51 protein-coding genes, 5 pseudogenes and 1 other annotated feature (1 of these 57 running past the window's edge) are annotated in these 57,671 nt (G+C 37.1%); of the genes and pseudogenes, 38 read left to right on the plus strand and 18 right to left on the minus strand.

Annotated elements, in window-relative coordinates; translation table 11 throughout:
* The first annotated feature begins 178 nt into the window (after positions 1 to 178).
* Positions 179 to 418, plus strand: a binding site (T-box leader).
* A gap of 42 nt (positions 419 to 460) precedes the next feature.
* The 16 genes and pseudogenes from FC37_RS00095 (at position 461) to FC37_RS10440 (ending at position 18,069) form a co-directional block, all read left to right on the plus strand.
* On the plus strand, positions 461 to 1,312 hold the full coding sequence (locus FC37_RS00095; protein WP_025005789.1) for a MetQ/NlpA family ABC transporter substrate-binding protein: 852 nt from the start codon (positions 461 to 463) through the stop codon (positions 1,310 to 1,312).
* A gap of 11 nt (positions 1,313 to 1,323) precedes the next feature.
* Positions 1,324 to 2,385, plus strand: a complete 1,062-nt coding sequence (locus FC37_RS00100) for a methionine ABC transporter ATP-binding protein (RefSeq protein ID WP_025005790.1) — start codon at positions 1,324 to 1,326, stop codon at positions 2,383 to 2,385.
* Positions 2,378 to 3,079 (plus strand): methionine ABC transporter permease, encoded by a 702-nt coding sequence (locus FC37_RS00105; protein ID WP_013437718.1) that lies wholly within the window; start codon positions 2,378 to 2,380, stop codon positions 3,077 to 3,079. The genes FC37_RS00100 and FC37_RS00105 overlap by 8 nt, the downstream gene beginning before the upstream one ends.
* 130 nt (positions 3,080 to 3,209) lie before the next feature.
* Positions 3,210 to 4,613: a class II fumarate hydratase gene (locus FC37_RS00110; RefSeq protein WP_056945423.1), complete on the plus strand. Its 1,404-nt coding sequence runs from the start codon at positions 3,210 to 3,212 to the stop codon at positions 4,611 to 4,613.
* An 11-nt stretch (positions 4,614 to 4,624) separates the two neighbouring features.
* Positions 4,625 to 6,001 (plus strand): annotated as a pseudogene (locus tag FC37_RS00115) (flavocytochrome c).
* A gap of 167 nt (positions 6,002 to 6,168) precedes the next feature.
* Positions 6,169 to 7,095 carry an L-lactate dehydrogenase gene (locus FC37_RS00120; protein ID WP_025005791.1) on the plus strand — a complete coding sequence of 309 codons (927 nt, stop codon included), beginning with the start codon at positions 6,169 to 6,171 and terminating at the stop codon, positions 7,093 to 7,095.
* Between the two features lie 167 nt (positions 7,096 to 7,262).
* A pseudogene (locus tag FC37_RS00125) lies at positions 7,263 to 8,980 on the plus strand (IS1182 family transposase).
* 64 nt (positions 8,981 to 9,044) lie between these two features.
* On the plus strand, positions 9,045 to 10,361 hold the full coding sequence (locus FC37_RS00130; RefSeq protein ID WP_056945424.1) for a C1 family peptidase: 1,317 nt from the start codon (positions 9,045 to 9,047) through the stop codon (positions 10,359 to 10,361).
* Positions 10,362 to 10,937: 576 nt separating this feature from the next.
* A complete protein-coding gene (locus FC37_RS00135) occupies positions 10,938 to 12,404 on the plus strand; it encodes a DASS family sodium-coupled anion symporter (RefSeq protein ID WP_056945425.1) in 1,467 nt (488 codons plus the stop codon).
* A gap of 78 nt (positions 12,405 to 12,482) precedes the next feature.
* Entirely contained in the window at positions 12,483 to 13,274 is a 792-nt protein-coding gene (locus tag FC37_RS00140; RefSeq protein ID WP_025005793.1) for an alpha/beta fold hydrolase, read from the plus strand.
* Between the two features lie 90 nt (positions 13,275 to 13,364).
* The gene (citC, locus tag FC37_RS00145; RefSeq protein WP_025005794.1) at positions 13,365 to 14,417 is read left to right on the plus strand and encodes a [citrate (pro-3S)-lyase] ligase; all 1,053 of its coding nucleotides are present in this window, start codon (positions 13,365 to 13,367) and stop codon (positions 14,415 to 14,417) included.
* Complete coding sequence (gene citD, locus FC37_RS00150) at positions 14,407 to 14,700, plus strand: citrate lyase acyl carrier protein (RefSeq protein ID WP_025005795.1); 294 nt, start codon at positions 14,407 to 14,409, stop codon at positions 14,698 to 14,700. The genes citC and citD overlap by 11 nt, the downstream gene beginning before the upstream one ends.
* Positions 14,701 to 15,615, plus strand: coding sequence for a citrate (pro-3S)-lyase subunit beta (gene citE / locus FC37_RS00155; RefSeq protein WP_003626613.1), 915 nt, complete (start codon positions 14,701 to 14,703; stop codon positions 15,613 to 15,615).
* A complete protein-coding gene (citF, locus tag FC37_RS00160; protein ID WP_025005796.1) occupies positions 15,605 to 17,146 on the plus strand; it encodes a citrate lyase subunit alpha in 1,542 nt (513 codons plus the stop codon). The genes citE and citF overlap by 11 nt, the downstream gene beginning before the upstream one ends.
* Before the next feature lie 287 nt (positions 17,147 to 17,433).
* Positions 17,434 to 17,889, plus strand: coding sequence for a DUF441 domain-containing protein (locus FC37_RS00165; protein ID WP_025005797.1), 456 nt, complete (start codon positions 17,434 to 17,436; stop codon positions 17,887 to 17,889).
* A gap of 30 nt (positions 17,890 to 17,919) precedes the next feature.
* The gene (locus FC37_RS10440) at positions 17,920 to 18,069 is read left to right on the plus strand and encodes a hypothetical protein (protein WP_164477377.1); all 150 of its coding nucleotides are present in this window, start codon (positions 17,920 to 17,922) and stop codon (positions 18,067 to 18,069) included.
* 270 nt (positions 18,070 to 18,339) lie between these two features.
* Here the strand turns inward: FC37_RS10440 and FC37_RS00170 are convergent, their stop codons facing one another.
* The 4 genes from FC37_RS00170 to FC37_RS00185 form a co-directional block, all read right to left on the minus strand.
* Complete coding sequence (locus tag FC37_RS00170; RefSeq protein ID WP_233186977.1) at positions 18,340 to 18,711, minus strand: dihydrofolate reductase family protein; 372 nt, start codon at positions 18,709 to 18,711, stop codon at positions 18,340 to 18,342.
* Between the two features lie 238 nt (positions 18,712 to 18,949).
* Positions 18,950 to 19,783: an energy-coupling factor transporter transmembrane component T family protein gene (locus FC37_RS00175; protein WP_025005798.1), complete on the minus strand. Its 834-nt coding sequence runs from the start codon at positions 19,781 to 19,783 to the stop codon at positions 18,950 to 18,952.
* Positions 19,776 to 21,485, minus strand: a complete 1,710-nt coding sequence (locus FC37_RS00180; protein WP_025005799.1) for an ABC transporter ATP-binding protein — start codon at positions 21,483 to 21,485, stop codon at positions 19,776 to 19,778. Before FC37_RS00180 ends, FC37_RS00175 begins: the two co-directional genes overlap by 8 nt.
* 12 nt (positions 21,486 to 21,497) lie before the next feature.
* Positions 21,498 to 22,055, minus strand: coding sequence for an ECF-type riboflavin transporter substrate-binding protein (locus tag FC37_RS00185; protein ID WP_025005800.1), 558 nt, complete (start codon positions 22,053 to 22,055; stop codon positions 21,498 to 21,500).
* Between the two features lie 132 nt (positions 22,056 to 22,187).
* Between FC37_RS00185 and FC37_RS00190 the strand changes: the two genes are divergently transcribed.
* On the plus strand, positions 22,188 to 22,568 hold the full coding sequence (locus FC37_RS00190) for a DUF1828 domain-containing protein (RefSeq protein ID WP_025005801.1): 381 nt from the start codon (positions 22,188 to 22,190) through the stop codon (positions 22,566 to 22,568).
* A 66-nt stretch (positions 22,569 to 22,634) separates the two neighbouring features.
* On the opposite strand, the gene FC37_RS10920 is transcribed toward FC37_RS00190, so the two are convergent.
* Genes FC37_RS10920 through FC37_RS00200 form a run of 3 tightly spaced genes read right to left on the minus strand, consistent with a single transcriptional unit; the run spans position 22,635 to position 24,110 of the window.
* On the minus strand, positions 22,635 to 22,766 hold the full coding sequence (locus FC37_RS10920; RefSeq protein WP_269082135.1) for a hypothetical protein: 132 nt from the start codon (positions 22,764 to 22,766) through the stop codon (positions 22,635 to 22,637).
* Positions 22,767 to 22,799: 33 nt separating this feature from the next.
* The gene (locus FC37_RS00195) at positions 22,800 to 23,153 is read right to left on the minus strand and encodes a hypothetical protein (RefSeq protein WP_025005802.1); all 354 of its coding nucleotides are present in this window, start codon (positions 23,151 to 23,153) and stop codon (positions 22,800 to 22,802) included.
* An 18-nt stretch (positions 23,154 to 23,171) separates the two neighbouring features.
* On the minus strand, positions 23,172 to 24,110 hold the full coding sequence (locus tag FC37_RS00200) for a sugar-binding transcriptional regulator (RefSeq protein WP_025005803.1): 939 nt from the start codon (positions 24,108 to 24,110) through the stop codon (positions 23,172 to 23,174).
* 169 nt (positions 24,111 to 24,279) lie between these two features.
* Between FC37_RS00200 and FC37_RS00205 the strand changes: the two genes are divergently transcribed.
* Positions 24,280 to 25,626, plus strand: coding sequence for a threonine/serine exporter family protein (locus FC37_RS00205; RefSeq protein WP_025005804.1), 1,347 nt, complete (start codon positions 24,280 to 24,282; stop codon positions 25,624 to 25,626).
* Positions 25,627 to 25,730: 104 nt separating this feature from the next.
* Positions 25,731 to 26,237, plus strand: coding sequence for a YbhB/YbcL family Raf kinase inhibitor-like protein (locus FC37_RS00210; protein ID WP_025005805.1), 507 nt, complete (start codon positions 25,731 to 25,733; stop codon positions 26,235 to 26,237).
* 45 nt (positions 26,238 to 26,282) lie between these two features.
* On the opposite strand, the gene FC37_RS10545 is transcribed toward FC37_RS00210, so the two are convergent.
* The 7 genes and pseudogenes from FC37_RS10545 to FC37_RS00240 form a co-directional block, all read right to left on the minus strand.
* On the minus strand, positions 26,283 to 27,026 hold the full coding sequence (locus FC37_RS10545; RefSeq protein WP_025005806.1) for an LPXTG cell wall anchor domain-containing protein: 744 nt from the start codon (positions 27,024 to 27,026) through the stop codon (positions 26,283 to 26,285).
* The gene (locus FC37_RS00220; protein WP_025005807.1) at positions 27,023 to 27,484 is read right to left on the minus strand and encodes a hypothetical protein; all 462 of its coding nucleotides are present in this window, start codon (positions 27,482 to 27,484) and stop codon (positions 27,023 to 27,025) included. Before FC37_RS00220 ends, FC37_RS10545 begins: the two co-directional genes overlap by 4 nt.
* A gap of 318 nt (positions 27,485 to 27,802) precedes the next feature.
* Positions 27,803 to 28,117 (minus strand): annotated as a pseudogene (locus FC37_RS11030) (hypothetical protein); the annotation flags it as partial.
* A complete protein-coding gene (locus FC37_RS00225; RefSeq protein ID WP_025005808.1) occupies positions 28,024 to 29,091 on the minus strand; it encodes a mucin-binding protein in 1,068 nt (355 codons plus the stop codon). The gene FC37_RS00225 and the pseudogene FC37_RS11030, both read right to left, overlap by 94 nt.
* The gene (locus FC37_RS00230) at positions 29,057 to 29,521 is read right to left on the minus strand and encodes a hypothetical protein (RefSeq protein ID WP_056945426.1); all 465 of its coding nucleotides are present in this window, start codon (positions 29,519 to 29,521) and stop codon (positions 29,057 to 29,059) included. The genes FC37_RS00225 and FC37_RS00230 overlap by 35 nt, the downstream gene beginning before the upstream one ends.
* 34 nt (positions 29,522 to 29,555) lie before the next feature.
* A complete protein-coding gene (locus FC37_RS10620) occupies positions 29,556 to 30,050 on the minus strand; it encodes a YSIRK-type signal peptide-containing protein (RefSeq protein ID WP_025005810.1) in 495 nt (164 codons plus the stop codon).
* A 465-nt stretch (positions 30,051 to 30,515) separates the two neighbouring features.
* Complete coding sequence (locus FC37_RS00240; protein WP_025005811.1) at positions 30,516 to 31,025, minus strand: aminoacyl-tRNA deacylase; 510 nt, start codon at positions 31,023 to 31,025, stop codon at positions 30,516 to 30,518.
* 60 nt (positions 31,026 to 31,085) lie between these two features.
* On the opposite strand from FC37_RS00240, the gene prmA reads away from it, so the two are divergent.
* The 4 genes from prmA to dtd are packed head-to-tail and all read left to right on the plus strand — an operon-like array spanning position 31,086 to position 35,143.
* Positions 31,086 to 32,033 carry a 50S ribosomal protein L11 methyltransferase gene (gene prmA / locus FC37_RS00245; RefSeq protein WP_025005812.1) on the plus strand — a complete coding sequence of 316 codons (948 nt, stop codon included), beginning with the start codon at positions 31,086 to 31,088 and terminating at the stop codon, positions 32,031 to 32,033.
* 55 nt (positions 32,034 to 32,088) lie between these two features.
* A complete protein-coding gene (locus FC37_RS00250) occupies positions 32,089 to 32,451 on the plus strand; it encodes a hypothetical protein (RefSeq protein WP_025005813.1) in 363 nt (120 codons plus the stop codon).
* 14 nt (positions 32,452 to 32,465) lie between these two features.
* Positions 32,466 to 34,706, plus strand: a complete 2,241-nt coding sequence (locus FC37_RS00255) for a RelA/SpoT family protein (protein WP_056945427.1) — start codon at positions 32,466 to 32,468, stop codon at positions 34,704 to 34,706.
* On the plus strand, positions 34,706 to 35,143 hold the full coding sequence (dtd, locus tag FC37_RS00260) for a D-aminoacyl-tRNA deacylase (RefSeq protein ID WP_025005814.1): 438 nt from the start codon (positions 34,706 to 34,708) through the stop codon (positions 35,141 to 35,143). The genes FC37_RS00255 and dtd overlap by 1 nt, the downstream gene beginning before the upstream one ends.
* A 63-nt stretch (positions 35,144 to 35,206) precedes the next feature.
* Here dtd and FC37_RS00265 read toward each other — a convergent pair whose 3' ends face one another.
* Complete coding sequence (locus tag FC37_RS00265) at positions 35,207 to 35,515, minus strand: helix-turn-helix domain-containing protein (protein ID WP_162255096.1); 309 nt, start codon at positions 35,513 to 35,515, stop codon at positions 35,207 to 35,209.
* 783 nt (positions 35,516 to 36,298) lie between these two features.
* Between FC37_RS00265 and FC37_RS00270 the strand changes: the two are divergent.
* The 3 genes and pseudogenes from FC37_RS00270 to aspS all read left to right on the plus strand — a co-directional run bounded on the left by FC37_RS00270 (position 36,299) and on the right by aspS (position 40,893).
* Positions 36,299 to 37,422, plus strand: a pseudogene (locus FC37_RS00270) (NAD(P)-dependent alcohol dehydrogenase).
* A 325-nt stretch (positions 37,423 to 37,747) separates the two neighbouring features.
* Entirely contained in the window at positions 37,748 to 39,034 is a 1,287-nt protein-coding gene (gene hisS, locus FC37_RS00275; RefSeq protein WP_025005815.1) for a histidine--tRNA ligase, read from the plus strand.
* Positions 39,035 to 39,039: 5 nt separating this feature from the next.
* Positions 39,040 to 40,893, plus strand: coding sequence for an aspartate--tRNA ligase (gene aspS, locus FC37_RS00280; protein ID WP_025005816.1), 1,854 nt, complete (start codon positions 39,040 to 39,042; stop codon positions 40,891 to 40,893).
* Positions 40,894 to 40,948: 55 nt separating this feature from the next.
* On the opposite strand, the gene FC37_RS00285 is transcribed toward aspS, so the two are convergent.
* Positions 40,949 to 42,133 (minus strand): aminotransferase class I/II-fold pyridoxal phosphate-dependent enzyme, encoded by a 1,185-nt coding sequence (locus FC37_RS00285; RefSeq protein WP_025005817.1) that lies wholly within the window; start codon positions 42,131 to 42,133, stop codon positions 40,949 to 40,951.
* A 446-nt stretch (positions 42,134 to 42,579) separates the two neighbouring features.
* Between FC37_RS00285 and coaBC the strand changes: the two genes are divergently transcribed.
* The 4 genes and pseudogenes from coaBC to FC37_RS00310 all read left to right on the plus strand — a co-directional run bounded on the left by coaBC (position 42,580) and on the right by FC37_RS00310 (position 46,982).
* Positions 42,580 to 43,776: a bifunctional phosphopantothenoylcysteine decarboxylase/phosphopantothenate--cysteine ligase CoaBC gene (coaBC, locus tag FC37_RS00295; protein WP_056945428.1), complete on the plus strand. Its 1,197-nt coding sequence runs from the start codon at positions 42,580 to 42,582 to the stop codon at positions 43,774 to 43,776.
* A 476-nt stretch (positions 43,777 to 44,252) separates the two neighbouring features.
* Positions 44,253 to 45,091, plus strand: a pseudogene (locus FC37_RS00300) (aldo/keto reductase).
* Between the two features lie 44 nt (positions 45,092 to 45,135).
* Positions 45,136 to 45,948 (plus strand): sugar-phosphatase, encoded by an 813-nt coding sequence (yidA, locus tag FC37_RS00305; RefSeq protein ID WP_025005819.1) that lies wholly within the window; start codon positions 45,136 to 45,138, stop codon positions 45,946 to 45,948.
* A gap of 68 nt (positions 45,949 to 46,016) precedes the next feature.
* The gene (locus tag FC37_RS00310; protein WP_056945429.1) at positions 46,017 to 46,982 is read left to right on the plus strand and encodes an NAD(P)-dependent oxidoreductase; all 966 of its coding nucleotides are present in this window, start codon (positions 46,017 to 46,019) and stop codon (positions 46,980 to 46,982) included.
* A 62-nt stretch (positions 46,983 to 47,044) separates the two neighbouring features.
* On the opposite strand, the gene FC37_RS00315 is transcribed toward FC37_RS00310, so the two are convergent.
* Both FC37_RS00315 and FC37_RS00320 read right to left on the minus strand, forming a co-directional pair.
* Positions 47,045 to 48,430, minus strand: coding sequence for an APC family permease (locus tag FC37_RS00315; protein ID WP_056945430.1), 1,386 nt, complete (start codon positions 48,428 to 48,430; stop codon positions 47,045 to 47,047).
* A gap of 100 nt (positions 48,431 to 48,530) precedes the next feature.
* The gene (locus tag FC37_RS00320; protein WP_025005820.1) at positions 48,531 to 49,142 is read right to left on the minus strand and encodes a DedA family protein; all 612 of its coding nucleotides are present in this window, start codon (positions 49,140 to 49,142) and stop codon (positions 48,531 to 48,533) included.
* 145 nt (positions 49,143 to 49,287) lie between these two features.
* On the opposite strand from FC37_RS00320, the gene uvrC reads away from it, so the two are divergent.
* From uvrC to FC37_RS00360, 8 genes are all read left to right on the plus strand, one after another.
* Positions 49,288 to 51,090, plus strand: a complete 1,803-nt coding sequence (gene uvrC / locus FC37_RS00325; protein WP_025005821.1) for an excinuclease ABC subunit UvrC — start codon at positions 49,288 to 49,290, stop codon at positions 51,088 to 51,090.
* 78 nt (positions 51,091 to 51,168) lie between these two features.
* Positions 51,169 to 52,473, plus strand: a complete 1,305-nt coding sequence (obgE, locus tag FC37_RS00330) for a GTPase ObgE (RefSeq protein WP_025005822.1) — start codon at positions 51,169 to 51,171, stop codon at positions 52,471 to 52,473.
* Between the two features lie 14 nt (positions 52,474 to 52,487).
* A complete protein-coding gene (locus FC37_RS00335) occupies positions 52,488 to 54,416 on the plus strand; it encodes an acyltransferase family protein (protein ID WP_025005823.1) in 1,929 nt (642 codons plus the stop codon).
* Positions 54,417 to 54,434: 18 nt separating this feature from the next.
* On the plus strand, positions 54,435 to 55,373 hold the full coding sequence (gene rnz, locus FC37_RS00340; protein WP_025005824.1) for a ribonuclease Z: 939 nt from the start codon (positions 54,435 to 54,437) through the stop codon (positions 55,371 to 55,373).
* Positions 55,370 to 56,164 carry an SDR family NAD(P)-dependent oxidoreductase gene (locus tag FC37_RS00345; RefSeq protein WP_025005825.1) on the plus strand — a complete coding sequence of 265 codons (795 nt, stop codon included), beginning with the start codon at positions 55,370 to 55,372 and terminating at the stop codon, positions 56,162 to 56,164. Before rnz ends, FC37_RS00345 begins: the two co-directional genes overlap by 4 nt.
* 6 nt (positions 56,165 to 56,170) lie before the next feature.
* The gene (locus tag FC37_RS00350; protein WP_025005826.1) at positions 56,171 to 56,422 is read left to right on the plus strand and encodes a lipopolysaccharide assembly protein LapA domain-containing protein; all 252 of its coding nucleotides are present in this window, start codon (positions 56,171 to 56,173) and stop codon (positions 56,420 to 56,422) included.
* A 101-nt stretch (positions 56,423 to 56,523) separates the two neighbouring features.
* On the plus strand, positions 56,524 to 56,712 hold the full coding sequence (rpmF, locus tag FC37_RS00355) for a 50S ribosomal protein L32 (RefSeq protein WP_003547064.1): 189 nt from the start codon (positions 56,524 to 56,526) through the stop codon (positions 56,710 to 56,712).
* Positions 56,713 to 56,771: 59 nt separating this feature from the next.
* On the plus strand, positions 56,772 to 57,671 hold the 5' portion of the coding sequence (locus FC37_RS00360; protein WP_056945431.1) for a bifunctional metallophosphatase/5'-nucleotidase. 657 nt of this gene lie beyond the right edge of the window; the window shows 900 of its 1,557 coding nt (coding positions 1–900); its start codon is at positions 56,772 to 56,774; the stop codon falls past the right edge of the window.

Raw genomic sequence — 57,671 nt, forward strand, 5'->3', positions numbered from 1 at the left:
GGTCCAGATGGACTTTTTATTTTTCTAAAGTGTTCAATTTGATTTTACAATCGGCGCAATTATTAAATTATAAGATATAACCACATTATAAAATAAAACCGCTTACTCAGAAGAATAATTAAAAAATATGTTGACTAGATTAAAAAATGATGATAACTTATTTATAACAAATTATTAATCAAACATCTTGAAGAGCTGAGTAACTAGTTTCCTATTTATAAAGAGAGCTAACGTGGTGGTGAAAGTTAGCAAATAGGCCCTAGCGAATATGGGCTTGGAACGATGACTGATAGTGATATTTAGCTATCAGCGGATTTGCACCCGTTAACAGTGCAGGCTATTAATTTGATAGCTAATGAGATTTATCGCGTGAGTGATAAATGAATTAAAGGTGGTAACACGAGCATTCGTCCTTTTAGGATGAATGCTTTTTTATTTTCATTATTAGGAGTTGAGTTACATGCGTAAGCGTAGACGGAGAAATACAATTATTTGGACAATTATCGGCGTTTTAATCTTAATTGCTGGTTGGTTTAGTTTTGGACCAGGAATTCCAAGTAAAACCCAAGCCAAGACTGTAACAGTTGGTGTTGTCTCACAAAGTAAACAAGATGCAGCTATTTGGAAGAGCGTTGCTCAAACGGCTAAAGATAAATATGGTATTACGATTAAGATAAAGAATTTTACTGATTACAACCAGCCAAACAAGGCTTTGAAATCTGGCGATGTTGATTTGAATGCTTTCCAACACTACGCCTTCCTTAAAGCATGGAACAAGTCAAATGGTGGTGTAGTTCCAATCGGTAAAACTTATATTGCACCAATTCGTTTGTACTCTAAGAAATACAAGAAGTTGTCTCAATTGCCAGATGGTGCAACTATTGCCATTCCAAATGATGCAACTAATGAATCAAGAGCATTGTTTGTTCTTAAAAACGCTGGCTTAATCGGTTTAAGAAAGGGCAAGACACTTGTTACTGTAGCCGATATCACTAAGAACCCACGCAACCTTAAGTTAAAGGAAGTTGGTGCTGAACAAACTGGTCGAGTAATCAACTCAGTTGATGCTTCAGTAGTTAACAACGACTATGCTGGTCCAGCTGGTTTAGGCGATAAGCAAACTATTTACGTTGAACCAGTTAACAAAGATTCTAAGCAATGGATCAATATCATTTGTGCTAAGAAGGGTCAAGAAAACAACCGACTTTACAAAGATGTGGTTAAGGCCTACCAAACCGAAAAGACAAAGAAGATGACTAAGCACTACTACGGTAATTCACAAATTGCTGCTTGGGATATCAAGATTAAGTAGGAGGGGTTAGAATGAGCATTATTCAATTAGATCATATTGATGTAGATTTTCCTCAAAAAAAGGGTAAAGTTGTCAAAGCAGTTAGCGATGTAACTTTGCACGTTGAAAAAGGCGATATTTATGGAGTTGTCGGCTTCTCTGGTGCCGGTAAGTCAACCTTGGTTAGAACGATTAATCTCCTGCAACATCCTAGCAAGGGTAATATCAAGGTCAACGATGTCGATTTTGTTAAAGAGGGCAAACAAGTTATTTCTAATAAACAATTGCAACTGGAACGTCGAAAAATCGGCATGATTTTCCAAGGCTTCAACCTATTAAATGAAACAACGGTTTTAGAAAATGTTGCTTTTGCATTAAAGCATGCAAAACTTTCCGATGAAGAATTAGAAAAACGTTCATTAGAATTGCTTGATTTAGTTGATTTGAAAGATAAGGCTAACTTTTATCCAGTTGAATTATCAGGTGGTCAGCAACAAAGAGTAGCTATTGCTCGTGCTTTGGCTAACCACCCCGATATCTTGATCTCTGATGAAGCTACTAGTGCGCTTGATCCACAAAATACACAACAAATTTTGGATCTATTGAAGCGACTCAATAAGCAATTAGGTTTGACTGTAGTTTTAATCACCCACGAAATGGATGCCGTTAAGAAGATCTGTAATAAGGTTGCTGTAATGGAACACGGTAAGATGATTGAAAAAGGCAATTTGCGTCAAGTCTTCTTGCATCCTAAGAAGGAATTGACTAAACGCTTTGTTGGTGGTGGCCTTGAAGCTATTCAAACTTTAGAGGCCTTGAACCTTGGCAAACTAGAAGCAAATGAAGAGGTATATCAACTGGTTTACAGCATTGCCAATGTGACTAAGTCCATCATTATTGAACTTTACCGTCAAATTGGAGTAGAGGTTTCAATGCTTTATGGTAACGTGGAACTGTTAAATGGCGAAGCGATCGGTACTTTGGTTGTTTTGGTTAAAGGGGATGCCGATAAGCAAAAGCAAGCTAGAGAATTCTTGGAGAAGCAAAACGTTACTTTGACTAGATTGGATGAAAAGGGGAATTTAGATGATTAGTTGGTTTGAAAAAGTTTGTCCAAATGTCGTACAACTCGGCTGGGGCGGAGACGCTGGCTGGGGAACTAGTATCTTTCAAACATTATTCATGACTTTTTGGGCCACAATCTTCGGTGGCATTCTCGGAATTATTTTTGGTGTTTTGCTTGTTGTAACCAAAGAAGACGGTATTCGTCCAAACAAGTTCTGGTATAACGTTTGCGATAAGATAGTTTCAATTTTTAGAGCTATTCCATTTGTAATCTTGCTTGCCTTTGTTGCACCTGTTACGCAAAAGATTGTTGGTACTCAAATCGGGATGAAGGCAGCCTTAGTTCCATTAACTTTAGGTGTTTTCCCATTCTACGCTCGTCAGGTACAAGTTGCCCTTGAAAGTGTTGACACAGGTAAAGTAGAGGCTGCTCAAAGTTTAGGCGCAACTGTTTCAGATATCATTTTTGATGTTTACTTACGTGAATCACGTTCAGAATTAATCCGCGTTTCAACAGTAACCATCATTTCATTGATTGGTTTAACTGCAATGGCTGGTGCCATCGGTGCCGGTGGTTTAGGTAACACAGCTATTTCATATGGTTACAATCGTTTTAACAATGACGTTACCTTAGTTGCTACTGTCTTAGTAATTATTTTGATTTTTATTGTACAAATTGTTGGTGACTTCTTTGCTAAAAAGATGAACCATCAAAATAGGTAGAAATTTTTAAGATGAGATCTAGGCTATCCTAGATCTTTTTTCTTTAATTGAAAAAGAAAGCCTTTACAGGTATCATAAAAGGTGATTGAAAACTAACAAAAACCTTATGCTTATGTAAGGAGGAAAAATAATGAGCGAAGAAGAATATCGTATTGAAAGTGATACTATTGGCCCTGTAAAAATTCCTAAGGATGCTTTGTGGGGTCCACAAACAGAAAGAAGTCGCAATAACTTCCCAAGCGGTGAATTAATGCCAATTCAAATCATCCGTGCCTTTTTGCATTTGAAGAAGGCGGCAGCTGAATCAAACGTTGAGGTTGGGGATGAACCTAAAGAAAAAGGTGAAGCAATTGAAGATGCAATTGATCATCTTTTAGCACTTAATGATACAGATTTAAGAAAAGACTTCCCATTACACGTACTTCAAACTGGTTCAGGTACTCAAAGTAACATGAACGTTAACGAAGTAGTGGCTAACTTGGCCAACAAGCTTCACCCAGGTTTAGGTATTTTGCCTAACGATGATGTTAACCGTGGTCAATCATCTAATGATACTTATCCAACTACTATGAATATCGTTGCTGTTGAAGCCTTAGACAAGCTTGAACCTGCTATCAAGCATTTGATTGATGAATTAGTAGTTAAGGAAAAGAAGTACTGGAAAACTGTTAAGGTTGGTCGTACTCACTTGCAAGATGCAACTCCACTTACTTTTGGTCAAGAATTATCTGGCTACATTTCCGCATTGAAACATGATCTTTCATACATTCAAGAATTGAAGCCAACTCTTTATGAATTGGCTATCGGTGGTACTGCTGTAGGTACCGGACTTAACGCTGCACCAGGCATGACTGAAAAGATTGCTGGTAAATTATCAGAAGTATATGGTCACGAATTCAAGGTTAAGACCAACAAGTTCTGGGGCTTAGCTCACCACTCAGGTCTTGATGTAATGCATGGTGCACTTAAGACGCTCGCAGCCGACATGTTTAAGATTGCTCAAGATATCAGATTCTTGGCATCAGGTCCAAGAGCTGGTTACGGTGAATTAAATATTCCTGCTAACGAACCAGGTTCAAGTATCATGCCAGGTAAGGTAAACCCAACTCAAGCCGAAGCTGTAACTATGGCTGCTGCTAAAGTATTTGGTAATGATACCACGATTACTTTTGCTGCAAGTCAAGGTAACTTTGAAATGAACGTCTTTAAGACTGTCATGATTGCTTCATTCCTTGATTCTTGTGATATATTAACTGGTACAATTACTGGTTTTGCTGATAAAATGATACATGGCTTAACTGTTAACGAAGAGCGTATGGATGAATTGCTTGAAAATTCACTTATGACAGTTACTGCTTTATCACCACACATTGGGTACCATGCTGCTGCTAAAATTGCCCAAGCTGCACAAAAAGAGGGCACTACTTTGAAAGAAGCTGCCTTAAAGAGCGGCAAGGTTACCGAAGAGCAATACGATGAATGGATGGACTACATGAAGATGACTAATGTCGACAAGTCCACTCCAGAAGAATAATAGGGGATATTATGCCAAATAATAAAGAATTAAAAAATAAATATGATGCAATAATTGTTGGTTCAGGTGGTACTGGTTTAACAGCAGCACTTCAAGCTCGTGAACTTGGTTTGAATGTTGTTATTTTGGAAAAGAACGGTAAAATTGGTGGTAACACTAGTCGTGCTTCTAGTGGTATGAACGCATCTGAATCATTGGTTCAACTTGATGAAGGAATCATTGACAACAACCGTGACTTTTACGAAGAAACTTTAAAGGGTGGCGGTTTATTAAACGACCGTGCAATGCTTAAGTACTTTGTTAACCACTCTGCTATTGCAATTAGCTGGTTAATGAAATATGGCGTTCGTTTGACTGATTTAACCATTACCGGTGGGATGAGCGTAAAGAGAGCTCACCGTCCAGGTTCAATGGAACCAGTTGGTTTCTATTTGACTTCACGTTTAACTAACCAAGTTAAAAAGGCCGGTGTAGACATCTTTACTGGTGCTAAAGTAACTAAATTGTTGCAAGACAAGAATGGCAATGTTAACGGCGTAGAAGTTGAAACTGATAAAGGCGTTAAAACAATTAAGGCTAAGGCAGTTTTGCTTGCTACTGGTGGCTTTGGCGCTTCTAAAGAAATCATCAAGAAGTATCGTCCAGATTTAGTTGACTACAAGACTACCAACCAACCAGGTGCTACTGGCGATGGGATTAAGCTTGCTAAAGAAATTGGTGCGCAATTGATGCAAATGAACTTTATTTAAGTTCACCCAACTGCAGATACTGATAACCCACACGTTTACTTAATCGGTGAAGGTTTACGTGGTGAAGGTGCTATTTTGGTTAACAAGGCCGGCAAGCGTTTTGTTAACGAATTAAACACCCGTAAAATTGTTTCAAGTGCGATTACTGGTTTAAACGAAGACGGTGCATACTTGGTCTTCGATTCAGGTGTTCGTGCTCATTTTGCAGCTGTAGAATTTTATGACCACATTGGCTTGGTTAAGGAGGGCAGCACTTTGGCCGACTTAGCTAAGGAAATTGATGTTGATCCAGAAAACTTAGCTGCCACAGTAGATGAGTGGAACAAGGCCGTTGAAAACCACAAGGATAAGGAATTTGGCAGAACTACTGGTATGGATCGTGAATTAAACCTTGGACCATACTACGCTATTCACATTCACCCAGCTATTCACTACACTATGGGCGGAATTCATATCAACACCGAAACTCAAGTATTGGATACCAACGGTAACGTAATTAAAGGTCTTTATGCAGCTGGTGAAGTTTCTGGCGGACTTCACGGCAACAACCGTATTGGTGGTAACTCAGTTGCTGAAACGGTTATCTTTGGTCGCCAAGCTGGTATTCAAATGGCTAAATACGCTAGAGAACACAAATAAATCTAACCGAAAAAGAGACAATGAGAGTTGTCTTTTTTTCAATATATTTGTTAAGAAAAGCACAATATTAACGTAATTAATTAATTAATAAATAGTGTCTAATGTAAGCGCTTAGTGTATAATGGAATATGTAGAAAATTACGTTTATGAAAGGACTAATATAACTTATGAGTAGAAAAGTATTTCTTGTTGGTGATGGTGCCGTAGGTTCAACTTTTGCAAATGACTTATTGCAAAACGCTACTGTTGATGAATTGGCAATTTGCGATGTAGCTAAGGATCGTCCAGTTGGTGACTCAATGGACCTTGAAGATATTACTCCATTTATGGGTCAAACTGATATCCATCCAGCTGAATACAGTGATGCTAAAGATGCTGACGTTTGTGTAATTACTGCTGGTGTTCCTAGAAAACCTGGTGAAACTAGACTTGATTTGGTTGCTAAGAACGTTAAGATTTTAAAGAGCATTGTAGAACCCGTTGTTGAATCAGGATTTAAGGGTGTATTCGTTGTTTCCGCAAACCCAGTAGATATCTTAACTACTTTAACTCAAAAGTTATCAGGCTTCCCTAAGAACCGTGTAATTGGTACTGGTACTTCACTTGATTCAATGCGTCTTCGCGTTGAACTTGCTAAGAAGCTTAATGTTCCAGTTGCCAAGGTTAACTCAATGGTTCTTGGTGAACATGGTGATACTAGTTTTGAAAACTTTGATGAATCAACTGTTGATGGCAAGCCGCTTCGCGACTATGCAGAAATTAATGACAATGTTTTAAGTGAAATTGAAACTGACGTCCGCAAGAAGGGCGGCAAGATCATCGCTAACAAGGGTGCTACATTCTATGGTGTTGCAATGATGCTTACCCAAATCGTTAGTGCCATCTTGGACAACCGTTCAATCTGCTTGCCATTATCAGCACCAATTAACGGCGAATATGGCATTAAGCACGACTTGTACTTAGGTACTCCAACTGTTATCAACGGTGAAGGTATTGAACAAGTAATCGAAACCAAGCTTTCAGATGCTGAAAAGGCTAAGATGCTCAACTCAGCTGATAAAATGCAAGAAGTTTTATCAGGTATTGAACTTTAATTGATATAGATATATTAAGAAAAGTGTCTGGGAAAAAACTAAATCCTAGGCCATGAAAAAAGAACGATGAAATTCTTCGCGAAAATCATCGTTCTTTTTCTATACTTTAATTGTCTTCCTTGATATTATTGAATCACCACAAAACAAAAATGAAAGAAGGCATATTAATGTATCAAAATTATATCACAGGCCAAACAGCTTTAACACTTAATTTAGACTTTACTATTCCTAGTAATCACTTAGCTAATACTATTAGCTGGTTCGTTGATTCAATTCCAGAAGATGTATTGCTGGGTGACACATCCAAGACAGGACGACCAGCCTATCATCCAGCCATGATGCTTAAGATTTTGCTTTTTGCTTATTCAAGAAGAGTCTTTTCTGGCAGAAAAATTGAATTGATGCTGGAAGAGAATCTACCAATGATAGTTTTAGCCGAACATCAGAAGATCTCATATCACACAATTAATAATTTTAGATCCAGCAATCGTGCCAATGAACTGGTTAAAAAATGTTTTATTTACTTTACCAATCTTTTAGAAGATGAAGGTTTGATCAATGAAGGCGCGATTTTTATCGATGGCACTAAGATTGAAGCTGATGCCAACCGCTATACTTTTGTTTGGCGTAAAGCTGTTGAAAAGTATCATGAAAAATTAAAAGGCCAAGCAGTTGAACTTTACGATGAATTGATTGCCAAAGAAGTAGTCAAAGCAATGGCCAAGGAAAAAGTGCAGACTAGCGAAGGACTGGCAGAGCTTGCCCAAGAAACTGAAGCTGAAATTGAAAAGCTGACCGAAGAAATTGAGCAAGAACCTAAAGTCATTCCAGGAGGCTCTCCTAGAAAAGTTAAGAGACGAGGTCTTAAGAAGCTGCTTCGCAAACTGAAGAAAGACTACGTTCCTCGCATGAAGAAATATGAAGACGACAAAGAAATCTTTGCTGGGCGCAATAGCTATTCCAAAACCGATCACGACGCAACTTTCATGCACATGAAAGAAGATCACATGAAAAACGGTCAGCTTAAACCGGGCTACAATATTCAAGCCGCTACAACTGACCAGTATGTAGTTGATTATGCCTTGTACCCTAATCCCACAGATTTTAGAACCTTAGAGCCGTTTTTGAAACAAATGACGACATTAGATAAGTTTGACAAAATTGTCGCTGATGCTGGTTATGGCAGCGAATATAACTACTCGCTGCTGGAAAAAGAATATTCAGACAAAGAGTATTTCATTCCATATACCATGTACGAAAAGGAACAAAAGAAGAAATATAAAAAGGACCCGACTAAACTGGCTAATTGGTATTATGATGAAAAAGAAGATTATTATCTTGACTATCAAGGTGTAAAGTTTAGTTTTAAATGTCAAAGTCAGAGAAAAGATCGTTCAACGGGTTCAACGGATCAGGTTCGCAATTTTAAGATTTATGAAGCTGATGAAACCCAAGCAACGTCAGAATTAGAACAATTGGCTAAGACTGCCAGCGGCTGGCAGCGCCAAGTACGCTACAATCCTAATTGGCAAAGACTAAAAGAAAAGGCAAAAGAAGTTCTTCAAAGCCCAGAAGGAAGACACATCTATAGTATGAGAAAATATGATGTAGAACCCATTTTCGGACATTTGAAGAACGTATTTGGCATGCGCCGAACCCATTTAAGAGGCAAAAAGAAAGTTGAAACCGATGTAGGAATAGCCTTCATGATGATGAATTTGAGCAAATATTGGAACAGAAGATGGTCAAAGGACCATACTTTTTTATTAAAAAAATTAATGAGAGAGAAAAAAACGATCAAAACCTCAAATTTGAGAATTTTGATCGTTCTTTTTATGGCCTAGGATTTAGTTTTTTCCCAGACACTTTTTTGCTTGCTAGATAATACAAAAGAAGGTATTATTATGATTAAAGAATTAATAAGAAATTAGAGACTGACGAGGTAGGATATGACAGTTATTTCTGATCAAGAGATCGCAGACTTTTCTGCCGATTTCAATACTAATAGCAAAAATCAAGTTGCTTCACGTGCTGCTCGTCGTAGCGGATTACTTGAAGCATCCTTTAACGATCGCGTTTCAGAACGTTTAAACCATGTTTTTTCAACTGAACTTGATGTAGGTGGCGTAACTGACCAAAAGCATTCTGGTCGTTGCTGGGAATTTGCCACATTGAATGTTTTGCGTCATTACTTTGGCAAGCAAAACAAAGTAAAAGATTTCACTTTCTCACAAGCTTATAACTTTTTCTGGGATAAGATTGAACGTGCAAATGCCTTTTATGATGCAATGATCCGTTTGGCTGATAAGCCACTTAACGACCGCGAAGTGCAATCATGGTTAGCTTTTGCTGGTGAAGATGGCGGCCTTTGGAGCATGGCCATCAACCTAGTTAAAAAATATGGTGTTGTACCTTCATACGCAATGCCTGAAAGTTTTAACTCCAACAATACTACTGGTTTGATCGATTCTTTAGCACGTAAGGAAAGAAAAGATGCTATTGCTTTACGTAAATTAGTGAGTGAAGGCAGTTCACAAGATGAAATTGAAAAGGCTAAGAAGCACTTTTTGAATGAAGTTTACCGCATGGTATCTGTTGCCTTAGGCGAACCACCAAAGAAGTTTGACTTGGAATACCGCGATGACGACAAAAAATATCACTTGGAAAGAGACTTAACTCCACGTGAATTCGTACAAAAGTATTTCAAGGACTTTAAGTTTGATGATTATGTAGTTTTATCAAACTGTCCTAATCACGAATTTAACAAGCTTTACCATATGCCACTTTATGACAATGTTGATGGCGGTGATCAAATTAAGTTTTTGAATGTGCCAATTGAATACTTGGCTCAAGCTGCTGTAGCACAACTTAAATCTGGGGATGCCGTAATCTTTGGTAACGACGTTTTAAAGCAAATGGAAAGAAAGACTGGTTATCTTGATACCGAACTTTACCAAACCGATAAATTATTTGGTGTTGATACCAAGATGAGCAAGGCTGATCGTTTAGCGACTGGCGAAGGTTTTGCTACTCACGATATGACCTTAGTCGGTGTTGATGAAGATCACGGCCACATTCGCAAGTGGAAGGTTGAAAATTCATGGGGTGACAAGTTTGGTCACAAGGGCTTTTACGAAATGAGTCAACCATGGTTTGAAGACTATGTTTATGATGTCGTAGTTAGAAAAGAATTTTTGACTAAGGAGCAAGTTGAACTTGCAGAAGGTCTAGCAGTAGACTTGAAGCCTTGGGATAATATTGGCTAATGTGATATAATTAGAAATGAAAATAGAGGCCGGCATTACGACTGCCGCACCTCTTTAGTGCAAAACCGTTAAAAAACGGTGGTACTGTTTAGGATTAATTAAAAACCGCTAAACTTCTTCCAAAAGCTATTGAAGCGGTTTTTAATTTCGCTATTTTTTTAATGTTCGAATTAGAATAACTAATCGAATAGTCTGGGTGATTAGATATACAAGCTCCGATGCCAGGCAACATAAGAAAAATGTTACACCAAGGATGAATACAAGAAGATTCATCAAGTAAAATTGGTCCTCCTTTCTTTAGAATATGAGCAAAATGATTTACACCATAAGCATCAACTTCTTTCTAAAAGAAGTACCACCGCTAATTTAACTTTTTTGCAGATATAATTTTATCAAACTAATGTTTGTTAAGACAGCGAACAAGTGCAGAAATGCACTTGTTTTTTATTTTAAAAAACATAAAAAATAACTTTCTTTTTAAAATAGTTTAAATTTCCCTTGAAAGGTATATAATACTATGTGAAAAAATTCATTTTTGAATTGATTTTTTTATTGAATACTCATCAGGGGAGAAAAATGAAAAATTTAGAGAAGGTAAATTATAAAGGCTTCATTTGGCCTTTAGTAGTAGGTATAGTGCTGTGGTTGATCACACCATGGCGACCAAGTGGTTTATCACTTCAAGCCTGGGAAATGTTTGCAATCTTTGTTGCAACGATTGTGGGATGTATCACAAAGCCATTGCCAATTGGTGGTACAACATTGCTCGGAATGGTAGTAACTGTCTTAGTTGGCTTAGCTCCAGTTAAAGACATAGTTAATTCCAAGGGCGTGGTAGTACAAACTGGTATTTTGAGTTCTTTTGGCAACTCTGCTGCTTGGCTAATCGCTATGGCCTTTATCATGGCTCATGGTATTAGCAAGACCGGTTTAGGTAACCGTGTAGCTTACTTAATGATTAAAAAGTTCGGTAAGCGATCAATTGGTATCGGTTATGCCGTTACCGGCTTGGAATTAATCATGGGTGCGCTTATTCCATCTAACAGTGCTCGTACTGGTGGGGTAACTTGGCCTGTAGTTGAATCTATTTCCAAGAGTTACAAGTCTAATCCTCACGATCCTTCAAGAAAGAAGATCGGTGCATACTTAGACTTCACCGCCTTTCACGCTAATATTTTATCAACAGCACTATTTATTACCGGTGCTGCTCCTAACTTGGTTGCTCAACAGATGGCCGCACAAAAGGGCTATCAAATGAGCTGGATTAGCTGGTTCTGGGCAGGCTTAGTTCCAGTAATCGTGGCTACATTGATTATTCCAATTGTAATTTACAAGATGTATCCACCTGAGATTAAGGAAACTCCTAATGCTAAAAATTGGGCTGATGGCAAATTAAAAGAGATGGGTCCAATGTCCGAACCTGAAAAGATCATGGCAATTGTCTTTTCTTTAGCTATTTTACTTTGGGTTCTTTCAGGATTCTTCAAGATTCCACAACTTAACTCAGCCTTTGTTGCATTTTTAGCAGTAACGCTTTTATTAATTACTGGTGTGTTAAGCATGGAAGATGCCTTGCATGAAACTGGTGCTTGGAACATTTTGATTTGGCTTTCAATCTTGATCTTCATGGCCGGTAAGTTGATTTCTTACGGCTTTATCGATTGGTTCACCAAGTTTATTCAAAGCGAAGTTCACGGCATCAGCTGGGGCCTTGTTTTAGTAGTACTTATTTTGTTAATGTTCTACACTCACTACTTCTTTGCTAGTGGTACAGCTCACATGACAGCTCTTTATTTGCCATTCTTAACTGTAGCTACTGCAATGGGTGCACCGCTTGGCCTTTCAGCTATGCTGTTAGCATTTACTGGTGTAATTAACGCTTCAACTACTCACTATGCTAACGGTCCTGCTTCAATTTTGGCTACGACAGGCTACGTTAAGCAAAAAGAATGGTGGAAGATGAATTTCATCTTGGGTATTCTCTACATGCTGATCTTTGGTATTGTAGGTTCACTTTGGATGAAGATTATCGGTGTTTGGTAGAAAAAGGCAATCTGGGAAACCAGGTTGCTTTTTTGTGTAATAATAAGGTTAAAACTAAGAATACAAAGAAGGATCAAAATGAAATTTAAAACAAATGATGATGTCATGCTGCATTACAGCGATACAGGGGAAAAAGATCGCTCTGTTTTATTAGGCATCCCCGGTATCGGTGGTTCTAGTCAAATGTGGCAAGACCTAATTGCACTTTTTAATGATCGTTATCGCTTCGTCATGCTTGATCCGCGCAATCAAGGACAATCCGAGCGCACCTACCGCGGTCAGCGAATCAGTCGTCATGCCGTTGACCTGGAAGAATTGATGGAAGAGCTGGATTTGCACGATGTTGTTGCTATCGGTAATTCCATGGGTGCGGCCAACATCTGGGCCTACTTGTCCATTTATGGTAAGGGCCGGCTTAAGGCGATGGTTGATCTAGATCAATCACCTAAGATGATCGCCGACAAGACCTGGCAATATGGCTTTAAGGATTTAACCTGGGATAATTATCCAGAAATGTTAAAATTCGATTTTGGCAAGGCTTTTTACCATCATATTGATGAAAAAATGTTCCAAGATGCCAAGAATGAATATCAAGCTTTTCCTTATAATCCTGAGGAAAACTACAATTGCTTGGTAGAGCATGCGGAACAAGATTGGCGCGATATGATTATGGATAGTCCAGTTCCGATGCTGGTAATTGCTGGTGAAAAATCACCATTCTTTAATCCTGATTTTACGAAGGCAATTAAATTCCTGAATGAGAAGGTTGAAACCGCAATTGTTCCGGAATGTGGGCACTTGCCTCAGGCAGAACAACCAGCAAAAGTTCATCAGATTATTAGTAAATTTTTGCAAAATTTAAAAAATTAAGCACAAATTTGAAATATTAAAAAGGCAAGAGTAAACTATTCTTTGTGAAAAAGATTACTTGCTCTTTGATAATAGTAAGGTGGCATATCAATGGATAAAGTAGTTGATTTGTTTTTAAGTGATGCCGCAACTCGTCAAAAGTGGGAGAATTTGCTTTCATCTTTAGATCTGCATAATTTTAGTGCACGTGAAGTTGATCAAATCGACCATACGATTGGTTTAGTAGATGAGGATGGCAAGCTAGTTGGTACAGGCAGCGTTGCCGGGAACGTGTTGAAGTATGTGGGCGTGATTAATGAAGATACTCAAGGCGCCCGCTTTAACAAGGTGGTTACCAACTTGCTCCAGTATTTAGCTGAGCAGAAGATTTACCATTCATTCGTTTTTACTAAAGCCAAGTATGCGTCTAGTTTTGAGCACTTGCATTTTAATTTGCTGGCTAAGACAGATGAGGCAGCTTTTTTAGAGAACGGGATGCCAGATGTAAATGATTTCTTGAGTGATTTGCCAAAGGTAGAAGATCAAGCTGATAAGAAGATCGCAGCGATTGTGATGAATGCCAATCCTTTTACCTTGGGTCATCAACACTTAGTTAAGATGGCAAGTGAAGAAAATGATTTAGTCTATGTTTTTGTGGTAGCTAATGATGTTTCCTTGTTCAATTTTAACGAAAGAATGAAGCTGGTGCAGGAAGGGACCAAGCAATTTGCTAATGTAAAAGTTGTTTCAGGTGGCGATTACATGGTTTCTCCAGCAACATTCCCAGCTTATTTCTTAAAATCACCTGATGAATTGATTGACGTCCAAACCTCAGTCGATGCTGCAGTGTTCAAGAATAAAATTGCACCCGCTTTGAACATTGCCCGTCGTTATATCGGTCAAGAACCTATTTCACGTACGACGCACTTTTATAATGTTAGTTTAGCTCATGAGCTTGGTCCTGATATTGAAGTGATTACTGTTAAGCGCCTAGAAAAGTCAGGACAGATTGTGACTGCTACTCAGGTAAGACAATGGATCAAGGATGGAGATTTGGCAAAGATCAACAAGTTTGTACCTGAATCTACCTATGAGTTTATTAAGCAAAATATGAGTGAATTGCAATCGAGAATTGAGAAAGGAATGAATATTGATGGAAATTAAAACTACTGCCGTAGCAGGAACCCTCGAAAGTTCTGATATTCAAATCATGATCTCTAAAGGTTCTAACGGTATTGAAATCGATTTGGAATCTGAAGTTAAAAAGGCATATGGTGATCAAATTGAAAAGGTGATCACCGAGACTTTGAAGAAGTACGGTTTAGAAAATGCCAAGGTTAAGGCAACTGACAAGGGTGCGCTTGATTGTGTGATTAAGGCTCGTACTTTAGCAGCTGCTCAACGTGCTACTGAAACACAAGATAAGCCTGACTTGGAGGTGCTTTAAATGACTTACGTTAAAAATCGTTTACGTAGAACCATGATGTTCGTTCCTGGTAATAACCCTGCCATGATCAAAGATGCCGGCATTTATGGCGCTGATTCAATCATGCTCGACTTAGAAGACTCAGTATCTTTGACTGAAAAAGACGCAGCTAGAATGCTTGTTTACGAAGCAATTAAGACTGTTGATTTTGGCGGTAGCGAAATCGTAGTTAGAGTAAATGGTCAAGACACGCCATTTTATGATGAAGATGTTCGTGCCATGGTTAAGGCCGGCGTTGATGTTATCCGTTTGCCAAAGACCGAATCAGCAGCAATGATTCAAAAGTTGGTCAAGGACATTGAACACTGGGAAGATGAATATGGCATTGAAAAAGGTTCAATCGGTGTCATGGCTGCCATTGAAAGTGCCAAGGGTGTTTTGAATGCTCCAGAAATTGCGACAGCTACACCATTGATGATGGGACTTGCTGTATCTGGTGAAGATTACACTGCTGATATGCACACTCACCGTTACCCAGATGGTCGTGAACTTGAATTTGCACGTAATATGGTATTGCAAGCAGCTCGCGCCGCCGATGTTTATGCCTTTGATACTGTCTTTTCTAACATGAAGGATACCGAAGGCTTCTATCGTGAAACTAATTACATCCACGAATTGGGTTATGACGGTAAGAGTTTGGTTAACCCACGTCAAATTGCGATGGTTAACAAGGTCTTCAATCCAACTAAAGAAGAAATTGAACAAGCTAAAAATGTTGAAAATGCTATTCGTGAAGCCAAGGCTAAGGGTAGCGGCGTTATCTCACTTAACGGTAAGATGGTCGATAAGCCAGTTGTAGAAAAAGCAACTCGTGTACTTGAAACTGCAAAAGCTTCTAACTTGATTGATGAAGAAGGTAACTACATTGGAGAATAAAGTAAAACGCGAATTACCAGACGATTTAATGAATAAGATGGATTTAAAGCCATTTGAAACTACTGAAATTGGTCATCCAGAAGTAAAGCGTGTAGCTCCAAAGGTTCGCGTAACTACTGGTCAAGATAAGGTCGTTGCTTCTCTTGATGACGTAATCAAGAACAACTTGAAAGATGGCATGACTATTTCATTCCACCACCACTTTAGAAATGGTGACTACATCTTTAACATGGTAATGGACAAGATCATTGCTATGGGTTACAAGGATTTAACTTTGGCTCCAAGTTCATTAACTGGTGTTATGAATGATAAGGTAATTGAAGCTATTAAGAAGGGCGTCATTACTAACATTACTTCTTCAGGGATGCGTGGTTCACTTGGTGACTTCGTTTCTCACGGCGGCTTGAAGAATCCTGTGATTTTCCGTTCACACGGTAATCGTGCTCGTTCAATTGAAGAAGGAGAAATCAAGATCGATGTTGCCTTCTTAGGTGTGCCTGTTTCTGATCCTGCAGGTAACGCTAATGGTCAAGATGGGGATGCTGTCTTTGGTTCATTAGGTTATGCCTTAATGGATGCTCAATATGCTAACAAAGTTGTTCTTTTAACTGACAATATTGTTGATTATCCAAATACCCCAGCTTCAATCAAGCAAGACCAAGTTGACTACGTAGTCAAGGTTGATAAAGTAGGTGACCCTGACAAGATCGGTTCAGGTGCTACTCGTTTTACCAAGGATCCTAAGGAACTTAAGATTGCGCAAATGGTTAACCAAGTTATTGTTAACTCACCATACTACAAGCAAGGCTTCAGTTTCCAAACCGGTTCAGGTGGTGCCGCATTAGCTGTTACTCGTTACCTTCGTCAAAGCATGATTAAGGACGGTATTACTGCTTCATTTGCTTTGGGTGGTATTACTAAGCCAACTACTGATTTGCTTGAAGAAGGTCTTGTTAGAAAAGTAATGGATGTTCAGGACTTTGATAAGGGTGCTGCTCAATCTATGGCTAATAACAAGAACCAACAAGAAATTGATGCTTCATGGTATGCCGATCCTCATAACAAGGGTGCGGTTGTTAATAACCTTGATGTTTCTATTTTGTCCGCATTGCAAATTGATACTAACTTCAATGTTAACGTCATGACTGGTTCTGATGGTGTAATTCGTGGTGCCGTTGGTGGTCACCAAGATGCTGCCGCAGGTGCTAAGATGACCATTATTACTGCTCCACTTGTTCGTGGTAGAAATGCTACTGTTGTACCTAGTGTTGAAACTATCGTTACACCAGGTTCATCAATCGATGTATTGGTTACTGAACGAGGCATTGCAATTAACCCAGCCCGCAAGGACTTGATTGATGCATTTAAGAATGTGCCTGGACTTAATATTTTGGACATTCATGATTTGCAAAAGACGGCAGAAAAGCAAGTTGGTGTACCAAAGCCACTTGAATATACTGACCGGACTGTAGCTTTAGTTGAATACCGTGATGGTACAATTATTGATGCTATTAAAGAAGTAAAAGACTAAAAATTGATTCTGTTGAAAGACATGTGCTGAGGCGCATGTCTTTTTTATACAAAAACGAGCCTATCTTGGTAGATAGGCTATGCGTATACATATATTTGTCTGAGTATCTTTATTATGACATTTTAATAATAAGTTTTCACTTATTTTGACTTGAGAAAAAATAATTCTATTTTTAAGCAGATTTAGTTATAATGAAAATATTCTAATTGAAAGTTAGTGAGTCAGCTTCACTAACTTTTTTCTTGTGTAGATTTAAATGAAAGATAGATAAAATGAAGGGGAAAAATATGGAGAGTTGGCTATTTTTAGCATTAGTATTAGTTGTCGCCCTGGTTGGTAAAAACATGTCATTGATCATCGCTACAGGCGTAGTGATGGCGTTAAAGTTAATTCCGTTTGCCAGCAAGTGGCTGCCAGTGATTCAAGCCAAAGGTATCAATTGGGGCGTCACCGTTATTTCAGTGGCAATCTTGATTCCAATTGCGACAGGGCAGATTGGTTTTAAGGATTTGATCAATACTTTCAAATCGCCAGCAGGGTGGATCGCTATCTTAGCCGGGATTGCTGTAGCTATTTTGTCAAGATATGGCGTTGATCAGTTAGCCGCCGTGCCACAAGTAACTGTCGCCTTGGTTTTAGGAACGATCATCGGCGTAGTAGTATTTAAGGGCGTGGCTGCCGGTCCCGTAATTGCCAGCGGTATGACTTATCTGGTTATCACTTTATTTAACTTACATTTCTAATATATAATGTAGTAAAGGTGGGTGAGTGTAATGGCGATTATTGTGCATGAAGATATCACGCAGCGATTAGATGATTATTTAGAACGACGGTTGCGTAACTATGAAGTTATTACACCGCCAATTCCTAAGAAGCCTGAAGTTGTCACGATTGATGACGATGATAAAAAGAAAAAAACATAAAAAGGACTAATGCAAAATCAATGTCATTAAGTTAAGAGCCTGACACGATAATATTCCAAAATTTTAAGCTGCTTGTTGTCCAAATTTAGGCAATAAGCAGCTTTTTAGGTGCGCTGAATAAGCTGTTTCTTAACAGACATTTTTTATTAAGTTATGCCGTCAATCTGTTCTTCCTGGCCTGATAGGAAACCTAATGAAATAAAATAGAGTCAACGAACTGTGATTTCTCACAAATTCAATGACTCTGCACCTATGTGTCTGGTTCTGTGTTCATAATACTAACTCAACAATTCCATTATAATTGCGTGTTCGAACTAATGATAGTTTTTGTTCTTTTGGCAGCTCTCCAAAAAGTTTAATCCCTTTCCCTAAAAGTGTTGGAATAATGGAAATGTAATATCTGTCAATTAAATCTGCACGCATTATCTGTTGAACAAGATTAGCTCCACCGCAAATCCAAATATCTTTGCCATCTTGTTGCTTTAATTTTTCCAATAAATCTATAGGGTTTACATCTGTAAAAATAATTTGCTTGTTAGAATTACTCTTATTGTGTGTAATCACATAAGTAGTAAAATCGCTATATATCCATTTTGTCGGAGAAAGCTCTGTAACAATTTGATGATATGTGTTCCAGCCCATTAAAATTGTATCTATATTTTGGGTAAATTCAGAATAGGTATCTATATTTTCGTTATCATTACCTTGTCCCTTTAGTCATTCAACACCACCATTACTATCTGCAATATATCCGTCAAGACTCATTGCAATAAATAGAACAACTTTTCTCATTTTACCTTATGGTCCTTTCATTTCCGATTAATTAGAAGTAATAACCTTATTAGAATTATTTTTCGTCAAAAAGCGATAGAGCTTTTTGCTACATAAATGGATTATAAAAGCGGCCATGATTCAATTGCCAGAGCAAAATCACGATTAAAATAGACAAGACTGACAATCCCATCACCCAATAATCTTCTTTCTTAAATGATCGAGCTACATACCAGGTTCTTTTCTTCTTAGAACCAAAGCGACGTAGCTGCATGGCGGTACTGATGGTATCGATTCTCTCCAGACTAGAGAAAATAAGCGGCATAATGATGTTTAAAGTTCCTTTGATTCGCTGCGATAACTTAGCTTTCTTTGACAATTCGTTGCCTCGAGCTTGCTGAGCAGCAGAGATAGCCCAATATGAATTCTGAATGTCAGGAATATAACGTAAAGCCAGCGCCACTGCGTAAGAGATATTGTAGCTAATGCCAATTTTATTCAAACTAGCGGCGAATTGACTCGGATTAGTCGTCAACAAGAATAATAAGACGATCGGAATTGAGCAGATATATTTTAGTAGCAAGTTGAATAAATAGAAGACTTCCTGGATCGTGAGAGTGAAGTAGCCAGCATGAATGATGATGCTACGTGAATGATATATTTCTTGACCATAAGTTGGTTGAAAAAGATAAACAAAGATCAAATTTAAAATCATGAAGGCAACAATAAATTTCACGATAAAGGAAATTTGTGACCATTTAATTTGTGCTTCTTTAAATAAAATGATCGAGAAAACACAAATTGCGAGTAAGAAGCGTGTATCATAAGTGATCATACAAGCCGCCGAGACCAGCAACATGAAGATTAGCTTAGTAGTCGCGTTTAGTTGATAGATAAAGCTGGTGCCGGGCTGGTAGCCTAGAATCTGGTTTTGATCATGCATTTTGACTGGTCCTTTCTGAATCGACATAAGCGCGGACAAAGTAATTAGGATCTCTTAAATTATATTTATGAGCCAAGTCATAGAGACTAGTTCGTTTAAGAGAAGCCTTTTTAATTAAACTTTTTTCGGTTAATAATCTAATCGGTTCGGTATCCGCAATTAGTTTACCATCGGCAAAAGCCAATGAGCGATTAGTGTATTCCATCATCAGGTACATGTCATGGGTAATGATCATGATCGTCTTGCCTTGTTCATTCAACTTCTTTAAAAAGCTCATGATCTCTGTATAGGTCTTCCAATCTTGACCAGCGGTTGGCTCATCTAGGATGATGACATCAGGCTCTAGAACCAAAATAGCGGCGATGGTCACACGCTTTTTTTGACCAAAACTCAAAGCAGAAATTGGCCAATGACGGTAAGGGTAAAGACCGCAGATTTTCAAAGTCTTAAAAACCTTATCCTTGATTTCATCTTTGCTGTAACCACGTAGGCATAAACCCAAAGCAACTTCATCAAAAATCATTTTTTGCGAGATCATCTGATTAGGATCCTGCATGACATAACCAATTTTTTCAGAAATTTGTTTAATAGAATATTGCGATAGGTCGTCGTCATCAAATAAGATTTTACCTTCATTAGGAATAAAGCCACAGATCAGGCGACAAAGCGTAGTTTTGCCTGCACCATTTTGTCCTACGATGGAAACGAAATCTCCCTTGTTGATGGTAGCTGTAACGTCGCGCAGTGGATTAACTTGTAAATGGTTATAGCGGTGTCCTACGCCTTTTAATTCGAGCAGGGGCTGTTTTTCTTCTTTTTTAGAAGTCAAAGAAGCATCATCTGCCCATTTTTGTAATTTTTGTCCAATTTTTTCGTCATCAGGTAGAGCTTTTATTGAGGTGAGATCAGGAATGGCATCCAAGTCAACGCCTGCTTTGGTTAAAGCAGTTAGATAAAGTGGACTTCTTACACCGATGTCTTCTAACTTGTTTTGATGAAGCAGGTCGTTAGGTGATTTATCGGCGATAATTTTGCCATCATTGACTAAAACGACGCGGTCGATCGGTTGGCTGAGCACTTCTTCTAAACGGTGTTCAATAATAATTACTGTGGCGTTTAATTCCTTTTGAATTTGATCGATTAACGCCATCGTTTTCATCCCTGAAGCGGGATCTAAGTTGGCTAAGGGCTCGTCAAATAGCATAATAGGTGATTCATCAATCAAGACGCCAGCAAGGGCCACGGTTTGTTTTTGTCCGCCAGACAGGCTTTGCGGTGCTTGCTTTAATAAATCGCTGATCTCTAGCTTGTCAGCCCAGCGGTGAACAGTTTGTCTAATCTTGTTTTGCGGACGACAATCATTTTCTAGTGCAAAGGCGATATCTTCACCGACAGTTAAACCAATGAATTGACTGTCAGTATCCTGCAAGATAGTCGATGTAGTAAATGAGAGGTCAAAGAGGTCGGTCTCCTTGATATTTTTGCCATTAATCAAGCATTCGCCTGTAATCGTTCCTGTATCAATATTAGGAATCAAGCCATTGATGCAGCGGCCAATAGTTGACTTGCCACTACCAGATGGTCCCGCAATCAATATTTTTTCACCGCGATTAATAGTTAAATTAATGTCTTGTAGCGTCGGGAATGCCTGGCTGTCATATTTAAATGAAAAGTTTTTAAAAGTAATAATAGGTTCAGTCATGCCTAAGTCTTTCTAATCTTCTTTACGTAAACTGCCTTTTTTAATTTTGGTACCTGCATAAGCTTTTAATAAAAGCGTACCAACTATCAAGATGGTGATACCATTTGAGAGGGTGGCACTGATTCCTTGAACAAATACCTTGTTAACAGGTTCGCTATAGATGATAATGTCTCCGATAGGGGTAACGATTATCCAGGCTATGATATTGGCAATAATTTGAGTGATACTAAATAGCAAAATTTGCTTAATACCGAAAATACCATTTTTCAAATCAAGCTTTTTGCAGGCAAGGCCAATAATCAAACCAAGTACACCAGTAGCCAAAACCCAACTCCACCAGGTTTGACCATACATAATAAAATCAGATAGGGTATGGCCGATGAAACCGACCGCAAAACCGACTTTAGCACCATAAATGGCTGCGAAAAGAGCTAGGAAAGGAAAGACTAGCTCGATGTTGGTATTAGGAATAGGAGTCGGAATTGAGGTGAAGCGCGCCAGAATAACGTAGATGGCAGAACCGATCCCTATAGCGACAACATTTTTAACAGATAAACCTTGTTTTTTCATAATTTTTCTCCGATTTGTGATAATAACACCGTATAATTGGAAAGCGGTTACCGTCAAGGGGATGTAGCAGAAAAGGGTGGATATGTTACAATTAAAATTATGATAATAGTGAAGTAGTAGTTAGAGGTAAAAATGAGACAAGACGAACTTAAAAAATTAGATAATGAAATTGGCCAATATGCGGCCGATCAGACCAAAATTATTTGGGTTGATGATCAAACCATGCAAATTGCGACAATGATGATTGATTCTTATGGCGATACCGTTTATGTATGGGTAAAGGAAGATGAAGATCATTGCCGCGTAAGTGATGGCGGTCGAATTTTGTTTAAACTTGATCCTAATCAAGAAGATATGGAATTATATGAGACTGCGGCAGATATTGCTCTTGGTTCAGGGTATCAGTTTGACGAAGACCACTGTGAAATTTATGTTGATGTTGACCGCAAGAATGTAGCTCAGGCAGCAATGAAGCTGGCACAATTGCAAGTTGCCATTTCATATTTAGGCTAAAAAAATGCATCCCTTGATCTGTTTAATCAGGGATGCATTTTTTGATACAAACTTTTTCGGGCAACTTTAAACATTGCTAATCCTTCCTACATGAACATCTTCTAGTTTTTTACCGTTTAAATTAAAATCAGCGATGTCCTCGGCTAAGGCCATAATTGTTTCAACATCTGGAATACAGTCATCTACTCTAAATTCCATAATTATCACCTCTACCGTCATTGTAGATCGAATTTATCGAAAAGTTAATCTGATCATACTTTTTTTCTTATTGTTATGCTGCATGAAAATAAAGAATGCAGAAATGATATTGATAATCACTGCCGGTAAGGCTAACACAGCGGTAAAACCATATAAGGCATTGCCGATTACGCCTAAGATCGGTCCTATTAATGAAATGCTTAAGTTGTGTGATTGAACGACGGCGATTGCATTAAGAATCACGCCAATCCAGGCAAAAAGATAGAAAAAGAAGGCAATTTTAGCTGTGAAATCTGCACCAAAGATTGCAAACCAGGAACAGATAAATAGACAACAGTTGATTAAATTGATTGCTCCGATCCATAGATCATATTTTGATTTTTTCATAATTATCCCCTCTAATAATTATTCTGCTTCTCGCAAAACGCGGTGGGCCAAATCATCATTAATAACCAAGTGGGTGATGATGCCGCTACGCAGAGCGCCTAATAGTGCTTTAGACTTAAAGCGATTATTAACAACGCAGAAGCGTGTAGGTGTTTGCATAATGTCATTCATTGATATACCACAGATGTGTTTTTCGAAATCAGTGAAAAATTCTCCGTTGATATTATAGGGACGTCCCATAATTAATCCGGCCACTTGTTCTTCTGGAATGTTCTTAAATAGTTGAGGACCGTAATTTTTATCTAAGAATGGATTAGCCTTGAATGAATCAAGAGTTCCTAGTCCGGTAAAAAGAAGGTCTAAGTTGTGATAACAATTTTCAACTATTTTAAAGTAGGGTTCTTTCTTTAAAGCTGGAATAATTTTAGGATTTAAGATGTAAAGTGGCGTAGGCAATCCTAAGCTTTTAGCGTGGAATTTCTCTGCAGCGTCTTGGACCAAAGGATTTTTGCGGCGATTTGCATTAATGGCGTGCCCTAGGAGCTGAATGAAGTAGAGCTTATTAAAGTTTTCTTCATTAAAGTTGTTAATTACACCGCGCATTGTACTGCCCCATGTGACTCCGGCGATATGGGTATTTTGCAAATAAGTTTGAATTTGCTTAGTAGCGAAGTTGACAACAGATTCATCGTCGTTAGCATCATTTTCAGAACTTTTGAGAATAAAAGCTTCTTTTAAGCCAAAGAGCTTTTGGAATTTTCGTTCTAAAACCTGATTGCGTTTAATTCCTTGAGTAATTTTGATTTTAACGATTCCGCGCATTTCTGCATCGTCTAACGCCTTAGTGATTAAATAGCGCGATAGGTTATATTTTTGTGATATTTCTGCGATATTTAACTTGCTGAGATAAAAGTCATGTGCAATGCTAGCAAGTTGTTCATCGGTTAATTGTGCCACTATAAACCGTCCTTTATTATATGATTCATATATTCATTATAGATTTAAAATAGTAAAATGGAACGCTTATTTTTTGAAAAATATAAAATGCTTTCCGTAAATATTACTGTGTTAAAATAGAAAAGCGTATTTTAATTAATTTTAAAAATGAGGGAAAGTAATTAATCTAATGAAGGAAAAGGAACGAGAATATCATTTGTCGCAAAAACATCACATGAAGATTCTATGGGAGGAATTTTTCAAGAGTGATAATAAGACGATGGCACAGGATGCTACTCTAGTAGAAAAGGCCTCAATTGTTGGCCGAGTAGGGATTATGCTGTTAAGTTGTGGGACAGGAGCCTGGCGTGTACGTGATTCGATGGACACGATTGCGAGAACTTTAGGAATTACCTGTTCGACGGATATTGGGTTGGTTTCAATCGAGTATACCTGTTTTGACGTAGATAATGAGTCATATTCACAGACGCTATCTTTGCCAGCAACTGATGTTAATATGACTAAATTGAATGAACTAGAAAAATTCGTTCGTCAGTTTGAAGCAGGTCATGGTAATTGGAATATTGGACAGATTCACAAGCGTTTGCGTGAGATCGAAAATCAAAAATCAGCATATTCTGCAGTAATTGCGGGTCTAAGTTCCGGTTTAGCTTGTGCAGGCTTTATCTTTTTACTAGGTGGCGGCTGGCCTGAAGTTATCTGTGCCTTCTTAGGTGCAGGGGCAGGAAATTATGTTCGAGCACTCATGGGCAAGCGGAAAATGACCCTTGTAGCTAAAATCGCGGTTGCTGTAGCAGTTGCTTGTGCAGTTTACTTCTTGACATTTCACATTGGCAAGATGATTTTCCATTTGGATTATCATCATGCTTACGGCTATATTGGTGCAATGCTGTTCGTGATTCCGGGATTTCCATTCATTACTTCAGGACTGGACATGTCTAAGCTAGATATGAGATCTGGGCTTGAGAGAATGACCTATGCGCTTTTGATCATTACGATTGCCACCATGTCAGGGTGGGCAGTGGCTACGATTTTGAATTTGCATCCGGGTTCCATGCTTAAGTTGAGCATTAATCCGGGGATGCTAACATTCTTGCGCTTAATTGCCAGCTTCTGCGGGGTATTTGGCTTCTCAATTATGTTTAATAGTCGTCCGAATATGGCCGCAACTGCCGCAATTATGGGTGCGATGGCTAATACTTTACGACTGAGTCTAGTTGATTACGCTCATATGGCACCGGCTTTAGCAGCCTTTATTGGAGCTCTTGTTTCCGGGCTTTTGGCAAGTATTGTTAGACAAAAAGTTGGTTTCCCACGAATTGCGATTACTGTTCCTTCAATCGTAATTATGGTGCCAGGACTATATATGTACCGCGCAGTGTTCAACTTCGGTATTACTAACATTAATATCGGTGCTTACTGGATTACTGAAGCATTGATGATTGTCATTGCACTTCCTTTTGGGCTGCTTGCCGCACGTATCTTAACAGACAAGAAGTGGAGACATGCGGATTAATAAAGTTGAATAGCAAAAAAGAGTCAGATTTTTCTGGCTCTTTTAATTTGCTTTTGATAACCTTTTTGAGTTAAGGACTAATATAATGAACATGAGGTGATAATATGAAAATTGAAGTACCAACAATGAACGGTTACTTATTTGATCGTTATAGCAAATTCGCACCTGCAGATCAAAAAATTGAAGGTAAGCCTAGCCGCTCTTTTCCCATTTTTGTTTCTGACGTGCCTAAAGATGCAAAAAACTTAGCAGTTTGTTTTTATGATTATGATTCAGTTCCAGTTTGTGGTTTTACTTGGATTCATTGGTTAGCTGCAAACTTGCCAGTCAAAGATATTCCCGCTGATATTAGTCAACATCATCAAAATATTGATTTTGTTCAAGGTTATAACAGCAATATTAGTAAGTTTTTGCCCAAAGATTCAGGACCGGTATTGGGCTACACAGGTCCTATGCCACCAGATAAGACGCATAATTATTCATTAACAGTCTATGCCTTGGATGATGAATTGGAATTAAAAGATGGTTATTATCTAAATGAATTTTTAGCCAAAGTGAAAGATCACATTATTGCTAAGACAACTATTGAAATTCCAAGTCGTGCTAAATAAAAATAAGACCCCTGATATTTCAGGAGTCTTATTTTATGCTTTTATTTAATCCTTGCGCTTTTTAATAGCAAGTCCCATTAAACCAGCTATAGCTGCTAAGCTTAATCCAATTACGCCTAAGTTAGACTTCTTTTCACCAGTTTCTGGAAGAGTGTTGGTGGAAGCAGAGTTATGGTCTGCTTTTGAAGAGGTCAAACTTTGGTTAGTAGGGATATTCTGACCCTTTGGTCCAATATTGTGGTTGTAGTCTTCGCTCTTTGGAACGTAGTTAAAGCTGTAGTCTCTCTTCTTGTTGTGGTCTAAATTTTCACCATTTGGATTATGGTTAGAACTCCATGAGTGATTCTTCTTTGGAGTACGTTTCTTGTGTTTAGGCGTTTTAGTTGGAGTAGGGGTTACAGGCTTATCTGGTTCTGGAGTTGGCTTAGGAGTTGGTTTAGGTTCGGGCTTCTTAGGTTGTGACTTGGGCTCTGGTTTAGGTTCTGGTCCTGGAGTAGGGATAACTACAGCATATGGAACTTGAATACCAATTACGCCATTTTCTGGTAAGTTGGTGATTTCATCATTAGTAAATGGAATTACTTTGATTTTACCATTTTCGCCTTTGACAATTAGAGCTTGTTCACTTTCATGCTTACCAGTGTTATCAGTAATGATAAATTTACCATTAGGATCAATGGTATAACCATCATCTAATTCTTGGTAAAGATCTTTAAATGGAATTGCTTTGAATGAAAGACCATTGTTATTAGTGCTAGTCTTCTTAGCATCAAGTGACCAATTAGTCAATCCTTTTTGGCACCGGTAACCAGATCAACATCTTGGGTTCGAACAAAGTAAAGATCATAGTCTTTAGGTTGGAAACGATCTGGAACAGGTTGACCTTGCTTTGGACCATTTTCGTAGTAGTAAGATACGCGTTCTTTGACTGACTTATATTGGTGATCAGTGCGAACTGCATGGTAAAGGTAAACGTAATAATTCTGATCGTTTGGATTCTCTGTGTTGTCAAAGGACAAATCTTTGCTATTCCATGCATTCACACCGTTGTTACCTTTAAAGTTTTTCTCGCTGAGGTTAAAAGTGAACTCATTGCCTAATGATTTTACATGATTAGATTGTTGCCCCTCAGTAGCCTCTTTATCAAATTGATACCCTAATCCTTTTAAGTATCCGATAACTGATTGAGTTCGATTTGTAACAGTTGTATTAGGGATGCCGTTTTGATAATTTTGAGGATCAGCCAATTTAGAAGCATCGACTTTATTATTAGAATTATGGGTGATTTCAGCATTAGTGTCTTCATCAATATAATGAACAGTGATGTTTTCATGAAGAGTATAAGGTATCCAAACGTTGATTTGAGCAGAACCTTGATTATTGTTTTTAGCAACTAAACTGCTTAAGAAATCAGAAGATGGGGTAATTGCTGAAATACCATTAGAATCAGCAGTAACTTTAAATCCATCCTCAGTACCAATAATATGTACTACACCATTCTTGTTCAGGTAATAGTTATCAGAAATTTGATTCTTAATAATACCGTTATCATATGAGATAGCAGGGAAGGATTGATTGTCTTGGACTGACCAATCTGACCATTTAGTAGAAGTGCCGTTAGGATCCTCAACTAAATCAATGGTTCTTGTTCTGGTATATGAAACTGAAGCTGTGTAGTTAGGGGATGCTGTTTCAGCATTTGCTGGAACTACCGCATTAGGATCACTGATGCCTGTAAAGTTTTGAGCTTTAGGACCATTTTCGTAGTAGCCTTTGATTACTTCATTTACAGTAGCAGTTTGTGCTTGTTTTTTTGTTTTATGGATAAAGTGGAGAACAAAGTTTTGATCTTTAGTTTCATAATTATAAAGTCGCCATATGAGATCTTACTGTAATCATCACTAGAAACTGAACCAGCTCCAGTAACACCAGTAAATTTGAAGTGATGGTTTGTTAAGAATTGAACAACTGCATCTGCACCCTTAAATGAAATTGCTTGTTTGGTGGAATCATCATTAGCGTAGCCGTATTCGTCAGTAAATTCATCCTGTTGGTGATTAGCTGTTAAATAAGTACTTAATGGTTCATTAGTAGTGTCATCCCAGAAGGTTACAGATGCCTTTTCTGGAGCATAGTAATAAACATTGTATGTTAATACTGTGACACCATTTTCTTTTGTAACTTTCGCAGTTGTCTTGCCAACATTGATTTCTCCGTCTTCACTAATAGAAGTTGTAACTACTGGAATTGAATCTAGAGATTTAATAGTGTAATGGCTATCCTTGGTATTAGGTGATGCAACACTTTCAAATTCTTGTGAATGAGACCAAGCTCCCCAGTGAATGCCAGTTTTGTCGAAATTATTTATACCTGTGCGAGTATAAGTTATTTCTTTAATTTGTTGAGTAGCGGCAGTTTGGCCTTTTCTAGTTCCGTTACCATAGATATAATTAATAATTTCTTTAACAGTCTTATTTTCCGTGACTGTTTGATTACCACTATCTGAGTAAGAATTACCAGGTTGACTTAGTGATGTTTGCGGTAATGTTACTTTAATACCTTTAGCAGTTAAATTTAAATCCGAAGCATATGAACCATCACCTGTTTTTTTAGGTATTTGGGTCTTGAAGTAAATATAGATAGGTTGCTTAGAATAATCTTTATTGCCGACCTTGAATGGCCCTTCAGATTTGATGACTAAAGTTTTTTTATCACTAGGAACCTGATCTTGAATAAACTTGGATAGATCAGCATTGTAATTTTTATAATGGTAATTAGCGGCATTTAATGGGTAGCCATTTTGATCTACAATTTCATCATCAGCAACAAGATATGCTGCTATTGAATTTGGCATTTAAGTTCAAATCGTTTAAATTCTTTTTGTTGTAATTTAAGTAAATACCCCAGCCAATTGTATTTGAATTTGGATCGAGACCAAAGCAAACATATTTAACTAGTGGGTGACTTTCTTCATAAGTAAGCTTAGGAGCAGGTCTTAAATTAATAGATGCTTCTTTAGAGATAATGATTTTATCGTTATGAGAAATAGTTATAGGCATCTCAATGGTTTTGTCTTCTGTAACTATTTCTTTAGGCATAACAGATGCAGTTATGTCAAACTTGCCATGATCATAATTATTTTTTGCAGTTAATTCGAAAAGACCTTTTCCTTTATTTGATATTTCAAATTTAGATGATGAATCATCAGCAAGCGGTGTTTGATCATAGTTAAAGTTTTGAACTGATCCAAATTGTACGGAATATTTATCCCCCTTTTTTAACATCTTGAAATTCAGGACTAGTAACTTCAACTTTGACCTAACCTTGACCACCGATGACAGAGTGCTTTTGTTGGTCTTCAGTTGAAGTATCATAAATAGTCTCTACCTTAGTAGAATTATCTAAATTCCTTTGAGTTTTATTTTCTGCTAATAATTTAGGATCAGTTAATGAAGGCTGTTTTTTAATCTTTAAAGTAGCAGTTGCTTCATCATTTTTACTTGTAGCAGTTTGTTCATTAGCTGCAGTAGAATTATTTTCTTCCTTTACTTGTTGAGACTGACTAGGTTGATCAACTTTTTCTACATGTTCATCTTGATTTGGAGTTGATTGAGATTGACTATCAACTTCTTCAGTTTTTGCCTCTGAAGTTTGAGTATTATTTTCAACATCAGCATGAACAAGTTGACCATTACTTAAGAAAAAGGTAGTGCCGAGAGCAACAGCAGCTAAACCAACAGATAATTTTCTAAAACCAAATTTTTGCTTACCGTTAAGTTTAGCGTTGAAGCTTAAATTATTTTTATGTTTCATTCCTTAAACTCCTTGTATTTTAGAAATTTGAAAGATTAGATATTAAAAGTTATATAACGTTTATTATCAGCTTTAACACTTTTAACTTAGCACAAAAAATAACAATGATACTCAATAATTGTAATTCTTTTGTAAAACTAATAATCTGTAAAAAGCGAGTCGACTAACCATAAGAAAATAATATTAGAAAAATTACTTTAATTTAATAACAGAGGGCAAATAAAAAGAGCAACATCAAGCTGCTCTTTTTATATCAGTAATATGTTATCAATTTTATTTTTGGTTAATTCGAAATCGCCACTGCTGTAACAACAAATGCAGCAAGCATAGCAACTGTAAAACCAACAATTCCTAATAATATATTCAATTCAGTCATCTTCTTCTATATCTGTCATGTTTCTATATGTGGTACATGAATAGTTTAACATAAAAAGAAGATGATGACTCAATTATTTGAAAACGCTTTTATTCTTTTAAATCGACAAAAGGTGCATGACAGAATCTTGCCAAGTCTTCAGGATTTAAGAAAACGCTTCTACCTAATTCACCACTTGAAACGGCAATTTCTTCGTTGCCTTTCATAGAATCATCTAGATAAATAGGTAGTTTTTCTTTGAAGTAAATGCCAATTGGCGTATTAGCTCCATGAATATAGCCAGTAGTTTTAGCTAATTTCTTCAAAGGAAGCATTTCACACTTTTTGTTGCCAGAAACTTTGGCTAATTTTTTCATGCTTAAGTGCTCTGTAATTGGAACAACACCAACTAATGGACCAGTTTTATTTCCTTCACAGACTAACGTTTTGTAGACTAAATGCTCTTTGTCTTCTAGAATAGAAGTGTCCATCTGTGCAACGCCACCTTTATCTTTGGTGACTGCAAATGAAGCTTGACGATATTTGATCTTATTTTGATCTAAGATCTTTTCAACTAAAGTTTTTTCAAGTTTGTTTTTTTTATTCTTTTTCTTTGACATATTTATCACCTTTATCATGATAGCATTGTACAAAGAAAATCCCAAAAGGAGATTACTATAATGAAATTATTAATTATTAAAATCGATACTAGTCAAGAAGTAGAAGATGCTTTAAGCATTTATGCTATGGATAATTTGAATGCCTTAGGCGTTGAATCTAGAAACCGCAGCGATTTTGAACAAGCTGGCTGGCTACATGATTCAACTGTTGTTGATATGGACGATATCAAGGATTTGCCTAAAGATACTTATTTCTACGCATACTTTGATGAAGAAGCAGATAAAGATGAATTGGTTAAAAAGTTCCAAGAAAAGATGCAAGAACTTAAGGGCTATGGTCTTAATATTGGGGATGCCAAAATTACTAGCTCTTATATTGAAGACCAAGATTGGAACACGGCTTGGCAAAAGTACTACCATGTGATCAACTTCTCTCGTCACTTGGCTATTGTGCCTAAATGGGAAGACTATAAGCCTGCCTTTAAGGATCAACAATTAATTAAGCTTGATCCAGGTTTGGCCTTTGGTACCGGTAATCACAAGACTACTCAATTAGCAATGATGGGGCTTGAACGCGCAATCGTTAAGAAGCCAATTAGCGTAGTTGATGTAGGTACTGGTTCAGGTATCCTGGCAATCGCTGCTTCAAAACTTGGTGCAACAGACATTTTAGCTACTGATATTTCTGATGAATCAATGACCGCCACAGAACAAAACTCAGCTTTAAATGATATTAAAAATATTCGTGTTCAAAAAACTAGCTTATTAGCAGATGTAAATGGAAAATTTGATATTATCGTGGCTAATATTTTAGCTGAAATTTTACTTGAACTTATTCCGCAAATGGATGCTCACTTAAATGAAGGTGGACAGGTTATCTTCTCAGGAATTGATTACTTACAATTGCCTAAGATTGAAAAAGCATTAGATGAAAATGGTTTTAAGATTGATCTTACCATGAAGCAAGGTCGTTGGGTTGGACTTGCTATCACTAGAAAAGAAAAATAATCGTGGTAAAATATTATCAATTAAATTAAACTTTGATGAGAGGCACGAATTTTTAATGAGAAAAATAGGGGATAAAATTAAGAACATTCCGATAATCAAAAAATTAAACACCTATCAATGGATGCCGCTTATCTGGTGGAGTATTTTAGTGGCAATCTTGCCTTACATTTCAAGTCTTCTTCACGTGTCAATTGTTTGGCGTGAGGGAATATTATTTATGATAATTAATAGTTTGATCGCCTATCATGTTGGTAATTTAATCTTGAAATTAAAGCTTAAAAAATGGTGGCTTTTATTGTTGCCGATCATTTTTTGCTTAGCAATTCTGCCTAAATTTGCTTTATATAATTTAATGTTTGGCTTGATTTATCTAATAATTGAAGCCTTTGGCTTAATGAATAAAAATATTTACCGTTAGAAGGGATGACCAGAATGTCTAAATACATTGAAATGACGCATGATCAAGTGATTGATACTTGTAAAAAGTATATGAATAATGATCAGGTTGCTTTTGTAGAGAAGGCATATGAATTTGCAAATAAAGCACATGCTGGCCAAAAACGGGCATCCGGACAACCTTATATTATTCACCCAACGCAAGTTGCAGGAACTTTGGCTACGCTTGGCCTAGATCCGGATACAATTGCTGCAGGTTTTTTGCATGATACTGTTGAGGATACACCGGTTACCAATGATGAATTAAAGGAAAAATTTGGCGAAGACGTTGCTTTTATTGTTGATGGTGTAACCAAATTAAACAAATATGAGTACAAGTCTCACCAAGAATTTTTAGCAGAAAATCACCGTAAAATGTTAATTGCGATGGCTAAAGATTTGAGAGTAATCATGGTTAAGTTGGCCGATCGTTTGCATAATATGCATACTTTGCAACATTTGCGTCCTGATAAGCAACGCCGGATCGCTTCAGAAACAATGGATATCTATGCACCACTAGCTGATAGATTAGGTATTGGTACTATCAAGTGGGAATTGGAAGATATGAGTTTCCACTACTTAAATCCTGAGGCTTACTACCGCATCGTTAACTTAATGGATGTTAAAAGAAGTCAAAGAGAAAAGTATATCGCTGATACCATTAAGACTCTGAGAAAGACCTTGGATGAATTAGGCATTAAGTATGAAATCTATGGTCGTCCTAAGCATATTTACTCCATTTATAAAAAGATGGTTAATAAGCATAAGGATTTTGATGAAATCTACGATTTGCTTGCTGTCCGAGTAATTGTGAAAAATGTCCGTGATTGTTATGCTGTTTTAGGTGCTGTGCATACAGAATGGAAGCCAATGCCTGGGCGTTTTAAAGATTATATTGCTATGCCAAAGGTTAACGGCTATCAATCCTTGCATACGACTATCATTGGACCTGGCGGTCGTCCACTAGAAATTCAGATTAGAACTGAACAAATGCATGAGGTTGCTGAATACGGTGTTGCCGCACACTGGGCATACAAACGTGGTAACTTCACTGGTGTGCAAGAAAGCTCTTCTGGTGAAAAGCTAGACATGGTTCGTGAAATTCTTGAATTGAAGGATGAAACTAAAGATGCCGGCGAATTCATGAAGTCAGTTAAGAGTGATATCTTCTCTGACCGTGTTTACGTCTTCACACCAAAGGGTGAAGTTTACGAATTGCCAAAGGGTTCTGTAACTTTGGACTTCGCATACGCAATTCACACCCAAGTAGGTAGCCATGCGGTTGGTGCCAAAGTAAATAACAAGTTGGTTCCACTTGACTACAAGTTGAGAAACGGTGACGTCATTGAAATTATGACGCAAACTAATGCCACTCCTTCACGTGACTGGGCCGATATGGTTAAGACCTCAAGAGCACGTAACAAGATCCGTCGTTACTTCAGAGGCCAAGACCGTGAAGAAAGCACCACTCACGGTGAACAAATGGTAGCTAATATGATTCGTGAAGAAGGACTTGCTCCTAAAGACTTCATGGATAAAGAGCACGTTGAAAAATTGTTGGATCACTTTAACTACCATACTGAGGAAGAATTGTATGCTGCAGTTGGTTTTGGTGATTTATCAGCTCAAGCCGTTGTTAACCGTTTGACCGTTGACTTACGTCGTGAAGACGAAAAGCAAAAGCAAAAAGAATTAGAAGAAAAGATCCTTAATTCTGGTCAGCAGTCTATTCAAGATGAGCAACCAAAGAAAAACCCTAGTTCTACAATGAAGGTCAAGCATAAGAATGGCGTCATGATTCAAGGCGTTAGTGATTTGATGCTTCATTTAGCTAAATGTTGTAACCCTGTTCCTGGTGACAAGATCATCGGTTATGTTACTAAAGGCCGCGGAGTGACTATCCATAGAACCGATTGTAGAAATATTACTAAGGAAGCAGAAGAGCAAGGCCGTTTAATTGATGTTGAATGGGAGAATGTTGAAGAAAACAGCGTTCAATCATTTAATGCGAATATCGAAGTCTTTGGCTACAATCGTTCTAACTTGCTCAGTGATGTAATTAATAAGTTGAATTCACTTACTAAGAATATTAATAATATTTCAGGTAAGGTTAATGAAGACAACATTGCTCATATGTATGTGACAGTTGCAGTTAAGAATTCACAGCAGCTTGATGAGATTTTAAGCAAGTTGCGTGATATTCCAGATGTTTATGAAACTAAGAGGTCAGATAATTAATGCGAGTTGTAATTCAGAGAGTTAACCATGCTCAAGTAAATATCGACGGTAAAACCGTTGGTAAAATTGGCAAGGGTTTTATGTTATTAGTCGGCATCAAAAATGGGGATGAACTTCCAGTTGTGAAAAAAGCAGCTGACAAGATTGCCAAGATGCGTATTTTTGAAGATGAAAATGGTAAGACTAATTTATCTTTGAAAGATGTTGGCGGTGAAATTTTGAGTGTTAGTCAATTTACGCTAATGGCTAACACTAAGAAGGGTAACCGTCCTAGCTTTGTCGATGCTATGCGTCCACCTAAGTCTAAGGAATTGTGGGAAGATTTCAATAAAGAGCTTGAAGCTGATGGCTTTCATGTTGAGACCGGTGAATTTGGAGCAGACATGCAAGTTGAACTTGAGAATGATGGGCCATTCACCATTGTGCTAGATCTTTAGTAAAAATAAATAATATAAAAGGATTGATTATTTCGGTGTTAAACGGAATAAATCAATCCTTTTTTAATAATGCAGCTGCTTTTTCTTTTTTCTAATATTGTTTGGAGTTTGACCAAACTTCTCTTGGAATTTTTTGTAGAAGAAAGTTTGATTACTAATTCCTACTTCATGGCTGATCGTTAAAATGGTTTTATTGCTAATATTAATCAAATTATATGCAACGAGTAAACGCTGGTCAGTTAAAGCCTTAGAGAATGAAATGCCGGTTTCTTTTTTTAAAGTGGAACCTAGGTAAGAGCGATTATGGTTTGTTTGTCTAGCTAAATTATTCAGGGAAATATTTTGATAGTTTTGCGTGATTTCCTTAATCATATCTGAGACTAAATGTGAAATGTTTTTGCCGATCATTGTTCCAGAATATAGGCTGGTGTTTCGTGAAAGAAGGATGAGGAAACTATCGAGATAACTCTTGATTAGATCGTCTGAAGATCGTCTGAAAATTCTCCTAGTTGGAAATATTCTTCGATGATTAAATCCGCAAGATTTTGAAGCTGAGACTCAGTTTGAGTGGAGCGATAAATAAGGTACTTATTAAATTGGTCATTAGATAATAAAAATTTGGAGTGAATATTGGCATTTTTGCTAGAATTTATGATCTTTCCTAAAGAAGAATCAATTTTATTTCTAAGCAAAATATTAATTAAAATGTCGTTATCTGCTAAAGCTTTGATTGAATGAGGCGTACCTACATCGATTACTAAAATGTCTCCTTGAGATAGAGTTACCTGATGGCTGCCAACTATTTCATGAGCAGTACCTCTTAAGCAATAATTAATTTCTAAAAAATCAGGCGTAAAAATGGGGATACGATCTTTGTTATCGCTATTTTTTACAATTGATTTTTGATCATAATCAGGAATAAATTTATGGTCTTTTTTTTTGCAACGCTTCCGTTTTATTTAAGGTTAAAAATTCGTGTATTAAATCTTCATTCATATAGGCACCTATAATTCTATTATTGATTGTTAGTATATTTGTTATTGTAAGCGGTGTCAATTTTAGACATAAATAAGTTTGTAAGGTTTGATTCGAAATCTCTAATTCAGAAATCGAAATTAATAAATGACTATTAAATAGAATTAAGAGGCAAAAATTATGAAAATTAAAGCAGCTGTTGTAGAAAAAATGGGCGATCCTTTTGTAATCAAAGATGATATTGAACTACATGATGTTGGTCCAACAGATGTCCAAGTTCATATGGTTGCCAGTGGTATTTGTCACTCAGACGAAGCCATTAGAAAAGGTGATGCTTCACTTGGCTATCCTGTAATTCTAGGTCACGAAGGTGCCGGAATTGTTGAAAAAGTTGGTTCTGAATTGCAAAACTTAAAACCAGGTGACCACGTAGTAATGGCCTTCTACGCAGATGGTCTTTGTGATAAGTGTCTTGAAGGTATTCTCCAACTCAATGTCGTAATTATGCTAAATATAACTTATCAGGCACTCGTTTTGACGGTGATGACCAATTCCAAGAAAATGGCAAACATATTTCAGACATGTTCAATCAATCATCATTTACCACTACTACGGTTACTAACCAAAGAAACTGCGTTAAGGTTGATGACGATGTTGACCTTCGCAAGGCCGGTCCTTTAGGTTGTGGTTACATTACCGGTTCAGGTACTGTTTTCAATACTTTGAAGCCTCGTCCAGGTCAAACAATTGCTGTCTTTGGTACTGGTGCCGTAGGTCTTGCAGCTATGATGGCTGGTAGAATTTCTGGCTGTACTAGAGTAATTGCAGTGGATATCGTGCCTTCACGTTTGGAATTAGCCAAAGAATTAGGTGCAACTGCTGCTATTAACTCTAAAGAAGAAGATCCTGTAGAAAAGATTAAGGAATTAACTGATGGCTATGATGTAGACTACACCGTTGATACTACTGGTTTGCCAGCAGTTATGAAGCAAGGAATTGATTCACTTGCACAAGGTGGTAATGAAGCTGCGATTGCTGTTACTCCACACAACATTGAATTCTCAACCTGGAATGATCTTTGCACAAGTGACCGTAAGGTTGTTGGTATCAACATGGGGGATGCGATTCCCCAAATCGATGTTCCAAGATTGCTTAAATTCAATAAGCTTGGCATGTTTGATTATGAAAAGACTGAGAGGTTCTATGACTTTGAAGATATTAGTACTGCCGATGGTGATTCAGTATCAGGCAAGACTATCAAGCCTGTTTTGATCATTGATAAAGACTATAAGCCTGAAAAATAAATTGTCATAAAAGTTATCGATAATTGCCAATGTAAAAATCAGCTGTATGGGTTGACTTATTGCACTAAAAAATATAAGCTATAAAAGAATTATCGATGACAAAGAATGAAGATTAGCAATGATCTATTGAAAGAGACTGCTTGTGTTGGTGAAAGAGCAGATAGATCGCAGTCTGTGACACCTTTACCAGATAATGGATCGTTTTGCGAGCGTTAATCGTAGTAACCAATAAGGTGGTACCGTGCTAATCTAAGCGCCCTTGATTTATTTCAAGGGTGCTTTTTTATTTTTTAACAGGATATCAAAATATACAAAGGATGATTAAATGAGAGTTCAAAAACCTAAAGGTACAGTGGACATCTTGCCTGAACAATCTGGTTCATGGCAAAAAGTCGAAGAAACTGCTAGAAACTTTTTCAATCGTGCAAATTATCGCGAGATTCGTACACCAAGTTTTGAAAACTATGAGATTTTTTCTCGTTCAAGTGGTGATAGTTCCGAAATCGTAGAAAAGCAAATGTACGATTTTAACGATAAAGGTGGTCGTCATATTGCACTTCGCCCTGAAGGAACTGCTGGTGTAGTACGTGCGTACGTTGAAGATAAGATGTATGCACCTGAAGTTGTTAAGCCATTTAACGTTTTCTACATGGAATCAACTTTCAGATATGAAAGGCCTCAAGCTGGTCGTCAACGTGAATTCCACCAAATTGGTGTGGAAAGCTTTGGTTCAAGCAACTCATTAGCCGATGTTCAAACTATCATGATGGGTCACGATTTATTGGCTGAACTTGGCGTTAAGAACTACCAATTGCATATTAATACTTTGGGAAATGAGCAAGTTCGTAAAGATTATCACGATGCATTAGTAAATTACTTCACTCCAGTTAAGGACGAATTATCAGAAGATTCTCAAAGAAGATTACGTGATAATCCTCTTCGTATCTTGGATTCTAAGGATGATCGTGATAAGAAGTTCTTACCAGATGCACCTAAGATTCGTGATTTCTTGGATGATAATTCTAAGGCTAACTTTGAATCAATCTTGAAGATGCTTGATCAATTAGGTATTGATTATGTGATTGATGATGATTTGGTTCGTGGTCTTGATTATTACACTGGCGTTATTTTCGAGTTCATGGTTGAAGATAAGAGTCTTTGGGAATCAGCAACTACCATTTTGGGTGGTGGTCGTTACGATCATTTGGTTGAAGAATTCAATGGTCCACAAACTCCAGCTGTAGGTTTTGGTATTGGTGAAGAAAGATTAATGCTTGTTCTTGAAAAGCAAAATCCAGCTTTGTTTGAAAATAAAGGCATTGATTTCTTCATTACTAATATCGGTGATGGCACTGCTCAAAAGGCTATCGAAATTGCTAGAAGCTTGCGTAAGCAAGGCTTTGAAGCTGATTTTGATGTTAACCAGAAGAAGCTTAAGGGCCAATTCAAGAAGGCTGACCGTGAAGGTGCCAAGTATGTAATCACTTTAGGTGAAAAAGAACTTGAAAATGGCATCTTGAATGTTAAGCGTTTAGCTGACGGTAAGACCATTGATCTTAGCCTTGAAGATATTAATGATATGAATAAAGTAATGAAAGAATTAAAGGACTAGTAATAATGGAAAAAATCGAAAAAAGAACAGATTATTGTGGCAATATTACTGAAAAATATATTGGTGAAAATGTAAACCTTTATGGTTGGGTACAACGTGTACGTAACCTTGGTAACTTGGTATTTATCGATTTACGTGACCGTGCAGGTATCGTACAAATCGTTGTTAACAAGGACTCTGGTAAGAAGTTAATGGACATTGCCGACTCACTTGGTAATGAATACGTACTTCAAGTTAAGGGTAAGGTAGTTAAGCGTTCAGAAGTAAACCCTGACATGAAGACTGGTCAAGTTGAAGTTGATGCAACTGATATTATTGTTTTGAACAAGGCTAAGAATCCTCCATTTGAAATTAAGAATGGCGTTGAAATTTCGGAACAAACTAGATTGAAGTATCGTTACCTTGACCTTCGTCGTCCAGAAGTTCAACAAGCTATTATCTTACGTTCAAAAATTTTGCGTGCTACTCACGAATTCTTTGATGAAAATGGCTTTATCGATATTGAAACTCCAATTTTAGGTAAGTCATCTCCAGAAGGTGCGCGTGACTACTTAGTTCCATCAAGAATTTACCCAGGTAGCTTCTACGCACTTCCACAATCACCACAATTGTTCAAGCAATTGCTCATGGGTGCTGGCTTTGACAAGTACTACCAATTGGCTCGTTGTTTCCGTGACGAAGACCTTCGTGGTGACCGTCAACCAGAATTTACTCAAATCGATATGGAAATGTCATTTGCAGACGAAGAAACTATTCAAGGTTACACTGAAGGTCTTTTGAAGAAGATTATGAAGGACGTTAAGGGCATCGACCTTAAGACTCCAATTAAGCGTATTTCATGGACCGATTCAATGAACAAGTACGGTTGTGATAAGCCTGATACTCGTTACGGTATGCTTATTCATGACTTGAGCCCAATCTTTAAGGACAGCGACTTCAAAGTCTTCTCAGGTGCAATCACTGATGGCGGTTTTGTTAAGGGTATCGCTGTTAAGAATGGTGCTAAGGAATACTCACGTAAGAAAATCGACCAAAAGGCAGAATTCATCAAGCGTTTCCATGCAAAGGGCTTAGCTTGGGTTAAGTTTGAAGGTGGCGAATTCTCAGGTCCTGTTGCTCGTTTCTTAACTGACGAAAACAAGGAAGCTTTGAAGAAAGAATTCGATCTTGAAGGCGGAGAATTAGTTGTATTCATCGCTGATAAGTGGAAGGTCTGCTGTGACAGTTTGAACCACCTTCGTCGTGAATTTGCTAAGGAAACTGGCATTATTCCAAAGGGCGTTTACGACTTTGTTTGGGTTGTTGACTGGCCATTATTCGAATACGATGAAGGTCTTGGTCGTTGGGTAGCAGCTCACCACCCATTCACTATGCCAGACGACAAGGGTGTAGAACTTTTGACTACTGAACCACACAAGGCACATGCTCGTAGTTACGATATCGTAATGAACGGTGACGAAATGGGTGGTGGATCAATCCGTATCCACAAGCGTTCAATCCAAGAAAACATGTTCAAGGCATTAGGCTTTACTGAAAAGCGTGCTTATGAACAATTCGGTTACTTGCTTGACGCCTTAGACATGGGCTTCCCACCTCACGCAGGTTTGGCAATCGGTCTTGACAGATTCGCTATGATGCTTGCTGATAAGGACAACATCCGTGACGTATTGGCATTCCCTAAGAATGCTAGTGCTTCAGAACCTATGATGCACGCTCCAGCTCCAGTTGCAGATCAACAATTGAATGACTTGGGTATTGAAGTTGAAGCTAAGTATGAAGATAGTGTCAAGGCAGCTGAAAAGCGTCTTGAAGATTTAGCCGCTGAAGATGCTAAAGAAAACTCAACTTGGAATAAGTAGAATAAAAGACAAATAAAAAAGAGCGATCGTTGGATCGCTCTTTTTTAGTATGGATTTATAAGTTATTAACAAAGTCAGTAATTCGACGAAGACTTTCTTGTAATTGCTCAGTTGATGAAGCGTAGGAAAGTCGAACGTATCCCTCGCCACCTTTACCAAAGTAACGGCCAGGGGTAACACCAACTTTTGCTTTTTGAGCTAATTCATATGCAAAGGTTTCATCATCAGTACCATATTTTTCAGGAATCTTGGCAAAGATGTAAAATGCACCCTGTGGAGTGGCCATTTCAAAGCCTAACTTCTCCAAACCAGTTTGCATAAATTGCAAGCGACTTTCATAAATCTTGCGTGATTGAATTGGATTATCTTGGCCATTATTTAAAGCTTCTACAGCAGCCATTTGAACATTGTCTGTTACTGAGGTTACTAAAAAGGCATTGATTTTGCGAATGCTTTGCATGATTTGCTTTGGACCAGCAATATAACCTAAACGCCAACCAGTCATTGCATATGCCTTAGATAAACCTGAAATAAGGATGTTGTGCTCAGGAATATATTCTGAAAGTGAATGGTGTTCTGCATTGCCGTAAACTAATTCAGCGTAGATTTCATCAGTGACAGAGAAGATCTTATATTCTTTAATAACTTCAGCTAAAGCCTTCAATGTCTCTGCTGGGTAAACACGGCCGGTTGGATTAGATGGATCAGTTAAGATGATTGCTTTTGCGCCTTTACCACGACCCTCTAAAACATGACGCAAATGTTCAGGGGTTAAAATAAAGCCATCTTTCTTAGTATCAATCTGAACAGGGATTGCACCAGTCATCTTAATTAATTGGAAATATAATGCCCATACAGGAGTAGGTACTAAAATCTTATCACCAGGATTTAACAAGGTCATAAATACATCGTTTAAAGCACCAGTAGCTCCGACAGTAACGCAAATTTCGCTTTTTGGATCATAATGAACACCGATTGAACGGTCAAGATAGTTGCTGATGGCGTCAAGAAGTTCCGGCTTTCCGGCTTGAGGAGCATAGTGCGAATCATCAGCTTGAATATCAGCGATGGCCGCTTGCTTAACATGTTCAGGCGTAGCAAGGTCAGGCTCACCGATAGTTAATTTGATAATACTAGGGATACCTGAAACCTTTTGATCAAATGCCCGAATTTTTGAAGCAGATAAATTATTAAGTCTTTTGTTAATAATTGAATTTAAATCATTAGATAAATTTGGCATATATGAAGTTCCTTTCTGTATTACTTAAATTTTATAGGACCAATTTATATATGACAACCTTTTTATATGCAAATTAAAAAAGAAATGAACCTAGTCATTTCTTTGAATGCTCCAAAATTTGGTTTGGATTAATATAGATCGTTTTTTTGGTAGATAAATCTTTTAATCTTAATGGTGAATAAGGAATCATTTTGCTAATTTGAGGCTTTTTAAGAAAAATCGGTTCGTCAACTACTTTAATTGTTTTAACTTTGGGATATGAAGTTGCTTGTTTATTAAAACTACAGGATGAAAGGGTAATCAATAATAGACAAGAAACTATTATCTTTGCTATGAATCTCACTTTTTTATTTTATCCTCCAAAATCTAACCCCTATAAATTATTCTACTATTTTCTGGAATGAGATAAAATGAAAACGAATGATTTTAGAAGAGGAACAAAAGAAATGACACGAATAACAGTTTATTTAACAGGCGGAATTGCGGCTTATAAAGCTGTTCAAGTCGTTCGTAATTTAGAAAAACAAGGGCATGATGTTTGGGTAGTGATGACCAAAAATGCAGAGCATTTTGTAACGACTAATACTTTGGCAGCTTTAACAAAATATCCGGTTTTAGATGATTTATGGGAAAAAGAAAATGAGGCTAGCATCCCTCATGTGCACTTAGCGCGTTGGAGTCAATTAGCTTTGGTTGTCCCTGCAACAGCAAACTTTATCAGTAAAATGGCTAATGGAATTGCAGATGATGCAGCTAGTACAACTATTTTGGCAACAAAAGCACCTAAATTAGTTGTGCCTGCTATGAATGATCAAATGTGGAATAATCCTGCAACCAAGCGCAATGTATCACTTTTAAAAAGAGATGGCGTTCATGTAATGGAACCAGCCACAGGGATGCTTGCTGAAGGTTATGTTGCTAAAGGCAGAATGCCTGAACCTGAAGAAATTACAGCTTGGGTAGAGAATATCTTGAATCAAAATAAGATCCTGAAAAATAAAACAGTCATAGTAACAGCTGGTGGAACACAAGAGGCAATCGATCCAGTTCGTTTTATTGGCAATCGTTCAAGTGGAAAAATGGGGATTGCTATAGCCCAAGAAGCAGCAGATGCTGGTGCACAAGTAAAGTTGATTTATGGCAATGTTTCAGTTGAACTACCTAAGGCAGGCAATATTGAATTGATTCATGCAGCAAGTAGTGAAGAGATGTTAACTGCAGTGAAGAGAGAATTTGAGCAGGGGGATGCTTTGGTTATGGCTGCAGCGGTAGCAGATTGGCGAATGGCAAAGGTGGCCGACCATAAATTAAAGAAAGATCCTGAGCAAAATACTTTATCTTTAACTCTAGTAAAAACTAAGGATATTTTGCGTGAAGTCGCGCGTCATAAAAAGGCAAATCAAGTAGTAGTTGGCTTTGCAGCGGAAACGAATGATTTACTTAAAAACGCACAAAAGAAATTAATGAGTAAGGGTGCAGATATGATTGTAGCCAATGATGTTTCGAAGAATGTTTTTGGTAATGATCAAGACCAAGTCGTTATTTTAGAGCAAAACAATACAAGGATAGATAAATGGCCATTGATGTCTAAGCAGGCAATTGCGAAGGGTTTAATAAAAAAGATCGCCGATAAGCTCAAATAATATTCATATACACATTATTTTGAAGGATAATGTAACACTTTTGTAAAATAACGCATGAAATTATGCGCAAGTGCTTTAGATGCCTACTTTTTAGCTGGTAAAAATAACATCTCAAAAATAACATCTTAATTTACTAGATTGTTTAAATATTTAAAAATAGTATTATAAGTTGTGGGAATTAAGAGACTGAAGAGAAAGAGTTGATGAAACGTAAATCAGCTCTTTCTTTTTTTATAACTATATTTGTATATTATATATACTTTAGCTAAGCAAATAATAAAGCTATAATAGTTGCTTTATATCAATGCTTAAGCTGAAGAAAAAGATGTTGAAACCCATACGAAAAAATAAATATATGTATAGGATTTGATTATACTTTGATGTATGCTAAATATAGCATGGAAGTAAAAAGCTATTCATGGATTGATTTTTGAAAAGTAGAGACATCTAAAACAAAGGTATAGAGGTGTGAAAGTGTGAAATTTGGAAAGACTTTGACGCTTAATAACGGAGTAGAAATTCCTCAAATTCAATTGGGAACTTGGTTAATCAATAATGATGATGTTAGAAAAACAGTACGCCAGGCAATTGATGTTGGCTACCGTGCCTTTGATACTGCCAAGGACTACGGCAATGAAAGGGGAGTCGGTAAAGGTATTTGGAACTCCGATATTGAACGTAGTGATATATTTTTAACAACTAAGTTGCCAACTGCGGTTAAAGACTATGAAGGTACTAAGGAAGCGATAGACGAAGCCTTAGACCGTTTTGGCTTGAAGTATATTGATTTATTGCTTATTCATTCACCGCAAAACCTTGGATTGAAGTAAATCGAACCAACGACCGCCATTTTGAAGGAAATCTAGAAAATTGGCGTGCAATGGAGGAAGCTGTAAAAGCAGGTAAGGTTAGATCAATTGGCATATCTAATTTTTTGCAAGAAGACGTGGCAAACATTGTCAATAATGGCACGATAGAGCCTGTAGTTAATCAAATTGAGGTCCATATTAATAAGGTACCAATGGATTTGATGAAATATTGCAATGATTTGGATATTAAAATTGAAGCTTATTCACCATTAGCACATGGACGATTACTTAAAGATCCGAAAATAAATAAATATGCAAAGAAATATAATGTAAGTCCGGCTCAATTAATGTTAGCCTTTGATTTACAGCTTGGATGCATTGTATTGCCAAAGAGCGATAATGTTGCGGAAATGAAAGAAAATTTGAATATCAATTTTCAAATTAGTGATGAGGATATGAAAAAATTGGTCAAGCTCAAGGAGAATGACCAAAATGTAGCTGTTTAATAAGTATCGCGATAAGCGATACTTATTTATTTTAAGAAAGAAAAATGAATGAAATAAAATTAATAGCAATCGATATTGATGGGACCTTAGTTAATTCTAAAAAAGAAATAACGCCAGCAGTTAAAAAAGCCGTTTTGGCTGCTAGAGATGAAGGTAAACAAATAGTTATTTGTACAGGTCGTCCTCTATCTGGTGCACAGCGGTATTTAGATGAACTAGGCTTAAATAAGCAAGATAATGAGTATGTGGTCAGTTTTAATGGGGCAGTAGTTGAATCAACCAATGGTCAGGTTATTTTCAAACAAGGCTTGAAATATGATGATTATATTGATCTTGAAGCAATTGCACGTAAATTGAACTTGCATTTTCACAGCGTAAGCCTAGATCGAATTTACACAGCTAATCGAGATTTAGGACATTATACAATTTATAATTCGCGTGTAGTTAAATTAGAAGTGTCTTATCGAACTCAAGAAGAGATGCGCCACATTCCACTTATTAAATGTATGTATATTGATGATCCAGATTACTTAGATAGTAAAATTACGAGTCCATTATTTCAAAAGATGAAGGATCGGGTAGTTTTTTCTAAAACTGAGCCATTTTATTATGAAGCGACTGCAGCCGGAGTTGATAAGGGGGCTGGACTAAGAAGACTGTGCGATTATTTGAAAATCGCTCCCAAAAATGTTATGGCTTTAGGTGATCAGGCAAATGATGCACCCATGCTAGAATATGCTGGTGTCGGAGTGGCAATGGGCAATGCAGTTGATTATACTAAAGAGCATGCCGATGCCGTAACCGCTGATTGTGATCATGATGGCGTAGCTCTTGCAATTAATAAATTTGCAAAATAGATGTTAATTTAAACAAATTAGTAGTATCTTGACTTAAGAAAAGAATACTTAAATAGAAGTTAATAAAGATGAGTAAAGCAAAAATTTTAGTTTTAGGTGGCTTAAGAGACGACGCCTTGACAGACTTAAAAGAAGTATGTGATATAACTATTGGACCTGTAGGTCATCGTCCAGATGATGATCGCCAATGGTTTTTAGATCATATCGCCGAATATGATGGTGTAATTGTTGCTAAGATGATTTTTGATAAGCAAATGATCGACGCAGCCAAGAATTTAAAAATAATTTCAACATATGGTGTTGGCTTTGATCATGTAGATACGGAATATGCAAAGGAAAACGAAATTGTAGTTTCAAATTGTCCTGAAAGTGTTCTGCGTCCAACTGCTGAATTAGCTCTAACAATGATTTTAGCTTCTGCACGTCGAATTCGTTACTATGATCATACTTTACGTGAAGGCGTATTTTTAAATGCTGATGAATATGATAATCAAGGCTATTCAATCGAAGGCAAAACCTTGGGAATTTTAGGCATGGGTAGAATCGGTCAGCAAGTTGCTCGTTTTGCTAAGGCATTGGGGATGAAGGTTATCTATCATAATCGTCATCAACTTGATGAAAAAATTGAAGCGGAACTTGATGCTAAGTATGTTGACTTTGATGAATTAATTAAGAATGCTGATTTCTTAAGTTTACATGCTCCTGCAACCGATGAAACTTACCACATTATTAATGCCGATGTGTTTAAACAAATGAAGGACACTGCATTTTTAATCAATGTAGCTCGCGGTTCTTTAGTTGATAGTGACGCTTTGATTTCTGCTTTAAAGAATGATGAAATTGCTGGTGCAGCATTAGATGTCTTTGAAAATGAGCCACATCCTAGACAAGAATTAGTGGAGATGGACAATGTAATTATGACTCCACATGTTGGTTCAGCTACTCATGTTGCTAGATTTAATTTATCTAAAGAAGCAGCCAATAATGTTTTATCCTTCTTTAAGGATGGCAAAGCCATCAATCAAATTAATTAAAGACAATATAAAAAACAGCAATTTTGAAATTGCTGTTTTTATTTTACATAATTTTGGGTATGTTAGTCGTGATCGAGTTGGCTGTGATGGTAGCCGTAGACAAAGTAAATAACAGTTCCAATTACTAGCCAAATGACAGCCATTAGATATACTTCAGAACTTAAATGACAAATCATAAAGATACAGATTAAACTAGAAATAATAGGTAAGTATGGATAACCTGGAACTTTGAAGCCATCGTTGGTAATATCTGTTCTTTTTCTTAGTTTTAAAATACCGAAAGATACTAACGTAAAGGCAAAAAGAGTACCGAAGTTAACCAAGTTAGCTAATTGATCTACTGAGAAGAATGCTGCACCAAGAGCAATAATAATAGTTACTACTACTAATGCGTTTTGAGGAGAATTGTGTTTTTTGTCTAACTTGCTGAAAGTAGTTGGAAGCAGGCCATCTCTAGCCATGGCATAAATTAAACGAGAACTTGAATAAATCATAGTCAACATCATAGTAGCCATTCCGAGCATTGCCCCAAATGACAGCAATTCTGCCACCCAATTTTGGTGAACGTATTGTAAAGCAAAAGCAACAGGGTTAGAAACGTTTAATTTGGTATAGTTAACCATTCCTGTTAAGACAATTGATACGCCAAAGTATAGCAGAGCTGCAATTGCTAAAGTACCAATAATTCCTAGTGGCATGTTTTTCTTAGGATTTTTAACTTCGGCAGCGGAAGAAGAAACTACATCGAATCCAAGAAAGGCAAAGAAAACCGTGGTTGCTCCCTTGATTACGCCTGAAAAATGATATGGCAAAAATGGATGATAATTTGCTGGTTTAATAAAGTGTAAGCCGGCAAAGATGAAAATTAAGATAATAGCAATTTTGATAAATACTGCTACGATATTGATCTTAATTGAATTTTTCATTCCTCGAGAAAGCAAAATACTGATCAAGAGAATGATTAAAACGGACACTAGGTCAAAATAAACACCATGACTTAGATCCATTGGCCCTGAAACGGCATGGGGAATTTTGAGGCCGAATGGACTAATAAAAGAGCTGAAATAAGAGGACCAACCAGCGGCTACTGTAGCTACAGAGAGCATGTATTCAAGAATTAAAGCCCAACCGATAATCCAGCCGGCAAATTCACCGTACACAATATTCCCGTATGAATAGGCACTACCAGCAACTGGAATAGCTGAAGCAAATTCGGCGTAACACATCCCTGCAAGCGCACAAACTATAGCAGCTACTACGAATGATAAACTTACACCTGGCCCGGCTAGGGTAGCGGCTACTGTTCCTGGTAAGATGAAAATCCCAGTACCAATTACAGCACCTACCCCGAGGGACATTAAGTCTACTGCATTCATTGTCTTGGCAAATTTAATATCTTTACCTAGATAATTTTGAATGCTTTGTTTTCTGAAAATATTAAATCTCATTACATCATCCCTTAAAATAAAGTTAGATTAATTTTACATTATATTTTTAATTTTTTGAAGAATAAAAAGCCCTATTTTGCAATAAATAGGACTTTTTGTGTTAATTCTTAATTTTTTGTTTGTACCACTTGAATGAAAAGCAGATCATTGTGACCACACTTAAGCCGGCAATGATTAAAGAGTATTCTTCAAAGATAGTAACAATAACTTGCCATTTTTCTCCCATGTATGAACCTAAAGCTACTAAAATTGTATTCCAGACTAAGCTTCCTAAGGTAGTGTAAATTAAGAACTTAGACATTTTTACTTTTGCGGTTCCTGCTGGAATAGAGATTAAGCTTCGTACGACAGGGATGCAGCGTCCGTAGAAAATAGCGCCTGTGCCATACTTATCAAACCAATTAATGGCCTTTTGTACATCTCCTCTTTTAAAGCCAAGCATTTTGAACGCTTTGTGATCTATGATGCGTTCTAAACGTTCTTCATTTAGGAACCAACCAACACCGTATAAAATTAAGGCTCCAAGTACTGCACCAATAGTAGAGGCAATAATTGTTCCCACAACTGTCATTTGTGAGTGGTGTGTAGCAAAGCCAGCGAAAGAAAGAATTACTTCGGAAGGAATTGGCGGAAAAACGTTTTCGATAGCAATTAGAAAACTGATGGCCATGTAGCCAAATTGGTTGATTAAGTCAAAAACAAAATTAGTCATCATGTATCCTCTATATTTCTATATCAATGTACATTTAATTTAGCAAATTTTGATATAAATAGCTATGGCTTGTGAGCAAAGTTAATATCTTCTTAAAAAAGCTGTGGTACACTATTACATACGAATTTTTGTTAGGATGAGAATAATGGCAACACAATTAATTGAAAATAAATTAAAACTTTTGCCAGAGAAACCGGGCTGTTATTTGATGAAAGATATTAATGGTACGGTTATTTATGTTGGCAAATCTAAAAATCTAAAAAATAGAGTACGTTCTTATTTTAAAAGCAAACAAGTAGGACGAAGGGCAGAACTTGTTCGTGAAATTAGAGATTATGACATCATTACTGTTTCTACAGACAAAGAAGCCTTTTTATTAGAAATTACTTTAATCAAGAAATACCAACCATATTACAATGTGCAATTAAAGCAAGGGACAGGCTATCCGTATATTGAAATTACACGGGAACATGATCCTCAGACACGTTTAACAAGTATTGTACGTAAAGATGGTGGCTACTATTTTGGGCCTTATCCCAATGTCTATGCTGCACAGGCTACCTTGAAGTTTATTCAAAAAGTTTTTCCATTAAGACGCTGTCATGGTTATCAAGGACGCCCATGTCTTTATTATCATATGGGGCAATGCTTAGGTGCTTGCTTTAAAAAGGTTCCTCAAAAGGAGTACGATGAGCAGATTAAAAAGATCAAACGTTTTTTGAATGGAGATATCGGTGCAGTTAAGCAAGATTTAACTCAAAAAATGGAGCAGGCTTCTGAACAGCTTGAATTTGAAAGAGCTGCGGAGATACGTGATCAGTTAAAATATATTGAAGAAACTGTTGAAAAGCAGAAAATTATTTCTAATGATAATACTCAACGTGATATTTTTAACTATTATGTTGATAAATCATGGATTTCTATTCAGATTTTCTTCTTGCGTCAGGCCAAATTATTGCGGCGTGAGACACGCATGTTTCCATTGACTGACACCACTGATCCAGAAGACGCCTTTACTTCTTTTATTGTGCAATTTTATGGTCAAAAAAACCGTGTTCTTCCTAAAGAAGTATTGATTCCAGCAGGATTTGATAATGCTACTTTAGCAGAGGTTTTAACAGTACCGGTTAGAACTCCTCAGCGTGGTCAAAAGAAGTCCTTGCTTGATATGGCTAAAGACAATGCTAAGTTGAAGTTAGACGATAAGTTTAGATTATTAGAACTAGGCAACCGTAAGACCAAAGGTGCCCAAAAAGAAATCTTCGATGCACTAGGCTTGCCATATGGCCACATTATTGAAAGTTTTGACCACTCGCACATTCAAGGAGCAGATCCAGTTTCTGCTTTAGTAGTATTCAAAGATGGAGAACCTGATAAAACGGCTTACCGTAAATATAAGTTAAAAGGCGAAGTTGAACATCAAAACGGAGGCGATGAAGTTCGCAATACCCGTGAAGTTGTTCGCCGTCGATATGGTCGTTTATTGCGCGAACATAAGAAGATGCCAGATTTGATTTTGATGGACGGTGGTCAAATTCAGGTTGATGCTTGTGAGGATGTTTTGCGTAATGAGCTTAATTTAAATATTCCGGTAGCGGGTATGGTAAAGGATGACAAACACCGGACTAACCATTTGCTGTTTGGTGATCCGATTAACGGCGTGCCATTAAAACTAATACCGTTGAATCCAAAATCTGAAGGCTTTTATTTAATGACTCGAATTCAGGATGAAGTTCACCGTTTTGCCATCACTTTTCACCGTAGAAGACATGCTAAAAATGCTTTATCTAGCCGGTTAGATTCAATTAAGGGAATTGGACCCAAGAGCCGGAATAAGTTATTGCGCAAGTTTGGTTCCTTGAAGAAAATTAAAGAAGCATCAGTGGATGATTTGCGTGCAGCAGGGTTGACATTACCCCAAGCACAAACTGTAAAATTAATGTTGTAAAACCCAGAATTCGCGCTGTTGAGCGTATTTGTGTGGTATAGTATAAAAGTTAGATTGAGACGGAAGGAAGAGATAAACATGCCTACATTTGTTGATCAGACTAAAATTGAAGTCCAAGCCGGAAAAGGCGGCGATGGCATGGTGGCTTTCCGCCATGAAAAATATGTTCCAAATGGCGGACCAGCAGGCGGTGATGGCGGCCGCGGCGGCAGCATTATTTTTGTTGCAGATAGTGGTTTGCGTACTTTAATGGATTTCCGTTACCGACGCAAGTTTAAAGCCGATAGTGGTGAAAATGGTCGAATAAAATCCCAATATGGTCGTGCAGCTAAGGACCTCTACTTGAAGGTACCTGTGGGGACAACCGTTTATGATTTTAATACTGGTGAATTAATTGGCGACCTAGTTGAAAAGGGCCAAGAGTTAGTAGTAGCAAAAGGCGGCCGCGGTGGCCGTGGTAATATTCACTTTGCTACGAGTGTAAATACCGCTCCTGAAATTGCAGAAAATGGTGAACCTGGTGAAGACAGAGTTTTACGTCTTGAGTTAAAGCTCTTGGCTGATGTTGGTTTAGTAGGATTCCCATCAGTGGGTAAATCTACTTTATTGTCAGTAACCACTAAGGCTAAGCCAAAGATTGCAGCCTACCAATTTACTACTTTAACTCCTAACTTGGGAATGGTAATTCTACCAGATGGTCGTGACTTTTCAATGGCCGATTTGCCAGGTTTAATTGAAGGAGCTAGCCAAGGCGTAGGACTTGGTATTCAATTTTTGCGTCACGTTGAAAGAACTAAGGTAATTTTGCACTTAGTGTCAATGGACCCTAATAATGGTCGTGAAGCAATTGAAGACTATCACACCATCAAAAACGAGCTGAAAAATTACGAAACAGATTTATCCAAAAAACGAGAACTAATTGTTGCCTCTCAAATGGATATTCCTGGTGCGGAAGAAAAGCTTGCCGCATTTAAGAAGGCGTTAAAAGAAGAGGAAAACAATGAACCTGTTTATGAAATTTCCAGTGTAACTCATAAAGGTGTCAATAAGCTTATGAATGATACTGCAACGCTTGTTGAAGAAGTAGAAAAAGAGCGTGCAGAAGAAGAGCCTAAGGTTGTACAAAAGACCAAGGAATACAAGTATCAGGCACCACAAAAGAATGAATTTACTATTGAAAAAGTTGGAGAACACGAATTTGTTGTTAAGGGCGAACAGTTAGAAAGATTAGTTCAAATGACTAACTTGGATCACCAAGACGGAATTATGCGCTTAGCAAGACGTCTTAAGAGATTAGGCGTTGATGATGCATTGCGTGAAAAGGGAGCAGTTAATGGTGACGATGTCGCCATCGGCAAATTTGTCTTTGAATTCGTGCAATAAGGGTAGAAATGAATATGAGAAGAAATCGGTTTATTACAGGATATTCTGGACTTAGAACATTAGCAGTTATAGGGGTAATACTTTATCACTTTGATCCTAATTCTTTTATCGGCGGGTATCTAGGAGTGCCGATTTTTTTCGTTTTGTCAGGCTATTTAGTGACCGATCATATGCTTAATTCATATGATCAAACTGGTTCTTATAACAATCGCCATTTTTATTTGAATAGAATTAAGAGACTTTATCCGCAATTAATTGCAGTATTATGGATAAGCGCAACATATATTTTTCTTTTTCAAAGGAATTTATTAGCTAAACTAAATCAAATTGTTTTTGCTAATTTGCTAAATGTCTTTAATTTTTGGCAAATAAATAATGGTCAAAGCTATTTTGAACGTTTTGCCAATAATGAATCGCCGTTTACGAACTTGTGGACGATGTCCATCGAAGGACAATTTTATATAATATGGCCGTTAGTCATCTTTTTGTTAGTCAAATTAGTTAAAAAGAAGAAACGAATTTTTTACTTCTTATTAGCGCTATCTTTTTTGTCAGCATTAGAAATGGCAATATTATATTTAACTAAAACTGACATTAATCGAATTTATTACGGAACAGATACTCGATTTTTCTCATTAGGATTGGGAGCCGCTTTAGCTGTTATTTGGCCAGTAGAGGTGTTAAATCCAGAAGTGCCAAAGCAAGATAGAATCATATTAGACTTAGTAGGTCTTGTTTCCTTTATTTTGCTTTTGGTAATGTATTTTGCTAAGGCGATGAATCCACAACAAGCATTTGCATATTGTGGTGGGATGCTGCTATTTTCATTGATTGTGTGCATTTTTGCTGGAGTAATTGCACATCCAAGCAGTCATTGGAATCAAATTATGACTAATAAGCTTTTTGATTGGATCGGTTCAAGAAGTTATGGCATTTATCTTTATCAATTCCCAGTAATGATTTTCTTTGAATCTAAAATTAATAACCTGGGCGATCATCCCGTCATGTATCGAATCATTGAATTGATTTTAATTTTAACTATTAGTGAAATAACATACCGTTTAATCGAGCGGCCAATGAGTAAGATTACTTGGAAGAAGACCAAACAATATTTTGCTCATGTTTTCGATATGCAAGCTAGAAATTATGTGAAGAAAGGTCAAGCCGTATTAGCCGCATTTGTGATAATATTTGGCAGCATTGCTATTGCGATTTCTCTTCATGTTAAAGCAGAAGATTTTAATAAAAGTCAGTTAGCGCAAAGAATAAATCGTAACGCTAAAAAACAAAAGTCAGATAATGCTAAATTAATTGAAAAGTTAAAAAAGCAGAAAAAGCAGAAAAAACAAAAAGAAAATGAATCAAAAATTATAAAAGAAGCGGCTGAGAAAGCAAAAAGTAATCCAGTTAATCAATCATATGTTAAATATGGTATTTCTCAACTTGATTTGGAATTAGCACAAAAAATTCAGGTAACTGCGATCGGGGATTCCGTCATGGCAGGATCAAGCAATGATCTTAAGCAGCTAATGCCTAAAGCTTTGATTGACGCCGCAGTATCTCGTCAATTAAATGTGGCCTTTGGTTTGTTAGATAGTTATAAGAGACAGGGTGTCTTAGCCGACAACGTGCTGATTGGCTTAGGTACGAATGGCCCATTTTCAATGGATGATTTAAATAGGATTATGCAAGAAGTTGGACCTAAACGAAAAGTATTTTGGATCAATGTTCATGTACCAACTCGTGATTGGCAAAGACCAGTAAATGATTTGCTAAAGCAAGGTGCAAAACGATATCATAATCTTATAGTCATTGACTGGTATTCATATTCAAAGAATCATCCTAAATGGTTTTATGATGACCATACTCATCCGAATATTAAGGGTTCTAAATATTACAGTACCTTTATCACTAAGACAATTATTAAGCATTCAAAGTTTTAAGTTTAGAATAGGATTTTCATGGAATTACAATTTTTGGGCACTGGAGCAGGACAGCCGTCTAAACAGCGTAATGTTTCAAGTGTCGCGCTTAAGTTATTAGATGAATTAAATGAAATTTGGCTATTTGATGTTGGGGAGGCTACTCAACATCAAATTTTGAGAACAAATATTAGATTAAGAAAAGTTACGAAAATTTTTATTTCGCATAATCATGGTGATCATATTTTTGGCTTACCAGGACTTCTTTCAACTCGATCGTTTCAAGGGGATGTAGGTCCATTAACTATTTATGGTCCTGCTGGTATTGAACAATTTGTTAAAATTTCATTGAAAGTATCAAGAACTAAAGTATCGTATCCAATTAAATTTGTGGAATTATCTAAACCAGGTTTAATTTGTCAGGATAAGGGATTTCGTGTTTATACTGATCGATTAGATCACAGAATACCTAGTTTTGGATTTAGAGTAGTGGAAGATTCTCACCCTGGTGAACTTTTAATTGATAAACTAGCAAAGTATAATATTCCTAACGGCCCACTTCTGGGTAAATTAAAACGAGGTGAGCAAGTTACTTTAGCTGATGGAACGGTGCTAAATGGCAAGGACTTTTTAGGTGCTGAAAAGCCAGGTAGAATTGTCACCATTATTTACGATACTCGGTCTACACCAAGTATTGCTCGTTTGGCAAAGGATGCTGATGTTTTAGTTCATGAGTCAACTTTTGCCGGGAATGAAGCTAAGCTGGCTCATAGTTATTACCATTCAACTTCTGTTCAAGCAGCTAAAATTGCTAAAGAGGAAAATGTTAAGAAGCTATGCTTGAGTCATATTTCTGCTCGTTATATGGGTAGCAAGGCCAAAAAACTTGAGAGTCAAGCTAAGAAGGTTTTCCCGAATACAATATTAGTTAATGATTTTGATCAAGTTAATATTCCAATGAAAGGTTCAGAAGAATGAAAGATTCATTAAGAAATAAAGTTGTTATTGTTACTGGTGCTTCAAGCGGTATTGGTCGTTCAATTGTTCTTGAAAGTGCTGGCCGCGGTGCTACCGTCATTTTGATTGCTAGAAGAAAAGAACGTCTGGACGAAATTGCGGCAGAAGCTAGAGAATTATCTGGTGCAGAAGCTTACGTTTTCCCGACAGATATGGGCAAGCCTGATGATATTGAAAAGGCTTTTGATGAAATCACCAAGCAAGTTAAGCATATTGATTTCTTAGTTAACTGTGCAGGCTTTGGTAAGTTCGAAGAATTTATGGAACAAAAGATGCAAGATGTAACCAACATATTCCAAGTAAATGTTTTAGGTTTGATGTACTTCACTAGATTGGTCGGTCGCGTCATGATGGAACAAGAGACCGGTCAAATCATTAACTTCGGTTCAATTACTGGTAAAGTTCCAACTACTAAGTCAGCTGCTTACAGCGCTTCTAAGGCTGCAGTTATTCAATTCTCAAATGTACTGCGTCTAGAACTTAAGCCATTCGGTGTTAAAGTGATGACAGTTAACCCAGGTCCTGTTTACACTAACTTCTTTAACATTGCTGATAAGACAGGCAACTATGTGGAAAATGTACAAGAGTTTATGCTTGATCCAGATGATGTAGCTTGGCAAGTTGTCCATTTCTTTGGCAGCGATAAGCGTGAACTTAATTTGCCATTAAGCTTGGCTGTATTGGCAAAACTTTACAACTTATTCCCAGCACTTGGTGATAAGCTTTCTTTAAAATTTGCTTCTAGAAAGTAATTGGAAATGGAAAAAGAGAAGAATCTAATTATAGGCTCAATTATCGCTTTAATTGCGGTAATTTTCGTCGTTCTAAATACCGCACCAGTAGCAATTAATTTTGGCTTTTTTAAAGTTAGATTGCCATTAATCGTTATTTTGGTAGTGATGGTAATTATTGGGATGATTATTGCTTGGTTTTTCGGCCGTGATAAAAAAGAGAAAGATAAGCAATATTTCGGTTCAATTTTAAATAAAAACAAGAAGAACCAAGAATAGATCTTGATTTATTCTTAATTGAATAGTATGATTGAATCACGTGAGTAATTCAGGGTTAATTAATCCTGAAGCTTAAGACTACAATAAAGGAGATCAATTAAATGGCAGTTCCTGCAAGACATACTTCTAAACAAAAGAAACGTTCACGTCGTGGTCATATTAAGTTGAGTGTTCCAGCAATGCACTATGATGCAACTACTGGTGAATACCGCTTAAGCCACCGTGTTTCACCAAAGGGTTATTACAAGGGTCGTCAAGTTGTAAATAACAACGATAACGGCAATAACTAATTAAAAGGCACCTGGAATGATGGTGTCTTTTTTTATGCCTAAGAAAAGGAAACAGAAAGATGAAATTAGTATTTTTACACTCTAGTGATACTCATGGCTTTTTACTGCCAACAGATTATCAAAATAAAACTGATTATAATGCACCTTTTAGTTTAAGCAGAGTTAGTTCAGTGATTAAAGCTGAAAAGAAAAAGTATGGTGATAATAATGTTGTTGTCACTGATGCTGGTGATTGCCTTCAAGGTTCTCCACTTGCTTCATATGCTCATTCTACTGGTGATTATAGTGATTTACGCAAATTTACTGAAGCATATAATGCAGTAGGGTATGATGCACGTTGTTTGGGTAATCATGATTTTAATTTTGGATTAGATTATTTAAGCTATTACGTTGATAATAATAAGGCTCCAATTATTAATGACAATGTTTTAGATGCTGAAACTAAGGTGCCGTTTTTTGGTCGTGAATATATCATCATTAAGAGAAACGGCTTAAAGATTGGTATTTTAGGTATTACCACTCAATATATTCCTCATTGGGAACCTAAAGAAAATGTGGCTGGTCTAGAATTTGCATCCGCATATGAAAAGATTAAGCATTATGCCAAAATTTTACGGTCACAAGTAGATATTTTAGCTGTAATGTACCACGGTGGATTTGAAAGTGATCCAGAAACTGGCGAAGCTACTGAGCCACATCGTGGTGAAAATGAAGGCTATAAGATTTTAACTGAAATTCCTGAAGTAGATGTCTTTTTAACTGGTCACCAACACCGTCGTTTGAATGTAGTTACTAAAAATACTGCAATTGTTCAACCAGGTTATCGCGGAGAAGCAGTTGCGGAAGTAATTGTAGATGTTGATGATAACACTAAGAAAATTACCAATATGACTACTAAGTTGATTGATACTAAGGACTATGATCCAGATCCTGCTGTAGTCGAGAAAATTGCCGATTTA

The sequence above is a fragment of the Lactobacillus gallinarum DSM 10532 = JCM 2011 genome (genome assembly GCF_001434975.1).
Classification (GTDB): domain Bacteria; phylum Bacillota; class Bacilli; order Lactobacillales; family Lactobacillaceae; genus Lactobacillus; species Lactobacillus gallinarum.

What these genes read in the sequence shown, in the direction of transcription:
- coaBC (WP_056945428.1), top strand. Translation starts at nt 42,580, where the DNA reads ATGACACGAATAACAGTTTATTTAACAGGCGGAATTGCGGCTTATAAA.
- FC37_RS00105 (WP_013437718.1), top strand. Translation starts at nt 2,378, where the DNA reads ATGATTAGTTGGTTTGAAAAAGTTTGTCCAAATGTCGTACAACTCGGC.
- hisS (WP_025005815.1), top strand. Translation starts at nt 37,748, where the DNA reads ATGAGAGTTCAAAAACCTAAAGGTACAGTGGACATCTTGCCTGAACAA.
- FC37_RS00350 (WP_025005826.1), top strand. Translation starts at nt 56,171, where the DNA reads ATGGAAAAAGAGAAGAATCTAATTATAGGCTCAATTATCGCTTTAATT.
- citE (WP_003626613.1), top strand. Translation starts at nt 14,701, where the DNA reads ATGACTTACGTTAAAAATCGTTTACGTAGAACCATGATGTTCGTTCCT.
- FC37_RS00240 (WP_025005811.1), bottom strand. Translation starts at nt 31,025, where the DNA reads ATGTCAAAGAAAAAGAATAAAAAAAACAAACTTGAAAAAACTTTAGTT.
- FC37_RS00100 (WP_025005790.1), top strand. Translation starts at nt 1,324, where the DNA reads ATGAGCATTATTCAATTAGATCATATTGATGTAGATTTTCCTCAAAAA.
- FC37_RS00140 (WP_025005793.1), top strand. Translation starts at nt 12,483, where the DNA reads ATGAAATTTAAAACAAATGATGATGTCATGCTGCATTACAGCGATACA.
- FC37_RS00120 (WP_025005791.1), top strand. Translation starts at nt 6,169, where the DNA reads ATGAGTAGAAAAGTATTTCTTGTTGGTGATGGTGCCGTAGGTTCAACT.
- FC37_RS00310 (WP_056945429.1), top strand. Translation starts at nt 46,017, where the DNA reads ATGAGTAAAGCAAAAATTTTAGTTTTAGGTGGCTTAAGAGACGACGCC.
- citD (WP_025005795.1), top strand. Translation starts at nt 14,407, where the DNA reads ATGGAAATTAAAACTACTGCCGTAGCAGGAACCCTCGAAAGTTCTGAT.
- FC37_RS00250 (WP_025005813.1), top strand. Translation starts at nt 32,089, where the DNA reads ATGAGAAAAATAGGGGATAAAATTAAGAACATTCCGATAATCAAAAAA.
- FC37_RS00255 (WP_056945427.1), top strand. Translation starts at nt 32,466, where the DNA reads ATGTCTAAATACATTGAAATGACGCATGATCAAGTGATTGATACTTGT.
- uvrC (WP_025005821.1), top strand. Translation starts at nt 49,288, where the DNA reads ATGGCAACACAATTAATTGAAAATAAATTAAAACTTTTGCCAGAGAAA.
- FC37_RS00135 (WP_056945425.1), top strand. Translation starts at nt 10,938, where the DNA reads ATGAAAAATTTAGAGAAGGTAAATTATAAAGGCTTCATTTGGCCTTTA.
- FC37_RS00190 (WP_025005801.1), top strand. Translation starts at nt 22,188, where the DNA reads ATGAGACAAGACGAACTTAAAAAATTAGATAATGAAATTGGCCAATAT.
- FC37_RS00315 (WP_056945430.1), bottom strand. Translation starts at nt 48,430, where the DNA reads ATGAGATTTAATATTTTCAGAAAACAAAGCATTCAAAATTATCTAGGT.
- FC37_RS00345 (WP_025005825.1), top strand. Translation starts at nt 55,370, where the DNA reads ATGAAAGATTCATTAAGAAATAAAGTTGTTATTGTTACTGGTGCTTCA.
- FC37_RS00185 (WP_025005800.1), bottom strand. Translation starts at nt 22,055, where the DNA reads ATGAAAAAACAAGGTTTATCTGTTAAAAATGTTGTCGCTATAGGGATC.
- yidA (WP_025005819.1), top strand. Translation starts at nt 45,136, where the DNA reads ATGAATGAAATAAAATTAATAGCAATCGATATTGATGGGACCTTAGTT.
- FC37_RS00165 (WP_025005797.1), top strand. Translation starts at nt 17,434, where the DNA reads ATGGAGAGTTGGCTATTTTTAGCATTAGTATTAGTTGTCGCCCTGGTT.
- FC37_RS00210 (WP_025005805.1), top strand. Translation starts at nt 25,731, where the DNA reads ATGAAAATTGAAGTACCAACAATGAACGGTTACTTATTTGATCGTTAT.
- FC37_RS00205 (WP_025005804.1), top strand. Translation starts at nt 24,280, where the DNA reads ATGAAGGAAAAGGAACGAGAATATCATTTGTCGCAAAAACATCACATG.
- FC37_RS00130 (WP_056945424.1), top strand. Translation starts at nt 9,045, where the DNA reads ATGACAGTTATTTCTGATCAAGAGATCGCAGACTTTTCTGCCGATTTC.
- FC37_RS00180 (WP_025005799.1), bottom strand. Translation starts at nt 21,485, where the DNA reads ATGACTGAACCTATTATTACTTTTAAAAACTTTTCATTTAAATATGAC.
- FC37_RS00110 (WP_056945423.1), top strand. Translation starts at nt 3,210, where the DNA reads ATGAGCGAAGAAGAATATCGTATTGAAAGTGATACTATTGGCCCTGTA.
- FC37_RS00320 (WP_025005820.1), bottom strand. Translation starts at nt 49,142, where the DNA reads ATGACTAATTTTGTTTTTGACTTAATCAACCAATTTGGCTACATGGCC.
- FC37_RS00225 (WP_025005808.1), bottom strand. Translation starts at nt 29,091, where the DNA reads ATGCCAAATTCAATAGCAGCATATCTTGTTGCTGATGATGAAATTGTA.
- FC37_RS00170 (WP_233186977.1), bottom strand. Translation starts at nt 18,711, where the DNA reads ATGGGCTGGAACACATATCATCAAATTGTTACAGAGCTTTCTCCGACA.
- prmA (WP_025005812.1), top strand. Translation starts at nt 31,086, where the DNA reads ATGAAATTATTAATTATTAAAATCGATACTAGTCAAGAAGTAGAAGAT.
- obgE (WP_025005822.1), top strand. Translation starts at nt 51,169, where the DNA reads ATGCCTACATTTGTTGATCAGACTAAAATTGAAGTCCAAGCCGGAAAA.
- FC37_RS00175 (WP_025005798.1), bottom strand. Translation starts at nt 19,783, where the DNA reads ATGCATGATCAAAACCAGATTCTAGGCTACCAGCCCGGCACCAGCTTT.
- FC37_RS00265 (WP_162255096.1), bottom strand. Translation starts at nt 35,515, where the DNA reads ATGATTAAGGAAATCACGCAAAACTATCAAAATATTTCCCTGAATAAT.
- FC37_RS10620 (WP_025005810.1), bottom strand. Translation starts at nt 30,050, where the DNA reads ATGAAACATAAAAATAATTTAAGCTTCAACGCTAAACTTAACGGTAAG.
- rnz (WP_025005824.1), top strand. Translation starts at nt 54,435, where the DNA reads ATGGAATTACAATTTTTGGGCACTGGAGCAGGACAGCCGTCTAAACAG.
- FC37_RS00095 (WP_025005789.1), top strand. Translation starts at nt 461, where the DNA reads ATGCGTAAGCGTAGACGGAGAAATACAATTATTTGGACAATTATCGGC.
- FC37_RS10440 (WP_164477377.1), top strand. Translation starts at nt 17,920, where the DNA reads ATGGCGATTATTGTGCATGAAGATATCACGCAGCGATTAGATGATTAT.
- FC37_RS00335 (WP_025005823.1), top strand. Translation starts at nt 52,488, where the DNA reads ATGAGAAGAAATCGGTTTATTACAGGATATTCTGGACTTAGAACATTA.
- aspS (WP_025005816.1), top strand. Translation starts at nt 39,040, where the DNA reads ATGGAAAAAATCGAAAAAAGAACAGATTATTGTGGCAATATTACTGAA.
- FC37_RS00230 (WP_056945426.1), bottom strand. Translation starts at nt 29,521, where the DNA reads ATGTTAAAAAAGGGGGATAAATATTCCGTACAATTTGGATCAGTTCAA.
- citC (WP_025005794.1), top strand. Translation starts at nt 13,365, where the DNA reads ATGGATAAAGTAGTTGATTTGTTTTTAAGTGATGCCGCAACTCGTCAA.
- rpmF (WP_003547064.1), top strand. Translation starts at nt 56,524, where the DNA reads ATGGCAGTTCCTGCAAGACATACTTCTAAACAAAAGAAACGTTCACGT.
- FC37_RS00195 (WP_025005802.1), bottom strand. Translation starts at nt 23,153, where the DNA reads ATGAAAAAATCAAAATATGATCTATGGATCGGAGCAATCAATTTAATC.
- FC37_RS10920 (WP_269082135.1), bottom strand. Translation starts at nt 22,766, where the DNA reads ATGGAATTTAGAGTAGATGACTGTATTCCAGATGTTGAAACAATTATG.
- dtd (WP_025005814.1), top strand. Translation starts at nt 34,706, where the DNA reads ATGCGAGTTGTAATTCAGAGAGTTAACCATGCTCAAGTAAATATCGAC.
- FC37_RS00285 (WP_025005817.1), bottom strand. Translation starts at nt 42,133, where the DNA reads ATGCCAAATTTATCTAATGATTTAAATTCAATTATTAACAAAAGACTT.